50 protein-coding genes (1 of these 50 only partly in view) are annotated in these 56,934 nt (G+C 72.7%); 33 read left to right on the top strand and 17 right to left on the bottom strand.

Annotation, left to right across the window (positions count from 1 at the left end):
• A protein-coding gene (locus tag ACZ5K7_RS16305; RefSeq protein ID WP_351696115.1) for a nucleoside hydrolase crosses the window boundary here: on the top strand, positions 1–24 show its final stretch. Its footprint begins 942 nt before the window's first position; the window shows 24 of its 966 coding nt (coding positions 943–966); the start codon falls outside the window, past its left edge; it ends in the stop codon at positions 22–24.
• Between the two features lie 247 nt (positions 25–271).
• Here ACZ5K7_RS16305 and ACZ5K7_RS16300 read toward each other — a convergent pair whose 3' ends face one another.
• Positions 272–1,222, bottom strand: a complete 951-nt coding sequence (locus ACZ5K7_RS16300) for an LAETG motif-containing sortase-dependent surface protein (RefSeq protein ID WP_351696118.1) — start codon at positions 1,220–1,222, stop codon at positions 272–274.
• Between the two features lie 287 nt (positions 1,223–1,509).
• On the opposite strand from ACZ5K7_RS16300, the gene ACZ5K7_RS16295 reads away from it, so the two are divergent.
• A complete protein-coding gene (locus ACZ5K7_RS16295) occupies positions 1,510–3,156 on the top strand; it encodes a glycoside hydrolase family 13 protein (RefSeq protein WP_351696120.1) in 1,647 nt (548 codons plus the stop codon).
• On the opposite strand, the gene ACZ5K7_RS16290 is transcribed toward ACZ5K7_RS16295, so the two are convergent.
• Entirely contained in the window at positions 3,153–3,938 is a 786-nt protein-coding gene (locus ACZ5K7_RS16290; protein WP_351696122.1) for a DUF4142 domain-containing protein, read from the bottom strand. The genes ACZ5K7_RS16295 and ACZ5K7_RS16290 overlap by 4 nt on opposite strands.
• A 250-nt stretch (positions 3,939–4,188) precedes the next feature.
• Here ACZ5K7_RS16290 and ACZ5K7_RS16285 point away from each other — a divergent pair, with 250 nt between their 5' ends.
• The 3 genes from ACZ5K7_RS16285 (at position 4,189) to ACZ5K7_RS16275 (ending at position 6,388) form a co-directional block, all read left to right on the top strand.
• The gene (locus ACZ5K7_RS16285; RefSeq protein ID WP_351696124.1) at positions 4,189–4,929 is read left to right on the top strand and encodes a DUF6445 family protein; all 741 of its coding nucleotides are present in this window, start codon (positions 4,189–4,191) and stop codon (positions 4,927–4,929) included.
• Positions 4,930–5,121: 192 nt separating this feature from the next.
• Positions 5,122–5,871 (top strand): DUF4232 domain-containing protein, encoded by a 750-nt coding sequence (locus ACZ5K7_RS16280; protein ID WP_468914014.1) that lies wholly within the window; start codon positions 5,122–5,124, stop codon positions 5,869–5,871.
• Positions 5,872–5,974: 103 nt separating this feature from the next.
• Entirely contained in the window at positions 5,975–6,388 is a 414-nt protein-coding gene (locus ACZ5K7_RS16275; protein WP_351696126.1) for a DUF7144 family membrane protein, read from the top strand.
• A gap of 10 nt (positions 6,389–6,398) precedes the next feature.
• On the opposite strand, the gene ACZ5K7_RS16270 is transcribed toward ACZ5K7_RS16275, so the two are convergent.
• On the bottom strand, positions 6,399–7,367 hold the full coding sequence (locus ACZ5K7_RS16270) for a formylglycine-generating enzyme family protein (protein WP_468914011.1): 969 nt from the start codon (positions 7,365–7,367) through the stop codon (positions 6,399–6,401).
• A gap of 241 nt (positions 7,368–7,608) precedes the next feature.
• On the opposite strand from ACZ5K7_RS16270, the gene ACZ5K7_RS16265 reads away from it, so the two are divergent.
• The 3 genes from ACZ5K7_RS16265 to ACZ5K7_RS16255 all read left to right on the top strand — a co-directional run bounded on the left by ACZ5K7_RS16265 (position 7,609) and on the right by ACZ5K7_RS16255 (position 10,269).
• The gene (locus tag ACZ5K7_RS16265) at positions 7,609–8,283 is read left to right on the top strand and encodes a hypothetical protein (RefSeq protein ID WP_351696127.1); all 675 of its coding nucleotides are present in this window, start codon (positions 7,609–7,611) and stop codon (positions 8,281–8,283) included.
• Positions 8,284–8,399: 116 nt separating this feature from the next.
• On the top strand, positions 8,400–8,858 hold the full coding sequence (locus ACZ5K7_RS16260) for a pyridoxamine 5'-phosphate oxidase family protein (protein WP_351696129.1): 459 nt from the start codon (positions 8,400–8,402) through the stop codon (positions 8,856–8,858).
• A 289-nt stretch (positions 8,859–9,147) separates the two neighbouring features.
• On the top strand, positions 9,148–10,269 hold the full coding sequence (locus ACZ5K7_RS16255) for a hypothetical protein (protein WP_468914008.1): 1,122 nt from the start codon (positions 9,148–9,150) through the stop codon (positions 10,267–10,269).
• A 136-nt stretch (positions 10,270–10,405) separates the two neighbouring features.
• On the opposite strand, the gene ACZ5K7_RS16250 is transcribed toward ACZ5K7_RS16255, so the two are convergent.
• On the bottom strand, positions 10,406–11,725 hold the full coding sequence (locus tag ACZ5K7_RS16250) for a hypothetical protein (RefSeq protein ID WP_468914005.1): 1,320 nt from the start codon (positions 11,723–11,725) through the stop codon (positions 10,406–10,408).
• A 171-nt stretch (positions 11,726–11,896) separates the two neighbouring features.
• The gene (locus ACZ5K7_RS16245; protein WP_468914002.1) at positions 11,897–12,169 is read right to left on the bottom strand and encodes a hypothetical protein; all 273 of its coding nucleotides are present in this window, start codon (positions 12,167–12,169) and stop codon (positions 11,897–11,899) included.
• A gap of 278 nt (positions 12,170–12,447) precedes the next feature.
• Here ACZ5K7_RS16245 and ACZ5K7_RS16240 point away from each other — a divergent pair, with 278 nt between their 5' ends.
• The 4 genes from ACZ5K7_RS16240 (at position 12,448) to ACZ5K7_RS16225 (ending at position 17,313) form a co-directional block, all read left to right on the top strand.
• Positions 12,448–14,703, top strand: a complete 2,256-nt coding sequence (locus ACZ5K7_RS16240) for an MMPL family transporter (protein WP_468913997.1) — start codon at positions 12,448–12,450, stop codon at positions 14,701–14,703.
• 127 nt (positions 14,704–14,830) lie between these two features.
• Complete coding sequence (locus tag ACZ5K7_RS16235) at positions 14,831–15,490, top strand: DUF4328 domain-containing protein (RefSeq protein WP_468913994.1); 660 nt, start codon at positions 14,831–14,833, stop codon at positions 15,488–15,490.
• A gap of 83 nt (positions 15,491–15,573) precedes the next feature.
• Positions 15,574–16,239 carry an SDR family NAD(P)-dependent oxidoreductase gene (locus ACZ5K7_RS16230; protein ID WP_351696139.1) on the top strand — a complete coding sequence of 222 codons (666 nt, stop codon included), beginning with the start codon at positions 15,574–15,576 and terminating at the stop codon, positions 16,237–16,239.
• A 135-nt stretch (positions 16,240–16,374) separates the two neighbouring features.
• Entirely contained in the window at positions 16,375–17,313 is a 939-nt protein-coding gene (locus tag ACZ5K7_RS16225; RefSeq protein WP_468913990.1) for an MIP/aquaporin family protein, read from the top strand.
• Between the two features lie 45 nt (positions 17,314–17,358).
• On the opposite strand, the gene ACZ5K7_RS16220 is transcribed toward ACZ5K7_RS16225, so the two are convergent.
• On the bottom strand, positions 17,359–17,604 hold the full coding sequence (locus tag ACZ5K7_RS16220; RefSeq protein ID WP_351696143.1) for an antitoxin: 246 nt from the start codon (positions 17,602–17,604) through the stop codon (positions 17,359–17,361).
• Positions 17,605–17,773: 169 nt separating this feature from the next.
• On the opposite strand from ACZ5K7_RS16220, the gene ACZ5K7_RS16215 reads away from it, so the two are divergent.
• The gene (locus ACZ5K7_RS16215; RefSeq protein WP_468913987.1) at positions 17,774–19,009 is read left to right on the top strand and encodes an amidohydrolase; all 1,236 of its coding nucleotides are present in this window, start codon (positions 17,774–17,776) and stop codon (positions 19,007–19,009) included.
• A 223-nt stretch (positions 19,010–19,232) separates the two neighbouring features.
• Here ACZ5K7_RS16215 and ACZ5K7_RS16210 read toward each other — a convergent pair whose 3' ends face one another.
• Positions 19,233–21,965, bottom strand: a complete 2,733-nt coding sequence (locus tag ACZ5K7_RS16210) for a LuxR C-terminal-related transcriptional regulator (RefSeq protein WP_468913985.1) — start codon at positions 21,963–21,965, stop codon at positions 19,233–19,235.
• A gap of 441 nt (positions 21,966–22,406) precedes the next feature.
• On the opposite strand from ACZ5K7_RS16210, the gene ACZ5K7_RS16205 reads away from it, so the two are divergent.
• The 3 genes from ACZ5K7_RS16205 to ACZ5K7_RS16195 all read left to right on the top strand — a co-directional run bounded on the left by ACZ5K7_RS16205 (position 22,407) and on the right by ACZ5K7_RS16195 (position 25,803).
• Entirely contained in the window at positions 22,407–23,057 is a 651-nt protein-coding gene (locus ACZ5K7_RS16205; RefSeq protein WP_351696152.1) for a helix-turn-helix transcriptional regulator, read from the top strand.
• Between the two features lie 125 nt (positions 23,058–23,182).
• Positions 23,183–23,842 (top strand): Pvc16 family protein, encoded by a 660-nt coding sequence (locus tag ACZ5K7_RS16200; protein ID WP_351696155.1) that lies wholly within the window; start codon positions 23,183–23,185, stop codon positions 23,840–23,842.
• Positions 23,839–25,803, top strand: a complete 1,965-nt coding sequence (locus ACZ5K7_RS16195; RefSeq protein ID WP_468913980.1) for an ATP-binding protein — start codon at positions 23,839–23,841, stop codon at positions 25,801–25,803. Before ACZ5K7_RS16200 ends, ACZ5K7_RS16195 begins: the two co-directional genes overlap by 4 nt.
• A gap of 16 nt (positions 25,804–25,819) precedes the next feature.
• Here ACZ5K7_RS16195 and ACZ5K7_RS16190 read toward each other — a convergent pair whose 3' ends face one another.
• The 3 genes from ACZ5K7_RS16190 to ACZ5K7_RS16180 form a co-directional block, all read right to left on the bottom strand.
• Positions 25,820–27,262, bottom strand: coding sequence for an RICIN domain-containing protein (locus ACZ5K7_RS16190; RefSeq protein ID WP_468913977.1), 1,443 nt, complete (start codon positions 27,260–27,262; stop codon positions 25,820–25,822).
• Positions 27,259–28,710 carry a hydrolase gene (locus ACZ5K7_RS16185; RefSeq protein WP_468913975.1) on the bottom strand — a complete coding sequence of 484 codons (1,452 nt, stop codon included), beginning with the start codon at positions 28,708–28,710 and terminating at the stop codon, positions 27,259–27,261. Before ACZ5K7_RS16185 ends, ACZ5K7_RS16190 begins: the two co-directional genes overlap by 4 nt.
• Positions 28,711–28,829: 119 nt before the next feature.
• Positions 28,830–30,953 carry an eCIS core domain-containing protein gene (locus ACZ5K7_RS16180; protein WP_468913972.1) on the bottom strand — a complete coding sequence of 708 codons (2,124 nt, stop codon included), beginning with the start codon at positions 30,951–30,953 and terminating at the stop codon, positions 28,830–28,832.
• Positions 30,954–31,208: 255 nt separating this feature from the next.
• Here ACZ5K7_RS16180 and ACZ5K7_RS16175 point away from each other — a divergent pair, with 255 nt between their 5' ends.
• The 4 genes from ACZ5K7_RS16175 to ACZ5K7_RS16160 all read left to right on the top strand — a co-directional run bounded on the left by ACZ5K7_RS16175 (position 31,209) and on the right by ACZ5K7_RS16160 (position 33,932).
• Entirely contained in the window at positions 31,209–32,792 is a 1,584-nt protein-coding gene (locus ACZ5K7_RS16175; RefSeq protein ID WP_468913969.1) for a phage tail sheath subtilisin-like domain-containing protein, read from the top strand.
• Positions 32,793–32,854: 62 nt separating this feature from the next.
• Positions 32,855–33,298, top strand: coding sequence for a phage tail protein (locus ACZ5K7_RS16170; protein WP_189262970.1), 444 nt, complete (start codon positions 32,855–32,857; stop codon positions 33,296–33,298).
• Entirely contained in the window at positions 33,298–33,768 is a 471-nt protein-coding gene (locus ACZ5K7_RS16165) for a hypothetical protein (RefSeq protein WP_351696166.1), read from the top strand. Before ACZ5K7_RS16170 ends, ACZ5K7_RS16165 begins: the two co-directional genes overlap by 1 nt.
• The gene (locus ACZ5K7_RS16160) at positions 33,765–33,932 is read left to right on the top strand and encodes a DUF6760 family protein (RefSeq protein WP_351316879.1); all 168 of its coding nucleotides are present in this window, start codon (positions 33,765–33,767) and stop codon (positions 33,930–33,932) included. Before ACZ5K7_RS16165 ends, ACZ5K7_RS16160 begins: the two co-directional genes overlap by 4 nt.
• 134 nt (positions 33,933–34,066) lie before the next feature.
• Here the strand turns inward: ACZ5K7_RS16160 and ACZ5K7_RS16155 are convergent, their stop codons facing one another.
• Entirely contained in the window at positions 34,067–36,046 is a 1,980-nt protein-coding gene (locus ACZ5K7_RS16155) for a hypothetical protein (RefSeq protein WP_468913966.1), read from the bottom strand.
• Between the two features lie 997 nt (positions 36,047–37,043).
• Between ACZ5K7_RS16155 and ACZ5K7_RS16150 the strand changes: the two genes are divergently transcribed.
• From ACZ5K7_RS16150 to ACZ5K7_RS16110, 9 genes are all read left to right on the top strand, one after another.
• Positions 37,044–37,529, top strand: a complete 486-nt coding sequence (locus ACZ5K7_RS16150) for an extensin (protein ID WP_468913963.1) — start codon at positions 37,044–37,046, stop codon at positions 37,527–37,529.
• Positions 37,530–37,568: 39 nt separating this feature from the next.
• On the top strand, positions 37,569–37,991 hold the full coding sequence (locus ACZ5K7_RS16145; RefSeq protein WP_093500599.1) for a phage tail protein: 423 nt from the start codon (positions 37,569–37,571) through the stop codon (positions 37,989–37,991).
• A 22-nt stretch (positions 37,992–38,013) separates the two neighbouring features.
• Complete coding sequence (locus ACZ5K7_RS16140; RefSeq protein ID WP_351696172.1) at positions 38,014–38,736, top strand: CIS tube protein; 723 nt, start codon at positions 38,014–38,016, stop codon at positions 38,734–38,736.
• Positions 38,736–40,646: a VgrG-related protein gene (locus tag ACZ5K7_RS16135; RefSeq protein WP_351696174.1), complete on the top strand. Its 1,911-nt coding sequence runs from the start codon at positions 38,736–38,738 to the stop codon at positions 40,644–40,646. Before ACZ5K7_RS16140 ends, ACZ5K7_RS16135 begins: the two co-directional genes overlap by 1 nt.
• A 40-nt stretch (positions 40,647–40,686) precedes the next feature.
• On the top strand, positions 40,687–41,130 hold the full coding sequence (locus ACZ5K7_RS16130; RefSeq protein ID WP_351696176.1) for a GPW/gp25 family protein: 444 nt from the start codon (positions 40,687–40,689) through the stop codon (positions 41,128–41,130).
• Between the two features lie 5 nt (positions 41,131–41,135).
• Positions 41,136–43,097 (top strand): putative baseplate assembly protein, encoded by a 1,962-nt coding sequence (locus tag ACZ5K7_RS16125; RefSeq protein ID WP_351696178.1) that lies wholly within the window; start codon positions 41,136–41,138, stop codon positions 43,095–43,097.
• Between the two features lie 28 nt (positions 43,098–43,125).
• A complete protein-coding gene (locus tag ACZ5K7_RS16120; RefSeq protein WP_468913956.1) occupies positions 43,126–43,695 on the top strand; it encodes a phage tail protein in 570 nt (189 codons plus the stop codon).
• Between the two features lie 524 nt (positions 43,696–44,219).
• Positions 44,220–45,092, top strand: coding sequence for an NADase-type glycan-binding domain-containing protein (locus ACZ5K7_RS16115; RefSeq protein WP_468913954.1), 873 nt, complete (start codon positions 44,220–44,222; stop codon positions 45,090–45,092).
• 35 nt (positions 45,093–45,127) lie between these two features.
• The gene (locus ACZ5K7_RS16110) at positions 45,128–45,409 is read left to right on the top strand and encodes a hypothetical protein (protein ID WP_351696184.1); all 282 of its coding nucleotides are present in this window, start codon (positions 45,128–45,130) and stop codon (positions 45,407–45,409) included.
• A gap of 6 nt (positions 45,410–45,415) precedes the next feature.
• Here the strand turns inward: ACZ5K7_RS16110 and ACZ5K7_RS16105 are convergent, their stop codons facing one another.
• Entirely contained in the window at positions 45,416–46,366 is a 951-nt protein-coding gene (locus tag ACZ5K7_RS16105; RefSeq protein ID WP_351696186.1) for a glycoside hydrolase family 26 protein, read from the bottom strand.
• A gap of 95 nt (positions 46,367–46,461) precedes the next feature.
• Complete coding sequence (locus ACZ5K7_RS16100) at positions 46,462–46,773, bottom strand: hypothetical protein (protein ID WP_468913949.1); 312 nt, start codon at positions 46,771–46,773, stop codon at positions 46,462–46,464.
• A gap of 319 nt (positions 46,774–47,092) precedes the next feature.
• On the opposite strand from ACZ5K7_RS16100, the gene gndA reads away from it, so the two are divergent.
• Entirely contained in the window at positions 47,093–48,532 is a 1,440-nt protein-coding gene (gndA, locus tag ACZ5K7_RS16095; RefSeq protein WP_468913947.1) for an NADP-dependent phosphogluconate dehydrogenase, read from the top strand.
• 210 nt (positions 48,533–48,742) lie between these two features.
• On the opposite strand, the gene ACZ5K7_RS16090 is transcribed toward gndA, so the two are convergent.
• Genes ACZ5K7_RS16090 through ACZ5K7_RS16080 form a run of 3 tightly spaced genes read right to left on the bottom strand, consistent with a single transcriptional unit; the run spans position 48,743 to position 52,301 of the window.
• Entirely contained in the window at positions 48,743–51,319 is a 2,577-nt protein-coding gene (locus tag ACZ5K7_RS16090; protein WP_468914495.1) for an FtsX-like permease family protein, read from the bottom strand.
• A 5-nt stretch (positions 51,320–51,324) separates the two neighbouring features.
• Positions 51,325–52,074, bottom strand: a complete 750-nt coding sequence (locus ACZ5K7_RS16085; protein WP_351696192.1) for an ABC transporter ATP-binding protein — start codon at positions 52,072–52,074, stop codon at positions 51,325–51,327.
• Complete coding sequence (locus ACZ5K7_RS16080; protein ID WP_468913945.1) at positions 52,071–52,301, bottom strand: hypothetical protein; 231 nt, start codon at positions 52,299–52,301, stop codon at positions 52,071–52,073. Before ACZ5K7_RS16080 ends, ACZ5K7_RS16085 begins: the two co-directional genes overlap by 4 nt.
• 184 nt (positions 52,302–52,485) lie before the next feature.
• On the opposite strand from ACZ5K7_RS16080, the gene ACZ5K7_RS16075 reads away from it, so the two are divergent.
• Positions 52,486–53,745, top strand: a complete 1,260-nt coding sequence (locus ACZ5K7_RS16075; RefSeq protein ID WP_468913942.1) for a sensor histidine kinase — start codon at positions 52,486–52,488, stop codon at positions 53,743–53,745.
• A 7-nt stretch (positions 53,746–53,752) separates the two neighbouring features.
• Positions 53,753–54,415, top strand: coding sequence for a response regulator transcription factor (locus tag ACZ5K7_RS16070; RefSeq protein WP_351696295.1), 663 nt, complete (start codon positions 53,753–53,755; stop codon positions 54,413–54,415).
• 25 nt (positions 54,416–54,440) lie between these two features.
• Here the strand turns inward: ACZ5K7_RS16070 and ACZ5K7_RS16065 are convergent, their stop codons facing one another.
• Positions 54,441–55,481 carry a C40 family peptidase gene (locus ACZ5K7_RS16065; protein WP_468913939.1) on the bottom strand — a complete coding sequence of 347 codons (1,041 nt, stop codon included), beginning with the start codon at positions 55,479–55,481 and terminating at the stop codon, positions 54,441–54,443.
• A gap of 245 nt (positions 55,482–55,726) precedes the next feature.
• On the opposite strand from ACZ5K7_RS16065, the gene ACZ5K7_RS16060 reads away from it, so the two are divergent.
• On the top strand, positions 55,727–56,788 hold the full coding sequence (locus ACZ5K7_RS16060; RefSeq protein WP_450971876.1) for a chitinase: 1,062 nt from the start codon (positions 55,727–55,729) through the stop codon (positions 56,786–56,788).
• The last annotated feature ends 146 nt before the right edge of the window (positions 56,789–56,934 follow it).

The following is a 56,934-nucleotide window of genomic DNA, read 5'->3' as shown; positions in this document are numbered from 1 at the left end:
CTGGAAACGGTCGCCACCGACTAGGCCGACGGCAGCGAGGGCCGGCGGCAGCGGAGGCCGACGGCCACCGAGGGGCAAAGGTGGCCGAACCCTGAAGCCACGGCTGGGACGTGGTGGGGGGTGGGGGGAACCGCGGCCTCGACCGCCCCTGCGGCCGGGGTCCGGTCCGGTCCGGCACGTCGAGAACCGCTGAGCCGCGTCCGTACGGGTACGCCCCAGCCGCTCAAGGCGGCTGGGGCGTACCCGTGTGCGGGGTGTGCGGGGCCTCGGGTCAGGCGCGGGTCGCCTTGCGGCGTCGCGTGGCGACGACGATCGCCGCGCCGCCGGCCAGCAGCACGGCCGCGCCGCCGGCGATGAGCGGGGTGGTGGAGCTGGCGCCGGTGTGGGCGAGGTCGCCGCCACCGCCGGAGTTGGTGCTCGGGGCCGACGCGGGGGCGGTCGTCGACGCGGACGCGGACGCGGAGGCGGAGGCCGACGAGGTGGCCGTGCCGGTCGCCTCGCTCTCCGAAGGCGACGGGGTCTCCGCGGCCGGCGGGGTGGTCTCCTCGGCCGGGGTCGACTCCGAGGCGGAGGCCGAGGGGGACGGGGAGGACGACTCGCCGGTCGCGCAGTCCTTCGTGCCGCCGTTCCAGGACGCGATCAGCTTGTCCTTGATGACCGCGTGGTCCGGACCGGCCGGCAGGTCGCCGTGCTCGAAGCCGTCGTTCGCGTCCTTCTCGCCGTCGAACTTGACCGCGCCCCGGTACAGGTCGATCTGCGCGAAGCAGCCGGCGTCCGGGACCGCGATGTCGAGGGAGTCGGTCTGGCCCTGCTTGACCGTCACCGAGTCGAAGTCGATGAAGATCTGTTCGCCCGAGGTGGCGAAGGTGGCGCCATGGGCCAGGTAGGAGGCGAGCGAGGCGGTGCAGCTCGCGGCGTCGGCGGCGGCGCGGACCTTGATGTGGACCTTACCGTCGTCGGTGACCTTCAGGTTCTGGTCGTCGACCTTCACCGAGTCGAAGAAGTTCGAGCCGTCCACCGAGAACTGGCACTTGTCGGTGCCGGTCTCCGTGCCGGCTCCGGTGCCGGGGCTGTAGTGGCCGCCGGACTTCCAGCCGTCACCGCCGGGGGTGCCGTGCGCGAAGGCGCCGGACGCCCCGGCGACGGAGGCGGCACACAGGGCGAACGACGCGAGGCCCGTCCCCAGCAGGCGGCGCGCGGTGACATGACTGGTTATGGACATGGATATCCCATCGTGGATCTCGCGAAAAGGGCAGCGGAGGCTGCGGAAAGCGAAGAAGACACCAGGCTCATTGGTCCCATGCGCCACGGTGTCCGCCCATGGTCGTGTGACGCGCCGAAGCCTGTCAACCTGCCCCGAATCACGAGATGTTCGGGGCTCATCACAACTCCCTCACACAGGGAATGATCCGCTCCGGGCGGTGTGAAGGTTCGCTTTCTCGGCAATATGGACAGACTTGTTCTCGGTTTCCCCCTGCTCGAACTCTGTCCCGCCCGAAAGGAACGCGCGTGGTCGACCTCTCCTCCCGGAACCCCGACTGGTGGCGCCAGGCCGTGATCTACCAGGTGTATCCGCGCAGCTTCGCCGACGCGGACGGCGACGGGCTCGGTGACCTCCGGGGCGTCACCGAGCGGCTGTCCCATCTGGGCGCGCTCGGCGTGGACGCCCTGTGGCTCAGCCCGTTCTACCCGTCCGAACTCGCCGACGGAGGCTACGACGTCGCCGACTACCGGGACGTCGACCCGCGCCTGGGCACCCTGGACGACTTCGACGTGATGGTCGCCGAGGCGCACCGGCTGGGCCTGAAGGTGATCGTCGACATCGTCCCGAACCACACCTCGCATCTGCACCCCTGGTTCCAGGAGGCCCTGCTCGCGGGCCCCGGTTCGGCGGCCCGCGACCGCTACGTCTTCCGGCCCGGACGCGGCGAGCACGGCGAACTCCCGCCCTCCGACTGGCAGTCGGTGTTCGGCGGCAGCGCCTGGCGCCGGGTCCCGGACGGCGAGTGGTACCTGCATCTCTTCGCCCCCGAGCAGCCCGACCTGAACTGGGCGCACGAGGAGGTCCGCGCCGACTTCCGTACCACCCTGCGCTTCTGGTCCGACCGGGGCGTCGACGGCTTCCGCGTCGACGTGGCGCACGCCCTGGTGAAGGACCTCGCCGAGCCGCTCCGGGACGTGGCGGAGTTCGGCGCGACCGGTGAGGAGGCGCTGGAGCGGGTACCGCCCGGCACGCACCCCTACTGGGACCGTGACGAGGTGCACGAGATCTTCCGGGACTGGCGCAAGATCTTCGACGCCTACACCCCGCCGCGCACGGCCGTCGCCGAGGCCTGGGTGCCCGGCGCCCGCCGCGCCCTGTACGCCCGCCCGGACGAACTCGGCCAGGCCTTCAACTTCGAGTACCTCCAGACCCCTTGGGACGCGGACGCCCTCCGTGAGGTCATCACCGGCTCCCTCGCCACCGCCCGCGCGGCCGGCGCCTCCGCCACCTGGGTGCTCTCCAACCACGACGTCGTACGGCACGCCTCCCGGCTGATGCTGCCGCCGGGTACGGACGAGAACGCCTGGCTGCTGTCCGGCGGCCGGGTGCCGGAGATCGATGCTTCTCATGGTCTCCGCCGGGCCCGCGCCGCCACCCTGCTGATGCTGGCGCTGCCCGGATCGTCGTACGTCTACCAGGGTGAGGAACTCGGGCTGCCCGAGGCCGCCGACCTGCCCGCGGCCGTCCTCCAGGACCCGGTCTGGGAACAGACGGGCCATGCCCGCAAGGGCCGCGACGGCTCCCGGGTGCCGCTGCCGTGGACGGCGGACGGACCGTCGTACGGCTTCGGGTCCGGCGGTGCCTGGCTGCCGCAGCCGCGGTGGTTCGCGTCGTACGCCGCCGAGACGCAGGCCGGTACGGCGGGCTCCACCCTGGAGCTGTACCGCACCGCGCTGCGGCTGCGCCGCAAGCTGATCGAAGGCGAGACGCTGACCTGGGCCGAAGCGCCGGAGGGGGTGCTGCACTTCGCCCGGTCGGAGGGCTGGCGGTGCGTCACGAACGTGTCGGACGCGCCGGTGCCACTGCCGCCGGGCGAAGTGCTGCTGGCCAGCGTGCCGCTGCCGCTGGACGGCACGCTGCCGCCCGACACCACGGTGTGGCTGGGCGCCTAGCCGGCGGTGGGGCTGGGGGCCGGGGAGACGCCGGCGGCATTGCCATCGGCATTGCCGGTGCCGACGCCGGCACCGCTGCCGGTGAAGCCGTTCTCACCCGGCAGCGCCGGCGGGCTGGTCGTGCTGTTGACCGGCGGGGTGAGGACGACCTGCGGCTGGCCCGCGTCCGGAGGCGGCGGGGTCAGATCGGTGGCGGGCAGCTTCGGCGGGGTCGTCTCCTGGAAGAGGACCGACGGGAAGTCGACCAGGCCGGTCTGCTCCATCACCGTGATGTGGTCCAGGACCGTGGCGTTGGCCTGGTCGGCCAGGATCCGCACCAGGGTGTTCCGGGTCGTGGAGCGGATCTTGGCGATCGTGTTGAAGATCGAACCGTGGGTGACCCGCAGGATGTTGGCGAAGTCCGTGTCGAACTTCTTGCCGCTGTCGGCGTTCAGGGTGTTGACGAACCCCTGCTGCTGCGGAGAGGGCAGGTTCGGGATGGTGATGTTGAGCATGGGCGCGATCTTGCGGCAGCTGGCGTCCAGCGCCGCGTGGCCGTCGATCAGGTGCTTGCTCGCGGTGAGGACCGCCTGGCTCTGACCCTTCTTCAGGCCGATCTGGCCGACGGGGTACTCCCACAGCCCGGCCGCGCGCACCTTCACCACGAAGTCACGGTCGCCTTCGGTCAGCGGCCCCCACTGGGTGTTGGCGATGACGCGGGTCGTGTCACTGGACACGGTGTTCACGCCCAGCATGCTCGGGTACGCCAGTGCCGCGAGGGTCAGGCTGAGGGCTCCGCCCACAAAGAGAGTTCCCGTCGCGTTCCGCGAAAAGCGCACTGGTGCCTCCTGCCGGTCATGGGTCCCGCGCAGGGGCGGGGTCGGTCGCCCATGAATACGGACGGGGGAGGCGCCGGAAACCTTTTGGTTTGGCAAAGAACTTGTGAGGCCTTGCTCTGCCGGGAGTGCCGCCTCCCCATGTCTTGCCCACGGGAGGGTGATGACTTCCCCTGGTCAGTGTGGCCATGACAAAGTCGCGGGCTAGCTTCGCCGCATGCCCCCACAGCCACCATCCCCGCGCGTTCCCCGCGGCGCCGCTCCCGGTCAGGGTCCTGGCCGGGGTCCCGGCCGTGGCCCCGCCGCGCTGCCCGTACTGCCCTACCGCAAGCCCACCAGGGGCCGCGACTACTGGGTGTTCGACGGCGTCCTGCCGGACGTGGACGCCGTACGCGAGCGCTGCCTGGCCAAGGACGACTGGGTCCAGGGATACCCGTACACCTCGGAGACCTGGCCCGGACTGCGCACCATGCCCGGCCTCGAACCCGCCGAACTCGCCGTCGTGGAAGGCCTGGTGAAGCAGGCGACCGGCGCCGGGAAACTGTGGGTGCAGCAGGCGCCCGGCGGCGGCACCCTCAACCACAACTGCGTCCAGGTCGTCGGCGAGGGCGAGAGCGAGCCGCGCCCGCACACCGACTCACGGGCGCTGTGCCGGTACGCGGCGGTGCTGTATCTCAACCCCGGTGTCGCCAAGGACTGCGGCACCGCCTTCTACCGCCAGTCGCTGCCCGGCGGCCGGCTCGGCGGCAACGTCGTCCAGGCCCCGCACAACAACCTGGTCGAGGCCCTGGGAACCCGGTTCGTCCCCGGCGACCACTTCGAGGAGGACGTCCGCGTCCCGCACAGGTACAACCGGCTGCTCCTCTACAACGCCAACCTCGTGCACAGCGCCACCGGTTACGCCGGCAAGACGCTGGAGGAGAAGCGGATGACGGCGGTGTTCTTCTGGATGGCCTGATGTCATAAGGGAGTTGAGCCGACGGACTCGGTGCCGGACTCGGTGCCGGACTCGGTACCGGACTCTGTAACGGCGGGCGTGACACGACCACGACGGTCCCGTGACGGCGAACCCCGAACTTCCCCGCCCGGGGCCGCATCGAAAGAGGTGTCCGGCAGAGAGCCGGGGAGAACACCACCGCTGGGGGATCCCATGTCGAACCGTCGCCGCCACCTCCGCAAGGCCGCCGCCGCCCTGACCGGCGCCGCCGCGCTGATGGCTCTGCTGACCGCGTGCAACGGCACCGCGACCGGCTCCGTCACCTCCGACGGCGGTACGGCGGCTCCGGCGGCGGGCGACGCGACGGGCGACGGCGGCTCCAAGGGCTCCAGCGGTTCGACCGGCTCGACCGGTTCGACCGGTTCCGGTTCCGGTTCCGGGGCCACGCCGGCCGGGAACACCGGGTCGGGGAGCAGCACGGGCGGGAGCACCGGCTCGTCCACCTCGGGCGGCTCGTCCACCTCAGGCGGTTCCTCGGCCTCCGGCGGCTCGGCGGCCGGCGCCTGCCAGGCCTCCGGACTCGGCTACTCCTGGGCCGACTCCGGCAGCGGCACCGGCCAGCAGAAGCACGCGGTCGTGGCGCTCACCAACAAGAGCGGCCACTCCTGCACGCTCTACGGCTTCCCGGGCGTCGACCTGGTCAACAGCGGTCAGCAGTGGTCGCTCCAGCGCACGAACGCCACCCCGAAGCGGGTCACCCTGGCGAACGGCGCCTCCGCCAACTTCACGATCACCTTCCTGGTGCCGGCGCAGGGCGACTCCACCACGTTCACGCCGACCACGGTCGTCATCACCGCGCCGGACCAGCGCACCTCGTACGACCTGCCGTGGCACGGCGGTGCCGTGGTGCTCCAGGACGGCGCGACCCACCCGGGGACGTACGTCGGCCCGGTCGGTGAGTGACAGCCGGGGTCCCGGGTGCGCCACCGGCGTCGTGGGGCTCGGAATCACCCGTTCGGAGTAACCCCCGTGGTGGCGGGCCAAGGTCGGCCGGATCGTCGTACCCATGACACAGCAGACGCATCCGGCACCCGCCCCGACCGGCGGCTGGACCACCGGCGGTGTCGTCTTCGCGGGGGTCCTCCTGCTGATCAACGGCGTCTTCGCCATCCTGCAGGGCATCTCCGCCATCGCCACCGACGACGTGTACGCGCGCATCCACAACTACGTCTACAAGATCAACCTCACCGGCTGGGGCTGGATCCTGTTGATCCTCGGCGTACTCGGCGTCGTGGCGGGCGCCGCCCTCCTCAAGGGCGCCCCCGGCTGGGCCCGCGGGGTCGGCATCTTCCTGGCCGCGCTGAGCATGCTCGCCCAGTTCCTGTTCCTGCCCTACGCCCCGCTCTGGGCCCTCATCATGATCGGCATCGACTTCTTCGTGATCTGGGCGCTGGCGGTGTACAAGCCGGAGCCCGCCTGACCTCTCGGGCTCACCCCGCGTCGCGGACGCAGCGGAAGCCGGTGTGGCCGGTGGAGCTGTCGGGGGTGTTGGCGGTGCGGGCGGCGACCCGGTAGCGGTTGCAGTAGGAGGCGTGGCACAGGTGGGAGCCGCCCCGGATGACCCGGGCGCCGCCGTGCTCGGTGTGAGCGCCGTGCTCGGTGCCCGTGCCGTGGTGGGTGCCCGTGCCGTGGTCGGTCGTCCACCGGTCGGCGCACCACTCCCACACGTTGCCGGACACGTTGTGCAGGCCGTACCCGTTGGGCGCGAAGGCGTCGACGGGGGCGGTGCCCAGGTATCCGTCGGCGGCGGTGTTACGGGTGGGGAAGGTCCCGCGCCAGATGTTGCACCGGTACTCCCCGTCCGGGTCCAGCTCGTCCCCCCAGGGATAGCGGGCCTGTTCCAGACCGCCCCGGGCGGCGTACTCCCACTCCGCCTCGGTGGGCAGCCGCTTGCCGGCCCAGGAGGCGTAGGCGGCGGCGTCGTACCAGGAGACATGGACGACGGGATGGCGGCCGAGCCCGTCAAGCCCGCTGCCCGGCCCGGCCGGCTGGTGCCAGGCGGCTCCCGCGACCGCGCACCACCAGGGCGTCTCCGGCGGCCGGGGCGCGCCCCGGCGCAGCGCGGCGGGCAGGAACCCGGCGAAGACGTACGACCAGCCCAGCCGTTCGGCGTCGGTGACGTACCCGGTGTCGGCGACGAAGGCGGCGTACTCGTCGTTGCTCACGGCGCAGGCGTCGACGAGGAACGGCGCCACGCGTACGGCCCGTACCGGCCCCTCCCCGTCCGTCGGAAAGCCGTCGGCGTCCTCGGCTCCCATGAGGAACTCCCCACCGGGGAGCGCGACCATGCCGGTGCCTCCGGGACTGTCGCCGGGGCCGGAGAGAGGCGGCCGTGCCGTCGAGAGGTCCGCGGGGGCGGCGGGTGTGCAGCAGGTGGACGGCGGACGGGTGGACTCCATGTGCGGAGTGTGCCGCAGGCACCTGTGGCGGGGGGAGCGCATGCGACCCGGGTCACAGGTCACGGAGCGCGCCGGGGCCGCTCGGCGCCGGGCGAGGAGTCGCGGCACCGTACCGAGGAGTCGGGGAGTCGTGGCACCGTACGAGGAGTCGTGGCACCCGTGCTGCCTCCCGGCCAGCGATAATCCCCCTCATGGCACCCCCCTCTGCCGCCGGACTCCCCCGCAGGACACCGGCCGCCACGTGAACCTCAACCTCAGCGAATTGCACCGCCGTCTGCTGCCGGACCTGCTGGCGGCCGGCGCCGCGTACCCCCTCGCCCTGACCGGCGACTACGCGGCCCAGGCCCACGGCCTGTTCGACCGCCCCGGCCGCACCCTGGAGGCCGCCACCCAGCACCCGGCGCCGATGCGGACGATCGCCGAGACCGTCGCCGCGGTCCTGCGCGACCACGGCTGGCGCGTGAGCATGCGCGAGACGGACCCGCTCTCCGCCCAGCTCATCGTCACCGACGCCGTGTCGGAGGAGGCCGGCGAGGTGGACCTCCTCAAGGAGGCCCTGTGGCATCCGCCGGTCCGGACGGAACTCGGCCTGACCCTGTCCCTCGAAGACACCGTCGGCATGCGGGTCTGGGCGCTGACCGACCGAGGCCTGCCCCGCGACCTCCTCGTCGTGCACGCGGCGGCGGACCGCTGGAGCCTGCCCGACCTGGAAGACCTCGGCCGCCGCCACGCCCGCGACACCTTCGACCTCACCGACCTCCAGTCCCGTCTGACGGGCACGGAGTGGATCGACGACCGGGTGTTCACCGCGCACGGCCTGGACGACCAGGACGTCACCGAACTCCGCCTGTGGGCCCAGGCCTGGGCCGACGACATCGCGGAACGCCTGATAGAGGCCCAGCCGCCGGAGGAATGACCGCTGCAGTGCTCCCGTCCGGCAGCTTCTACGCGGTGCGGGAGACCGCGACGCCGTTGCCAGATGGCTCGTGGAGTCCATGAAATTGCCGACTGGCCAGGGGTGTTGGGCACTACATGACTCAACGACCAGCGCCCCGCTCACTGTCCGGCGAAGCCCTCTCCAGCCTGCTCGGCCGGCAGCAGTTCGGCACGCTCGCCACCGTCAAGCGCAGTGGCCACCCCCACCTGACGACCATGGCGTACAGCTGGGATCCCGAAGCCCGCGTGGTGCGGTTCTCGACCACGGCCGACCGGATCAAAGTCCAGCACCTGCGGCGCGATCCACGCGCGGCGCTGCACGTGTCGGGCGGCGACGTGTGGTCGTTCGCCGTCGCCGAAGGCGAGGCCGTGGTCTCTGAGCGCACGACAGTTCCTGGGGACGCGGTCGGGCGGGAACTGCTCGGGATGATCCCGGAGGCCGGGAGGCCCGAGGACGAAGCCGCGTTCCTGGAGGAGTTGGTCGCCGAGCGCCGGGTGGTCATCCGGATGAATGTGGACCGGCTGTACGGCACAGTGCTCGACATCGACGGCTAGGACATGTCGGGCCCATGCTGGTCGCGGCCCCTCGTCGAAGTGCGCGGCATGCGCACGACCCGGGCGGCGCAGGCTCTTGTTCGTTCCTGCGCCGCTTCCGTCGGAGCGAACGGTGTCGGCGCGGCTGCCGTGTTCAAGTCGGTGCGGAGCCTTCGGCTTGGCCCGCCCTTTACATGTCCGCGATGTCAGCCGAGAATGCCCTGTCCCCACCTGAACCAGACGCAAGAGCGCACCCCTCCCCCCACTCCCCTGACCATCCCGTCACCGGAGCCTCGGAGAAAGGTGCGCCATGCGACGTGCCACAGCCCTCACCCGCCTGTGCGGCGGTGCCGCGCTCGTCGCGGTTGCCGTCGCCGTCGGTCTCGTCCTCGTACGGCACGACGCGCCCACTCCCAGATGGGACATCATCGAGACCCTCGGGGTCGCCGCCCTGGCCACCGGCGGATGGATACTCGCGTGCCGGACGGCGCCCACGGTGCGGGTCGAGTCGCCGGTGCCGGCGCAGGCCTCGATCCCGCGCTCGCTGCGCCGGCCGCCCCACGACTGGGGCCTGGCGGCGGGCGCGGTGCTGACGATCGTCACGCCGCTCGCCGTACTGCGGTTCGGATTCGCTCTGTACGAGGGGGCGCTGACGGTCCTCGCCCTCGTCGTGGGGTTAGGCCCCGGCTTCTGCCTGCTCGTCTGCGTCGCGACCGACCTGTTGGGGCACCGGCTGGGCCCCCGCCAGCGCGTCCTGTGCGCGGACGCCGCCGCAGGGCAGGTGCACGCCGTGCGCGTACGGATCGAGGCACCCATCTGGAAGCGGTACGAGACGCGCGGCGACAAGCCCGGCACGATCAAGGCCGAGCACACGCGCTGGCTCGAAGTGTCACCGGTCGGGGGTGGTGTCCCACTCCAGGTCTGTCCTATGTATCGGGCGGGCGTCGGCGCCTTCCTGACGCGCACCACCACGGACCTGCTCCAGGCCGGACTCCAACTCGGCGGCCACCAGGCCTGGATGTGCCTGCCGACGCGCTGGAAGCTGATCGAGAAGGAGCTTCCCGTAGCCCTCGTCGCCGACACCGGGCACGTGGTGTGGGGCGAGCTCTCCCGCGATGCCGCCGGCCAGTACCTCGCCGACCCCGTCAACCCGCACCCCACCTCTCCCGACCGCCCGAGCCTCGCCCTGTCCGGCCGTGCGAAGTTCCGCAAGGATCTGCACGCAGGCCAACTCGCCTGGCTGCTGGCCGCGTTCGCACTGGCCGCACCGGCTCTGCTCGGCGCCGTGGCGGGCTTCCCCGGCTCATTGCTCTGCGTCGGCACGGCGGTGGCCGTGGCCGCCTCCGCCCTGGGCATCACCCGCCGCGTCCGGGAACTGCCGGGCGAGATCGGCTGGACGGTCCGCGAGAGCCGGGACCCGGCGATCCGCTAGGCAAGCCGTGAAGTACGGGAAGCAGAACAGGCGGCCCGGAGCCGGAGCCCCGCTTTCCGCCGAGTGGCGAGGCCGGGCTGCTCGCTTGCTTCGCCGTTCGTGAAGAGCGCACGTCGGCCAACGCCCGCCCGTCCGCTCATGCCGGTCGCGTGAGCTGCCCGGCCCCCGGCTTCCGTGCCGCCAGGAACTCCACCACCGCCAGTGCGCACAGCAGGCACAGGGCGATGCCGAGCACCACCCAGCCGGTGGGGTACGACCACAGCAGGTAGACCAGCAGGGCCACGGCGACCAGGAGCCAGCTGATCCACGTGCGGTAACGGCGGACGAACGGGCCGACCGGACCGGTGCGCAGGCCGGCGTGGTCGGCGGTGGCGCGCACCGCGCCGATCCCGGAGGTCCACAGCCGCCGTACCAGCCCGGCGTACCGGCCCGGCCCGGTGAGCCAGGCGCCCAGGGCGACCACCACGGCCAGGGCCACGACCATGCGCACGGTGGTCCGGAGGAAGTGGACCAGCGCGTCGTAGACGGCGGCGGCCGCGTCCGGGGAGACACCGGCGGGCAGCCGGTCCAGATAGATCACCCGGAACACGCTCAGCCCGACGCCGAGGATCCCGGTGGTGACGGCGACGCCGACACAGCCCGCGACCAGGGCCCGGCGGCGCCGGACCGACAGCAGTACGCCGACGGCGACCAGCAGGACGGCCAGCACCGGCAGCCAGTTCCCGGCGAGTTGGAGCAGCCGTACGTAGGTCTTGACCTTGTCGATCTGGTCGGATCTCGCCAGGGTGAAGTCGGCGTGCACGGCGGGGATGTGCTCGGCGGGGGTCAGGCCCGCGTCGACGAGCCGCTGTTTGACCTGGTCCACGAGGGGGCCGAGGTCGAGGGTGACGGTGTCGTTCTTCAGCTGGACGGCGCCGCCGCCGCTGCCGGTGAGGGCCTTGTCGAGGGCGCTGTGGACTCGGCGGTTGGCGTCGGTCCAGACGGTCCTGAAGGCGTCCGACGCGGCGACCTTCCGGGCCTGGTCGTGGACGAAGCTGCGTACGGCCCCTTCGAGCGCGCCGCCCAGTCTGCCGCCGAGCGCCTGTTGCAGCCGGGGCCGGTCGGCGGGGGTCACGTCGGCGAGCAGGGCGGGCAGGTCGAGGCGGGTCATCAGCGCGTCGGTGGCCCGGTTCGCGACGGCGTCCTGCACGGCGGGGTCCGAGGCGAGCGGGGCGACGGTGGCGACGTAGCGGTTGGTGTCGCCCACCACGTCGGCGGCCCACGCGGCGACGACGGAGAGCGGGGCGAGGAGACAGCCGAGGACGACGAGCACGGCGCCGAGGAGGGACCTGCCGTGGTGCCGGGGCCGGGACGGCTGCCGGTCCCGCTCCTTCTCCAGAGCCGTCAGCCGCCCCCGCAACTCCTCCAGCTCGGTGCGCTGAGCGCCGCCGTCCGCGGGTACGCCACCGTCCTCCATCCGGGCCTCCTCCTCGCCGACGACCGGGCCGCGAGCCCGGCGTCGAACGGAGGGCTTGGCACGGGCGTGCCGACCATCGGCGCCGCCACGGCGGACGCGGCCACTGCCACCCTCACCCGGCGCCGCCGCGCCCACGAGCGCATGAAGGCCGTACGGGTGAAGCAGCCCCCGTCACCGGCTCGCCGGCTCCTGCTCCCGCTTCCCTCCCCGAGTCCGCCAGTAGGAGTAGCCCTCCGCGCCGAAGCCGGCGAGGGCCAGTACGACCCCCGCCCAGAACAGCGGCAGGCTCTCCCACCTCACGCCACCGAGCAGCGACAGGTCGATGCCGAGGATGGGCAGAAACACCGAACCGGCATCCCACCACCGCCCCCTACGGGCCTTGACGACGGCGGAACCCAACCCGAGTACGAAGACCAGCGCCATGAACGCCACCCATATCCGCATGACGGCAGTGTGACGTGTGTTTCTGTCATGGGGACAAGGGGAGTTGGGCCACCCGGTCGGCGCGGGCACTCGGCGCTCCCGCACCGGCAGGCGCCAGGGGGGGGTAGCCCGCTACACCCCCCTTTCGGGAGGGTGCTCCCTCGTGAGGGCCGGGGGTCCGGCGGAATGGTGGTGGGCGGAGACGCGGGCTTCTGGGAGGGAGGTCCGGGTCTCGGGTTCGGACCCGAGGTCCGAGACCCGGATCCCCGTCCGTACCGCCTCTGGAGGCTTTTCCCGTCATGGCAACTGTCCTGTATCACGTGGGCCGGGTGGCCTTCCGTTGGCGTTGGTTCGTCGCCCTGTTGTGGGTCGCGGTGCTCGCCGTCGCCGGGTTCGCCGCCGGCAAGGCGCCGGAGGCCTCCGACGGGGGCTTCACCATGCCCGGGATCGAGTCGCAGAAGGCGTTCGACCTGCTGGAGGAGCGGTTCCCGGGGACCGCCGCCGACGGGGCGAGCGCCCGGATCGTGTTCGTCGCGCCCGGCGGCGAGAAGGTGACCGCCGGCGCCAACAGGGCGGCCGTCGAGAAGCTCGTCGACGAGGCCTCCGCCGGCGCGCAGGTCGCCTCCGCCGTCGACCCCTTCCAGGCGAAGACGGTCAGCGAGGACCGTACGACGGCCTACGCGACCGTCACCTTCAAGGCCAAGGCCAGTGACCTGAGCGACGGCAGCAAGGCGCATCTGGAGCACGCCATCGACGCGGCCCGGGACGCGGGGCTCACCGTCGAGGTCGGCGGGGACGCCCTGGCCACCCAGCCGTCCGCCGGCGGCTCGGCCGAGGCGATCGGCATCGCCGTGGCCGCCGTCGTGCTGCTGATCACCTTCGGGTCGCTGGCCGCGGCCGGGCTGCCGCTGCTCACCGCGATCCTCGGGGTCGCCGTCAGCATGACCGGCATCCTCGCCCTCTCCGAGACCTTCGGCCTCTCCAGCACCACCGGCACCCTGGCCACCATGCTGGGGCTGGCCTGCGGTATCGACTACGCGCTGTTCGTCGTGTCCCGGTACCGGGAGGAGCGCGGCAAGGGGCATGCGCCGAGGGAGGCCGCGGGGCTCGCCGCCGGTACGGCCGGGTCGGCGGTCGTCTTCGCCGGGCTCACGGTCGTCATCGCACTGGCCGGGCTGTCCGTCGTAGGCGTTCCGATGCTGACCAAGATGGGCCTGGCGGCCGCGGGCGCGGTGCTCGTCGGGGTGTTCATCTCGCTCACGCTCGTGCCCGCGCTGCTCGGGTTCTGGCCGAACGCCGTGCTCTCGCGCGGTATGCGGCGCGGCTCCCAGCGGTTCAGGCGCAAGCAGCGCAAGCTCGACAACGGTGGCTCGCGGTGGGCGAAGGTCGTCGTACGGCATCCGCTGCCCGTGCTGCTGCTGGGTGTGGTGAGTCTGGGGGCCGTGGCCGTGCCCGTGATGGATCTTCAGCTGGGGATGCCGGGCGACGAGGCGAAGTCGACTTCGACCACCGAGCGGCGGGCGTACGACGATCTGGCGAAGGGCTTCGGGCCCGGGTTCAACGGGCCGTTGACGATCGTGGTGGATGCGAAGGGGGCGGCGGATCCCGAGGCGGCCGTGAGCGTCGTCAGGAAGGACATCGCGCACACGGACGGTGTGGTGTCGGTCTCCGCGGCCCGGTTCAACGACGCCGGTGACACCGCCGTCTTCTCCGCCACGCCGTCGACCGCTCCGACGGACAAGAAGACCATGGATCTCGTCGGGGAGATCCGGGACGGGCGAAGCGGTGTAGAGGCCAAGGCGTCCGGGGCGTCCTTCGAGGTCACCGGGACGACCGCGCTGAACATCGACGTCGCCGAGAAGGTGCAGTCGGCCCTGGTGCCGTATCTGGTGGTCGTGGTCGGGCTCGCGATCGTGCTTCTGCTGCTGGTCTTCCGGTCGCTGCTGGTGCCGCTGAAGGCGGCGGGCGGCTTCCTGCTCTCGGTGCTCGCCGCCCTCGGCGCGGTCGTCCTGGTCTTCCAGCAGGGGCACGGCGCGGACCTGTTGGGCGTGGAGACCACCGGGCCGATCATGAGCATGATGCCGATATTCCTGGTGGGCATCGTGTTCGGGCTGGCCATGGACTACGAGGTGTTCCTCGTCTCGCGGATGCGGGAGTCGTACGTCCACGGGGAGAGTGCCGAGCAGGCGGTGGTCTCCGGGTTCCGGCACAGCGCACGCGTGGTCGTGGCCGCCGCTCTGATCATGATGGCGGTGTTCTCCGGGTTCATCGGGGCCGGCGAGTCGATGATCAAGATGATCGGGTTCGGGCTCGCCATCGCCGTTCTCTTCGACGCGTTCGTGGTGCGGATGGCCATCGTGCCGGCGGTGCTGTCGCTGCTCGGGGACAAGGCGTGGTACCTGCCGCGTCGGCTGAACCGGGTGCTGCCCGACATCGACGTGGAGGGGGAGCGGCTGAGCCGGAAGGTGCCCGCGCCGGCGCGGTTGGTGGACCGGCCCGAGGACGAGGTCGGTACGACGGTGACGGTGACGGAGCCGGTGCCGCTGCGGCGCTGACGCGCGGGCGGTACGGGTGGCGCCCGCGCCGTACCGGCCACCGCCTGGGCATCTCGACTGTGCCTGCCCTGTCCCAGGGTGGTAACGGCCATGGCTCTCGGTGCCGGAGACAGGCCAGGATGACCCGGTGAGTGAAGACATGATCTCCCTGAGCCCCGTCCGGACCATCGGGGTCGTCGCCTCCTCGGCGCTGCTGCTCGCCGGTGGTGCCTGGGCCGTACGGGCGGTGTGGGATCTGCGGTTGGCCGGGGCCGGAGTGCCCGCGGGCGGGGTGCCGGACCAGGGAGGCGGGCGGCACCGGCCGCTGACCTCCTTGGAGAACGGGTATCACCTCGTCAGTTCCGCGGGGGCTGTACTGACCGTCCTCTGCGCCGTCGTCTTTCTGATGTGGCTGGGGCGGGTGCGCGACAACGCGCGGCTCCTGTCCGGGCAGGCGCCCCGGTACAGCGGGATCTGGGTTTTCCTGGGGTGGGTCATTCCCCTCGGGAATCTCTGGATTCCGCGCGGGATCGTCGCCGACGTGTTCCGGGACAGTGCACCCGAACGGCGGTTGCCCTGGGTCGTCAACGTGTGGTGGGGGTTCTGGCTGCTCGGCCTGGTGAGTGGGGTCGGGCTGTTGAGCAGCGACACCACCGACGAACTCATCGCCCGCGCCTACGACGACGTCTGGCCGCTCGTCCTCTCCGACCTCGCGCTCGTCGCGGCCGCCGTCGCGGGCGCGTTCGCCATACGGGCCGTCACCCGGGTGCAGGCGGAGCGGGAGGGCGAGGGGATCGTCCGGGTGTAGGGCGGGGCGCACGTGTGAAGTCGGGGGCGGCGCGGTACGGAGCTAGGTACGAACTCGCCGCCTCAGCCGTCAGGAGTCACGTCGTGAGCAGTGTCGCCATCGTGGGTGCTGGGCCGGGGCTGGGGGCCGCCGTCGCCCGGCGGTTCGGGCGGGAGGGGTACGGCGTCGCGCTGATCGCCCGGGACGGGGAGCGGCTCGACGGGATCGCGGAGGAGCTCTCCGGCCTCGGCGTCGACGCCCGCGGGTTCGCCGCCGACGTACGCGATCCGCTCGCCCTCGCCGCTGCCCTGGAGCGGGCCGCCGAGGAGCTCGGGACCATCGAGATCCTCCAGTACAGCCCCGTCCCGCAGCGGGACTTCATGCGGCCCGTGCTGGAGACCACCTATGCGGATCTGCTCGGGCCGGTCGAGTTCTCGGTGTACGGGCCCGTCGCCGCCGTGCAGCAGGTGCTGCCGGGGATGCGGGAGCTGGGCCGGGGGACCATCCTCCTCGTCAACGGCGGCACGGCCGTCATCCCGCATCCGGACCGCGCCGGGACCTCCATCGCCTTCGCCGCCGAGAGCGCTTACGGGCATCTGCTGCACGACCGGCTCGCCGGGGAGGGGATCCACGTGGCGCAACTGGTCATTCCCGGGGCCATCGTCACGGGGCACGCGCGCAAGGACCCCGCGGTGCTCGCGGACGCGCTCTGGGCGATCCACCGCGACCGGCACGGATTCCGGCACTACGCCGACGACCTCGACGGATAGCCCCTGGCGAGGGACGAACGGTAACCCCCGTCGGGCGGGATGGGCCGATCTGCGCGAACATCATTTGTGGGTCAATATGGTGTTCGGCCCGATTGCTCCTCTCAGGGAGCCAGCGATGGCTAAAGGGGGCCAGCGATGGCGGTGGAAATATCTCCTCTCCTCAAGCCCTCCCGGCTCAGAAGCCGTGGAGGCCTGCTCGGTGAGTGCCTGGCAGAGTTTCTCGGGACCTTCGTCATCCTCGCGTTCGGAGCCGGTGTGGTGGCGATGGCCGTCGCGGCACTGCCCGGGTCGGGGCGTGCGGAGACCCCCACGACGATCTTCCTGGCCGCCGGTGACTGGCTCCTGATCGCCTGGGGCTGGGGACTGGCCGTGACCTTCGCCATCTACGTGGCCGGCGGTGTCAGCGGCGCCCATCTGAACCCGGCGGTGACGCTCGCGTTCGCCGTGCGCCGTAAGTTCCCGTGGGCGAAGGTGGTGCCCTACTGGGTGTCGCAGGTGCTGGGCGCCTTCGCCGGGGCCGCGTTGGTCTTCCTCGTCTACCACGACGCGATCAACGCGTTCGACGCCGCGTCGAAGCCGCCGAAGGTGGGCGGGCACACCGAGGCCACCTTCTCCATCTTCGCCACCTTCCCGGCGCCGTACTTCCACGGCGGGATCTGGGGGCCGCTGATCGACCAGATCGTGGGAACGGCGTTCCTGGTCATGTTCGTCGTCGCGGTCATCGACCTGCGCAACACGGCCGTGGGGTCCAACCTCGGCCCGTTCGTCATCGGCCTCGCCGTCGCCGCCATCGGCATGTCCTACGGCGCGAACGCCGGCTACGCCATCAACCCGGCCCGCGACTTCGGGCCACGGGTGCTCACCTGGCTCGCCGGGTGGAAGAGTCTCGCGTTCCCGGGGAACGGGGCCGGGTTCAGCAGCTATTGGTGGATCCCGATCGTCGGACCGCTGATCGGCGGTGTGGTCGGGGTGCTGATCTACGACCTGTTCATCGGCGACGTCCTGCACGCCCGGCTCAAGCTGGGCGAACTGCCGGAGCCGGGCCGGACCCGCCCGACCACGGACGAGCCATAGGCGGACCGGCAACCGGTCCGGTAGCCGGAGCGGTGCCGGCCACGGTCAGGGCTCGGGTTTCTCCGCGCCCTGACCGCTTCCCTGTTCGCCCAGCCGCCGCACCAGTTGCTGGGCCTTCGAGACGCCGGTGTCGATCTGCTCGGTGTACTTGCCGTCGGTGCGTCCGTCGGCCAGGTCGCCGGCCTTCTCCAGACCGGTCTCGATGACGTCACCGTGTTCCTCGGCGAGGTCCTTCGCCTTGTCCGTCGCCTTGTCCGCCAGGTTCTTGAGTCCGTCGAGTCCATCGAACATGCGGGAATCGTGCCCGCCGGGAGCCGGCCGCGGCAAGACGGCACCCGGGGCGTTCAGCAGGGCGTGCGGCGTCCGACAGGGCGTGAAAGGAGCGGTTGGGCGTTTCCCGCGGCGGGTGACGGTGGAGACTCGACGGGCAAGCACGTCACCCACCCATGGAGACGCAGCCATGAGCATCACCTCCCTCCTGACCGGACTGACCGGGAAGCTCCCCGAACTGCGGGCGCTCTACGAGGATCTGCACACGTACCCGGAGCTGTCCTTCGAGGAGGAGCGGACCGCGGCCCTGGTCGCGGAACGGCTGCGGGAGCAGGGCTGGGAGGTCACCGAGCGGGTCGGCGGCACCGGGGTGGTCGGGGTGCTGGCCAACGGGGACGGTCCCGTCGTCCTGCTGCGTGCCGACATGGACGCGCTTCCGGTGCGGGAGGAGACCGGGCTGCCGTACGCCTCGAAGAACGACGGCGTGATGCACGCGTGCGGGCACGACATGCATGTCGCCTGGCTGCTGGGCGCCACCGGGCAGTTGGCGGCCGTGCGGGACGGCTGGCGGGGGACGGTGGTGGCGGTGTTCCAGCCGGCCGAGGAGGTGGGCGGGGCGCCGAAGATGCTGGCGGACGGGTTCGCCGAGCGGTTCCCGCGGCCGGACGTCTGCCTGGCCCAGCATGTGGCGGCCGCGCCGGCCGGGCTGGTCGGGACCCGGGCGGGTGCGCTGATGGCGGGCGCGGACAGCATGCGGGTCACACTGTTCGGGCGGGGCGGGCACGGGTCCACGCCGGAGGCCACCGTCGACCCGGTGGTGCTGGCCGCCGCCGTGGTGATGCGGCTGCAGACCGTCGTCTCCCGGGAGGTGGGCGCGGGCCAGCAGGCCGTGGTCACGGTCGGTTCGATCCACGGCGGCACCAAGGAGAACATCATCCCGGACACCGTCGAACTGAAGATCAACGTGCGGTCCACCACGGCGGTCGTACGGGAGCGGGTGCTGGCGGCGGTCGAGCGGATCGTCCGGGCCGAGGCGGCCGCCTCCGCCGCGCCGAGGGAACCGGAGATCGTCCCCATCGACTCCTTCCCGGTCACCCACAACGATCCCGCCGCCACCGAGGCCGTACAGGCCGCGCTGGCCGCCGAGTTCCCGGGCCTCACCTTCGAGTTGACGTCACCGGTCCCCAACAGCGAGGACTTCGGGGCCTTCGGCACGGCCCTGGGGGCGCCCTCGGTGTTCTGGTTCGTGGGCGGCGCCGACCACCAGCTCTTCGTGGACGTCGACCTGGAGGCCCTGGTCCGCGACGGCATACCGCCGCAGATCCCCTCCAACCACTCCCCGCACTTCGCCCCCGTCCCCGAGCCCACCATCGAGACGGGCGTCCGGGCGCTGCTCGCGGCGGCGGGCCACTGGCTGGCGCCCTGACGCTCGGCGCGTTCCGGGGTCAGCGCAGGGCGCTCGTCCGCCGGTGCGCCGGGATCGCCGGCCACCCCCCCCGGCCGCCGTGCGCGCGGCCGGCAGGAAGCCCGGTCGGCGCGGATCTCCGCCAGGATGTCGTCCCGGGCCGCCATGCCCAGGGCGTAGACCAGGCTCTCCAGGGGGCCGCGCTCACCGGCGACCAGGACCGCGCCCTGGACGCCCTGGACCCCTACTGGCGTGGGGCGCCCTGATCCAGGGCCGGGCGCAGATCGGCCCGTCGGCGGATGCCCAGCTTCCTGTACGTGTGGGTGAGATGGGTCTCCACGGTACGGCGGGCCAGATGGAGCAGGGCCGCGATCTCCACGTTGGTGCGGCCCTCGGCGGCGAGCTCGGCGATCCGGCGCTCGCTGCCGGTCAGGGAGGCGGTGCCCGTACGGCGTCTGGGGGAGCGGGCGCCACCTTTCCGCAGTATCCCCTCGGCCAGCTCCACCAGCCGTACGGCACCGAGGCGTTCGGCGTGCTCCACGGCTTCCCGCAGGCAGTCGCGGGCCCGGACGCCCTCGCCGGCGGCGGTCAGCTGGCGGCCCAGGGCGATCAGGGCCAGCGCCGGCTCGGTACCGGCGGGCCCGCCGTCCCGCAGGAGCGCCACGGCCTCCTCGGTGAGCTCCAGACCCCGGCGGCCGCCGGTGGCCGTACCGAGAACGCGCAGAGCCCGGCCCACCGTGCGCGGGGTGTTCCAGACCCGGGCCAGCCGCAGTTCCTCCTCGGCCAGGGCGATGGCTTCGAGGGGGCGGCCGAGGGCCAGCCGGCACTCGGCAGCGGCCGTACGCCAGGGGGTGACCACCGGGCTGATCACCTCACGGGCGGACTGGCGGCGGCCGCACTCCAGGAAGTCGTGCAGCGCCGCCGCCGGATCACCGGCGGCGGCCCGCACCACTCCGCGCGCGTAGAGGAACCGGTTCAGCTCCCAGGAGTCCGGCGCTTCCCGCAGGTCCAGCCCGGCGACCAGGCTCTCGGCCTGTGCGATACGGCCGGTCTCCACCAGCGCGATCAGGGCGTGCGCATGGACGTTGCCGGGCGTGACCGACTCGGGTACGGCCGTCGGGCGTGTGTGGTCGGCGCGGGCCGCCGCGATGTCCGACCGGCTGTTGAGCAGGGCCTGGTGCATGGGATGCAGCAGGTCGGGGCGCTGTCCGGCGAGCCCGCGGGCCACCAGCCGGTCGGCCTCGTCGAGTTCGTCGGCCCACTGGGCGACCGTGGCCGCGGTACCGACCAGGAACGGTTCGGTGAGCGGGTCGGCGGGTTCGGTGAGCAGGGTACGCAGCCGCCGCATGGCGTCCCGGGCCGAGGTGAGGCCCGCGGACGCGGCGTGCCGCACCAGCAGGGCCTGCCCGGCCGTGCCGACCAGCTCCGGGGAGCGCTCGGCGGTCTCGGACAGCCGGCGGTAGACCTCCTGCCGTAGCTCCTGGTCCTGGTCGGAGAGGAGGACGGTGGCGGTGTGCAGGGTGCGCACCAGGTCGGGGTGTTCGTTCAGCTCGCCGTCCACGGACCGCAGCAGCTCGACGGCCTTGCGGGTGCGGCCCCGGCCGGTCAGCGCGGTGCCGAGGGCGACGGCCGCGCGCACCCGGTCCTGCGGGGCGGCGGGCAGCCGGACCGCCTCGGCGAGCCGGGGGATCGCCGCGGAGGAGCGGGGCGCCGCGTACTCCAGCGAGCCCAGCTCGGTCAGCAGCCGCTGCCGCCGGTCGTCGGAGAGGGGTTCCTCCAGGGCCCGGCGCAGATAGCCGACCGCGTCCGCGGGCCGGCCGTCGCAGAGGGCGAGCGCGGTCGCGTCCTTGAGCAGGGACACCGCCCAGGGGGCGTGCACCGGGCCGGCCGCCAGCAGCTGCCGGGCCACGGCCTCGGCGGGCGCGTCCTGGCGGAGCATGGCCTCGGCGATCGCCCGGTGCGCGGCCTGGCGGCGGGCCGCGGGCACACCGGCGAGGACCGCGTCGCGCAGCAGGGGGTGCGGGTAGCGGGGGCGGCCGTCGGTGCCGGGGGTGAGCAGGCCGAGGTTGGTCATGGCGGTGAGCCACCCGGCCACCCGCGTCGGGTCGGCGCCGGCCAGCTCGGCGAGCAGGGGCGTGATGTCGATCTCCGGCAGTTCGGCGCCGGTGTTCTCCTCCAGGACGGCGAGGGCACGGGCGACCTCGGTGGTGGCCGGTCCCGAACTGTCCAGCCACCAGCGGACCGCGGCCGGGTACGCGCCCGGGTAGAGGGCGGCGGTGGCGGTGGGCACCGCCGGGTGCCGGGCCTCGCGGAGGTCGTCGAGCAGAGCGCGCAGGAGCAGCGGGCTGCCGCCGGCGGCCCGCACGCAGTCGTCCACCCAGGTCCGGTCCGCGTCCGGGAAGGCGTCGCGCACCCGGCCGGCCGCGGCCTCCGGGGTGAAGGGAGCGAGGGTGTGGGTCCGGACGAGCGCCGGGGGGAGGGTGTGGGCGAAGCCGGGGGTGGGCGGATCGAGGTCGTACTGGCTGCGTTCGCCGACGACCAGGAGGATCGGTAAGCGGTCTATGTGGCGGGCGGACTCCACGAGCCAGCGGTGCGAGGGGGCGTCGGCGAGGTGCACGTCGTCCACAGCGACGAGCAGCGGTGAGTCCTCGGCGTAGGCGCGCAGCACGCGCCACAGTCCGGCGGCGGTGGCCCGCTCGTCGCCGTCCACCGCGAGATCGGCGAACTCCGGCGACGGGCCGAGGAGTTGCAGGACGGTGGCGAAGGAGATGGCGGTGTCGGCGGGCGAACAGCGTGCGCGGAGCGTTTTCAGACCGAGGCCGGCCGCGTGCTCGGCCGCGGCCTCCAGGACGCTGGTACGGCCGGTTCCGGTGGCGCCCCGCAGCAGTACGAGACGGCCGGTCCCGGACCGCGTGCGCTCGGCTTCCTCGGCCAACAGGTGTATGGCGTCGGCGAGTTCAGGGCACGAATGCGTCATTCCTGGCTCCTCGCGGTGCGCTGGTCGGTTCGGGGGGTGTTCGGGGGGTTAGAGGGGGCGGGGGCGGGAGAGGTTGTGGGGTGGTGGGGTGGGCTGGGGGTTTGTTGCCGGGTTGGCACATTCGGGGGTGCTTGGTGCCGTGGGCGACCGCGGGCCGGTGGGGGTTGTTCGCGCGGTTCCCCGCGCCCCCAAGAAGGCGGGTCCACCGGTTCGACCCGAAAGGGGCGCGGGGCTGTGGTCGATATGCGGCTGCCGCCGCGTGGGCGCGACCAGCCACGACGCACCCGCAGCGAGCCACGGACCGACGCACTCCCCCACATCTCGTGGTCCATCTCGTGGTCGTCCACGATTGCCGTTGCCCCTTTGGTCCCACCAGGCTGTGTATTCCCGCCCGTCACCGTTCCCTCAGGGGTGATGGGCACGTGGACATAGGGGAAGCGGTTGATCAGCAACAGCTCATTAGCGTCGGTCACCCGCACGCCCGTCGCGGTGTACGCACCGGACCCGATCTCCCGTGAAGGCGCGCTCAGCCAGTTGCGCCGGCACCCGGAGATCGAGTTGCGTGACGAGTCCGAGACCGGCCCCGGCACGGTCGCGCTGCTCATCAGCGACAGCCTCGACGAGCCGGAGCTGACCCGGCTGCGCCGCGTCGTGCGCAGCGAGGGCGCGCGGGCCGTGCTCGTGGTCGGGACGCTGCGCGAGACCGAGCTGCTCGATGTGATCGAGTGCGGGGTCGGGGCCATCGTCTGGCGGCACGAGGCCACCGAACTCCGGCTCGTGCAGGCCGTGCTGGCGGCCGCCCGCGGCGACGGCGACCTGCCCGCCGACCTGCTCGGCCGGCTGATCAACCAGGTCGGCACCCTGCACCGCAGTGCCGCCGGCCGCCCGGGCGCCCCGGCTTCCGGGCTGTCCGCCCGCGAGGTGGACGTACTCCGGCTGGTCGCCGAGGGACTCGACACCGGTGAGATCGCCAGCAAGCTGTCCTACTCCGAGCGCACCGTCAAGAACGTCATGCACGGGCTGACGACCCGGCTGCATCTGCGCAACCGGGCACACGCCGTGGCCCATGCCCTCCGGGAAGGCTACATCTGACCGAACGGGCAGTACCCACCGGTTCCCGGGCAACGCGGTCTGCCCGGCCGTTCCTGCGGGCGCGGCGGGGGCGAAGGGCAGGATGGACGCGAGTGCGGACAGGTCCATGGGGTGGTGAGTACGGCGTGATCCACGAGGTGGACCAGGTGCTGCGGAACCTGCTGACCGGCGGTGCGCTGGAGGGTGCGGGCATCGACGTCTCCTTCGACGCCCCGACCCGCGACTGGGCGGCCCGCCGCAACGGCCCGGTGATCAACAGCTATCTGTACGACATCCGGGAGGATGTGAAGCGGCGTCAGCGCGGGCACATCGACGTCCGGGACGACCGGGACGTCGTCGTCAAGCGCCGGCAGCCGCCCCGCTGGTTCCGGCTGTCCTACCTGGTGACGGCGTGGACCAAGCGGCCCGAGGACGAACACCGGCTGATCAGCGCCGTGTTGGCGACCCTGATCCCGAGGGAGCTGATCCATCCGGGCGAACTGCCCGACTCCCTGCGCGCACTGGGTCTGACCGTGTCCCTCTCGGTGGCCGGTATCCAGACCGAGGCCCGCTCCCTGGCCGAGATCTGGTCCGCGCTCGGCGGCGAGCTCAAGCCGTCCCTGGACGTCGTCATCACGGCGCCCTTCCCGGCCTACCCCGAGTACGACGCCGGTCCGCCGGTCACCGAGGGTGCCGCCGTCCGTGTCCGTGGGGGACTGGAGGAGTCCGCCCCGGTCCTTGAGGAGCGGGCCCACCGGCCCGGCCAGGTCGCCCAGGCCAAGGCCGCCCGGAGGACCCGGGCGTGACCCTGGACGTCTCCCTGACGCCGGTCGCCCCGCTCCTCGCCCGGCTGTCCGGGCTGCGGGACCGGGCCGCCGCCCTCGTCGCCCACCGCTCGGCCGGCGACCCGACGGCCACCGACCCGCTGCGCGGCCTGTACCTCTCCGAGGAGGCGGTCAGGCACTTCCTGCGCCCGGAGACGCCCGCCGAACTCCCCGGCCTGGAAGCGGACTTCACCGACCGGCTGGCCGAACTCGCCGGCCGTCTCCGCCTCGACCCGCTCGACACCACGATCCTGCTCATCGCGCTCGCCCCGGACCTGGACCGCACCTTCGAGCCGCTGTACGGCTACCTCAACGACGACGTCGGCCGCCGTCGCGCCACCATCGCCCTCGCCCTCGACCTGTACGGCGTCCCCGCCCACCTCCCCGAGGCCCGCGCCCGCTTCCACCCCACCGCCCCGCTCACCGCGCTCGGCCTGCTCACCGTCGACGAGCCCGAACGCCCCTTCCTCAGCCGCTCGTTGCGGGTCCCCGACCGGGTTCTGTCCCACCTCCTCGGCGACGACACCCCGGACCCGGCCCTGGCGGGACACCTGCGCGCACCGTCGTACGACAGCGAAGCCGGTGCCGAGGAGGACGAGGGGTTCGTACGGCGGCTGGCCGGGCGGATCGCCGCCGGGCCGCTCTTCGGGTATCTGCGGGAGCGCCGGGAGGGCGAGGGCCTCGGCCGTGCGACGGCCGCGCTGCGGCTGGCCGGGGTGGAGGTCCTGCACTACACCGGCCCCGAGGAGCACCTCATGGAGGTGCTCCGGGAGGCCCGGCTGGGCGGCCGGGCGGTACTCGTCGACGCGGCACAGCCCCGGGAGTTCGCCCGGAAGCTGAGCGGTGCGGGCGACGTCACCGCACTGATCACCAGCCCCCACGCCTACGACCCCCAGTGGTGCGACCACCGCGATCCCCTCGTCCTGGAGGTGCCGTCCCGGCGCACCGCGCCCGTGGACGCCTGGGCGGCCGTACTGCCCGACACCTCCGGCTTCGACCTCGCGGCCACCGTCGCCCCGTACCACCTGGGCGGCGACCGGCTCGCCCGCGCGGCCCGGGCGGCGCTGGCGCTGGCCGCCTTCGACGGCACCCCGCTGGCCGCCGGCCATCTGCGGCTGGCCGCCCGTCAGCAGTCGGCGTCCGGGCTCGAACAGCACGCCCGCCGGATCCGGCCCGCCGTCGGCTGGCGGGACCTGGTGCTGCCCGAACGCCCGCTCACCGAACTGCGCGAACTGGCCCTGCGCGCCCGCCACCGCGACCGGGTGCTCGGTGACTGGCGGCTGAGCGCGGGCGGCGGCCGGGGCCGCGGAGTCCTCGGCCTGTTCGCCGGCGAGTCGGGCACCGGCAAGACCCTGTCGGCGGAGGTGGTGGCCGCCGAGCTGGGACTGGACCTGTACGTCGTCCAGCTCTCCTCCGTCGTCGACAAGTACGTGGGTGAGACCGAGAAGAACCTGGAGCGCATCTTCACCGAGGCCGACCGCACCGACGCCGTGCTGCTCTTCGACGAGGCCGACGCCGTCTTCGGCAAGCGCTCCGAGGTCAAGGACGCGCACGACCGGTACGCCAACCTGGAGTCGGCCTATCTCCTCCAGCGCCTGGAGGCCTTCGACGGCATCGCGCTGCTCACCACCAACCTGCGCGCCAACATCGACGAGGCCTTCACCCGCCGCCTCGACCTGGTGATCGACTTCCCGTTCCCGGACGAGGAGCAGCGGCTGGCACTGTGGCGGCACGGGCTGGTGCACGTGCCGAGCGAGCCGGACATCGAACTCGGTCCGCTGGCCCGTGACTTCGAGCTGTCCGGCGGCGCCATCCGCAGCGCGGTGGTCACCGCCGCCTACTTCGCCGCGGGCTGCGGGGAGCCGGTCACCGCGGCGAACCTGCTGGAAGGCGCCCGCCGCGAGTACCGCAAGGCGGGGCGGCTGGTACCGGGCACCTGGTGACCGACGGCTGGGTTCGCTAGTCGCCCGACGGAGGGACGATCTGCCATTCCTGGTCGTCGGTGTCCGAGCAGTAGTAGAGGGTCAGGTTGGTGTCGTTGGCGCCGGTGCTGTAGCCGGCCACGTCCAGGCAGAGGTTGTTGCTGGCGAAGTTGCGGATCCAGTAGGCGCCGCTGGGCTGCTTGTCGATCCACCACAGCTGGTTGTCGGCCTTGGTGCCGTCGCACTTGTACTCGGTGATCGGCGAGGACAGCTTGGCCGACCCGTAGTTGGACAGGTCCATGCACAACTGGTCCTTGACGTTGCGGATCTGGAAGAGCGCGGCCGAGCCCGGACCGTCCTTCGAGTAGCGCACCTCGAGGTTCCACAGCTGGTTGTCCGCGGTGGTCTCGTTGCAGGTGTACTCCCGCACCGGGCCGTTGCTGGTCCCCTTGTCGTAGCCGGGGATGTCCGCGCACTTCTTGGTCGTCGTGTTGCGCAGCAGGACGTTGTACACCGGTACGACCGGCTTCGGGACCTTCTTCTTCGTCGCCTTGGGGGACGGCTGGGCCTGGCCGCCGCCCCCGCCCGCCTGGGTGTCGGACGAGCCGTTGTCGTCGTCCGGCTGCTGCTCCACCGGGGACGGGGAGGGCGCCGGAGCGGCGGCGAGGGGTGCGCCGGCCGAGGGGCTGGGCGCGAGGGAACTCACCCCGGCCTCCTGGGTCTGTTCCTGGGCGAGGCTTCCGACGTGGGGTTTGTACGCGAACCAGATCAGGGCGAAGGTGATGGCGAGGGCCAGCAGGGTGCCGAAGAGGGTGGCGATCCAGCGAGGCAGGAAGCCGCGCTGGATGTAGGTGCCGTCCACAGGCTGTGGATTGACGCCCGCGCGCTGCACGGTGAGCGCGTAAGGTCGCTGCTCTTTCGGTCCGAACCAGATGATCCGCCGGGGTTTGAGGGTGGCCTTGATGAAGGCGGCGCGGCCGGGTTCGATCTGGACGTTGCTGGGGTGGATGTCGTAGGCGAGCTGGTCGCCGTTGTCGTTGCCGCCGATGGAGGCGGTGAGTCTGGTGTTGCCGAGGTTGTCGATGGCCAGTTTGGGGCGGCCTCGGAAGCGGCCCTTGACCGTGGGTGGGACCAGTTCGGCCCGTATCTCGGTGAAGGGGGTGATGGTGAGGTTGCCCTCGGGGACGGTGACGGCCTCGGGGTGCTCGGTGGGGGTGATGCGGACGGCGTAGGGGTTGGGGCCCGCTGTCGCGTCGGGGGTGCGGGGTGGGGCGAAGGTCAGCTCGACCGTGCCCGTGGTGCCTGGATAGAGCCGGAGCGTGGGAGGCTCGACGGTCGTCCAGGGGGCGATGGGGCCCACCGGTTCGAAACGGTACTCGTCGACGACGTCGCCGGTGTTGCGCAGCCGCAGCCGTACCCGGGTGCTGTTGCCCGGGTCGACGGTCGCGGAGGCGGGTTCCAGGGAGGTCCAGAGGGTCATGCGGGCACCGTCAGCTTGAAGGCTTCCAGCCAGAGCGTGTTGTCGAGGGTGCCGACGAAATCGAGTGCGTTGTTGTCGCTGCGGGCGCCCTGGCACCACTGGCCGCCCCAGTCGTGGTCGCGGACCTTGGCGTAGTTGCAGCCCTGTCCGCTGCCGACGTTGAAGGCGAAGCCCTCGATGTAGGGGTCGGCCGCCTTCGTGCTGCCGATGTAGTTGTCCTTGCCGTCGGGCATGATCGCCGTCCAGTTCGGATTCCACTTGCCCTTGCCGTCCGTGGACTGGGGGTTGTAGACGAAGGCGTTGGCGGCGGAGCCCTGGACGCCGTACACCGCGAGGTTGATGGCCTTGATCGGGGTGTTCTTGCCGACCGTGCCGGCCATGGTGCCGTCGCAGACGGGCTTCTGCCAGCCGGTGCCCTGGACGTAGGCGCGGTAGCAGATGTGCCGCCCGGACGGGTCGGCGGCGGCGAGGCGGTTCACGGCGGTCGCCGCGGTGTCCTGCTTGGGCTTGGCGGTCACCGTGGCTGTCGCACCGCCGCCTCCGCCTCCCCCGCCGCCTCCGCCTCCGTTGCCGCCGTCCCCGGCGTCCGGAGTGACGGGCGCGGTGGAGGCCGTGACACTGGGCGCCGGCGGCGGGGTCGGGGTGGCCGAGGGGCTGGGCGCGAGGGAACTCACCCCGGCCTCCTGGATCTGCTCCTCGGCGAGGCTCTTGACCTGCGGCTTGTAGTTGAACCAGATCAGGGCGAAGGTGATGGCGAGGGCCAGCAGGGTGCCGAAGAGGGTGGCCAGCCAGCGGGGCAGGAAGCCGCGCTGGATGTACGTCCCGTCGACGGGCTCGGGCGTGAGCCCCGAGCGCTGCACGGTGAGCCGGTACGGCCGCTGTTCCTTCGGTCCGAACCAGATGATCCGCCGGGGTTTGAGGGTGGCCTTGATGAAGGCGGCGCGGCCGGGTTCGATCTGGACGTTGCTGGGGTGGATGTCGTAGGCGAGTTGGTCGCCGTTGTCGTTGCCGCCGATGGAGGCGGTGAGTCTGGTGTTGCCGAGGTTGTCGATGGCGAGTTTGGGGCGGCCTCGGAAGCGGCCCTTGACGGTGGGCGGGACCAGTTCGGCCCGTATCTCGGTGAAGGGGGTGATGGTGAGGTTGCCCTCGGGGACGGTGACGGCCTCGGGGTGCTCGGTGGGGGTGATGCGGACGGCGTAGGGGTTGGGGCCCGCTGTCGCGTCGGGGGTGCGGGGCGGGGCGAAGGTCAGCTCGACCGTGCCCGTGGTGCCTGGATAGAGCCGGAGCGTGGGAGGCTCGACGGTCGTCCAGGGGGCGATGGGGCCCACCGGTTCGAAGCGGTACTCGTCGACGACGTCACCCGTGTTCCGCAATCGCAGACGGACGCGGGTCGAGGACCCAGGGTCCACGGTCGCGGAGGCGGGTTCCAGGGAAGTCCACAGGCTCACGCGTCGACGCTATGCGGAGCGCGAAGCCGGCGCAGCGGACCGCGGGGCAGACCCCGGTGCCGCAGGGGCCGGACTCGTTGCCCCCGCGGACGGTGCCGGGTGCGGTGGGTGCGGGCGCTCTACGCGTCGGAGCGCTTGCCGATCAGGTCCCGGTACAGGGCCGCCCTCTCCTCATGGGTCGTGGCCTTGGCGAGTTCGGTCTTCCAGTCCGCTTCCAGAGCCTTCAGCTTCTTCAGCCAGTCGCCGAACTGCCGTAGGTCGACATAGCGCTGGCCGGCGGCGAGGGGCGCGTCGCCGCCGATCTTGTCGTCCTTGTGGCCGCCGAAGTTGCTGAAGGGGTTGGCGGTCTTCTCGCTGCTCTTCCAGTTGTGTTCGTAGCCCTCGGGGGTCCGGCCGCCAGGCCCGGCGGTCTCGATGCCGACCTGAAGTGCCCCGTCGCGCTTGCCGGTCGGCGGCTTGTACCCCATGAACAGATGCCCGTGCGACTCGTCCGGGAGGATGGTCCCGCCGTGGTAGCCCGTGTTTCCCGCGCCGCCGACGCCCACCCCCAGGCCGTAGAGGTGGCTGTGGGGGTCGATGAGGTTCCGGCCGGTGGCCTTCAGGCCGCCCTTCTCCACGAAGCGGCCCGGCTGGCCGGGCTTGTTGTCGCTGATGTCCATGTGGTGGGTGGCGTACGTGCGCTTGTACACCGGGGCCTCGGGCTTCGCGTTGGGCTCGTAGAACTTGGGGTTCTCCCTGGTGATGTGGAGCCACCGGGGGAGTTCGTAGCCGTGCTGGCCGTCGGCCAGTTGCGGGATGCGGATGTTGACGCGGCCGCCGTAGGCCAGGGCGTGCGCGACGTCGTCCTTGAAGTCCTCGTGGAGACCGGTCTTCGGGTTGAAGACCTGCAGCCCCTCCTTCAGGATCAGGAAGATCTTGGTGAGGATCTCGGTGCCGCGCTCCACGCGCTTGCGGTGCTCGGCGGCGTTCGGTACGTCGTCGGAGATGCCGGGAGGGAGCAGGGTCGCGACGAAGGTCTGGAAGATCTGCTCGTTGCGCTCCCCGGTGAGCTGCTCCCGCTCCTCCTCGGGGTTCGACTTGTCGCGCATGGCGTGGTGGCGGCCGAGCTGGTAGTCCGGCCGGGGGCCCGTACCGGCCGGTCCCGCCCCCTTGCCCTCGGCGTGCTGCTGCCACCGCAGGGTGGCGATGAGCAGGCGCTTGCCCTTGGGCTGCGCCAGCCAGCTGTGGAAGTCGTCCTTCTTGATGTAGTCCTGCGCCTCGAGGTGGGTGCACAGGCCGACCGTCCGCAGCCAGCCGGGATCCTCGGCCTCGGCGGTCCTGATCAACTGGAGTTCCTCGGCCGTGAACTTCGGGCCGTTGCGCTCCCGCTTGTCGAGGACGGACCGCACCTGCTTGTTCCGGATCTCGGCGGTGCCGCCGACGATGAGCCGCGCGAGGCGGGCGGTGGCCGGGAGCGCGGACACGGGGGTGGCGGCGCCGATCGCGGGCGAGGCCGGAGGTGAGGGCTCGGTCGCGGGTGCGACCTCCGGTTCGGCCGTGGCTTCCGTCGTGGGTCCGTCCCCAGGCGCCCGCTGGACGGGTAAGTCCTCGTCCGCGCTGTGCTGCACCGCGTCGTCCTCGTCCGCGCTGCGCTGCACCGCGCCGGCGGGCGGTGCGGAGGAACCGGGCAGGGCGAGGTCGGGCGCGGCGCCCCGGGCCAGCTTGCGGGCGTTGGAGCCGGCGCTCCGCTCGAACGGGTCGTCCGGGTGGGAGACCTTCTCGCCCCTGTTGTTGGCGGTGCCGGGCACGGGGCCCAGGGCCTGCTGGCGGACGTGGTCGACCTCTTCGTACATCACCTCGTCGGTGACGCGGTTCCCGCCGAGCACGATGTGCGGGCCGGTGGTGTAGGCCCGGGCCCCGAGTTCCTCGGCCGAGCGCTGGGCGACCGGGTCGCTGTGCACGCGCACATGGCCGAAGTCCATGCCGTAGGCGTTCTGCGCCCGCTGCAGGATGCGGGGCTCCAGCGGCACACCGGGCGTGCCGACGGCGTCGGCGACCGACGTCCGCGGCTGCACCGGCACGGCCTCGGCCTGCTGCTCCCCCGCCTCGTCCTCCTGCCGGGCCCGCTGGATCGCCCGGGTCACCGCGGCGTTCCCCGCGGACCGCTGGAGGGCGGCCAAGGGGGGAGGTACGGCGGCTTTCCGGGGTGTCGGACGGTCGCCGTCACGGTCCGCGGTGGAGCGGTTCTCTGCTTGAGTGCGCATAGCCGGTTCCCGTTCGGTCGACAAGGGCCTCGGCAGGGGCCTCCCCCCTCCGTACCCGGTGGGTGCCGGACCCCGGGAGGTCCGCGGGGGCAGGACCGCGGGCAGACTTGCCGGCCGAAGGGTTGCGGGGCGGCCCGGACTGCCCTTGCGGGCAAGGGAACTGCCCCCGGTGAGGCACCGGAGGACGTTTCCGAATGCGCGCTTCGCGCGTGAGGGTGGGAATGTTCCTGTCTCGTACCCCGAGGAGAGCAGAGCATGCCGTCCTACCTGTCGCCCGGCGTCTACGTCGAGGAGGTGGCCAGCGGCTCGCGCCCCATCGAGGGGGTGGGCACGTCGGTGGCGGCCTTCGTGGGCCTGGCCCCGACCGGTCCGCTGAACGAGCCGACGCTGGTGACCAACTGGACGCAGTACGTCGCGTCCTTCGGTGAGTTCACCGACGGGTACTACCTCGCGCACTCCGTCTACGGCTTCTTCAACAACGGCGGCTCGGCGGCCTACGTCGTCCGTGTCGGCGGCACCCGGGAAGGCGCCGAGACCGGCGTCAACGCGCCTGCCGCCGTCGGGTCTTCGGCCGCGCCGGCCGCGCTGCCGCCCGGCGAGGCCAAGCAGCTCGGCACCTTCACCGTGAGCGCGCTGGCCTCCGGTGACCTGAGCGTCGAGGTCGCCGACCCGGAGGGCGAGGGCCCGGCCGAGCGCTTCAAGCTGGTCGTCAAGGACGGCGGCAAGGCCGTCGAGACCTTCGACGTGACCGCGAAGAAGGGCGGCCGCAACTACGTCGTCACGCAGGTCAAGGAGCGCTCCAAGCTCATCACCGTGACCGAGGCCGCGCCCGCCGCGCAGCTGGCCCGTCCGGAGAACCAGACGGTGGCCCTCGTGGCCCCGACCCCCGCCCCGGCGTCCGCGTCCCCCGTCGCGGACGCCGGCTCCCACCCCGGCCCCGCCGAGTACCTCGGCGACTCGGCCGACCGCACCGGCTTCGGCGGCCTGGAGGCCGTCGACGAGGTGTCCATGGTGGCCGTGCCCGACCTGATGGCCGCCTACCAGCGCGGCGCGATCGACCTGGAGGCCGTCAAGGCCGTCCAGCTCGGCCTGATCGCGCACTGCGAGCTGATGGGCGACCGCGTCGCGGTCATCGACCCGCCGCCCGGCCTCAACGCCCGCCAGATCCGCGTCTGGCGCCAGGAGACGGCCGGCTACGACTCCAAGTACGCGGCCCTGTACTACCCCTGGATCAAGACCTTCGACCCGGCCTCCGGCCAGTCCCGGCTGATCCCGCCGTCCGGCCACGTGGCCGGCGTCTGGGCCCGCAACGACGCCGAGCGCGGTGTCCACAAGGCCCCCGCGAACGAGGTCATCCGCGGCGCGGTCGACCTGGAACTCCAGATCACCCGCGGCGAGCAGGACCTGCTGAACCCGATCGGCGTGAACTGCATCCGGGCGTTCCCCGGCCGCGGCATCCGCATCTGGGGCGCCCGCACCCTGTCCTCGGACCCGGCCTGGCGCTACCTCAACATCCGCCGGTACTTCAACTACCTGGAGGAGTCGATCCTGATCGGCACCCAGTGGGTGGTCTTCGAGCCCAACGACCACAACCTCTGGGCCCGGATCCGGCGCAACATCTCCGCGTTCCTGGTCAACGAGTGGCGCAGCGGCGCCCTGTTCGGGCAGCGGCCCGAGGAGGCGTACTACGTCAAGTGCGACGAGGAGACCAACCCGCCGGAGTCGGTCGATGTCGGCCGCGTGATCTGCGAGATCGGCATCGCGCCGGTCAAGCCCGCCGAGTTCGTGATCTTCCGCCTCGCCCAGTTCTCCAGCGGCAGCGGCGAGCTCCAGGAGTAGCGGATTTCCGGGTCCCGACCCCCTTGTTTCCCAGGCATCTTGAGAAGAACGGGCAGTAACACATGAGTCTCCAGCCGGGTGACGCCCTCACATCGCACAATTTCGGCCTGCAGATCGACGGCGTGATGGTCGAGTACCTCGCCGAGGTCAGCGGCATGACGATGGAGCAGGACGTCATCACCTACCAGCAGAACACGCCGGACGGGAAGAACCACGTCCGCAACCTGCCGGGCGTGAAGAAGAACGGCACCTGCACGGTCGTCCGCGGTATGACCCAGTCCTCGTCGTTCACCCAGTGGATCAACGAGTCGATCAACGGCCAGATGGCCACGGCCCGCAAGAACGCCTCCATCATCATGATGGACTTCGAGAACAACCCGGTGAAGCGCTACAACCTGCGCAACGCCTGGTGCAGCAAGATCGACACCAGCACCGTGAAGGCGGGCGAGGCGGCCGCGCTGACCGAGACCGTGACCATCACGTTCGAAGAACTGGTCATCGAGTAATGAGGCGTTCGGCTGTCAGGGCCGGGGGCGTGGGCGCGCCGCTCGCACCGGAGGAGCCGGCGCCCCAGGCCCCTCAGCAACCGGAGACGCCCGTCGAGGTGCTGCGCACGGAGTTCCCGTTCCAGCTGCCCCGCGGGTACGTCGACGAGCAGGGCACCGTCCACCGCGACGGCGTGATGCGCCTGTCCACGGCACGGGACGAACTGATCCCGCTGCGGGACGTGCGCGTCCAGGAGAACCCCGCGTTCCTGTCGGTGGTGCTGCTCGGACGGGTCATCACCCGGCTGGGCACGCTCGCCTTCGTCCACGACGGGGTCGTGGAGAACATGTTCGCCTCCGACCTGGCGTTCCTGCAGGACTTCTACCGCCAGATCAACGCGGAGGGCCACACCCGGGCCGCGGTCAACTGCCCGCACTGCTCGGAGCCCTTCGAGGTGGAACTCGGCGGGAGCCGCCTGGGGGAATCGTGACGTACGCGACCGACCGGCTGCACGAGGAGATCGCGTACGTCGCCTACCACTTCCACTGGAGCCTGGAGGACATCCTGGACCTGGAGCACGCCGACCGCCGCCGCTACACGGCGGAGATCGCGTCCCTGGTGACCCGGGCGGCCTCCGCAGGGGCGGAGGGCTGAGCGGTGGGGTTGTGGGATCGGATACGGGGCCGCGGAACCGCTGACGCGGGGGCCGAGACCGCCGTGGAGGCGCCGCGGCCTGTCGAGGCACCGCGGCCCGTGGTGGCGGCGGCCTGGTCCGGGCTGCCGCCGATTCAGCGTGCGCTGGGGACGGCGGGCGGGCCGGTCGCGGACCCGGGGTTCGGCGGCCGGCTGCCCACCTGGCAGAACCCGTCGTTCATGGGCATGCGCTCGCACGCGGTCCTGGACGGCGAGTCGAGCGCGTCCCTGGCCGGCGGCGGCCACCCGGGGACGACGCGCGCGGGGGCCGTGTCCGGCCTGGAACGCCCGGTGCAGAGGCTCCCGTTGTCGGGGCCGGTCGACGCGGCCGGTCCGACGGGAGCGGCGGGGCTGACGCGTTCGGCCGGTGGCCGGGGCTCGGCGGTTCCGGTGGTGCCGCTGCGGGCGATACCGACGGTCCAGACGGCACGGACGGCCGGGAGCGGGCCGGCCGGGGGCGGCGGGTCGGCTTCGACTGCGGGCCCGGACGCGCCCGCGGGTGCGGGTGGGCCTGGGTACGCGGGTGGACCTGCGGGGCCCGCACGGTCTGCGGGGGCTGCTGGGCGCGCGGGGTCGTCGGCCGGGTCTGCGGGGGCGGCTGGGCGCGCGGGGTCGGCTGGGTCTGCGGGATCCGCACGGTCGGCCAGGTCTGCGGGGTCCGGGCCGTCTGCGGAGGCGGCTGGGCGTGCGGCTTCGGCCGGCTCGGCGAGTCCGGCCGGTTCCGCCGGTTCGGGACGGGTGGCCGGTTCGGCGGGGCCGGCGGTGCAGCGAGTGCCGTTGGCGGCGCCGGCGGTGCAGCGGGTGCCGTTGGCGGGGCCGCGCGGTGGTGGTGCGGCCGCGCGGACGGTGGGGGCAGGAGCGGGAGCGGTACGGGGCGGGGGGAGTGCGCCCATACCGGCGACCCCGTCGGTTTCGTCGACCCCGTCCACTGCGCCGAGGTTCTCGACCCCTTCGACCTCCTCGACCCCTTCGACCTCCTCAACTCCGTCCACTTCACTGATGTCCCGGACCCCGTCGGTCTCGTCCACCTCGTCGACTTCCTCGGCCGCGCCGACCCCGCCAACCCCGTCGATTTCCTCCACCTCGTCGGCTTCCTCGGCCCCGCACGCTTCCTCGACCGTGCCGACCCCGTCGGCTTCCTCGACCCCGCACGCTTCCTCGGCCGCGTCGGCCCCCGCGATCTCCTCCACGCCGTCACTTCCCTCGTCCTCCTTCGTCAAGAGGACCTCCGGGGACGGGCGGCCGGTGGTGCCTGCCGTGCAGCGGGCGGTTTCCTCGGTGGCCGTCGCTCCGACCCCGGTGCCGGTGGCCTGGACGCCGCAGTCGGCGCCGGTCGCTCCGGCTCCGGCCACCGGTCCGCGGGTCACGGCCGCGCCTCCCGTCCCGCCTCGCCGCAGCGCGCTGACGCACGCGCCGGTGGGCACGTCGGCGACGGCCGTACAACGGCGGACGTTGCCCTCGGCGCCCAGGACGCAGGCCAGTGAGAGTGCGGTGCCGGCGGCGGGTGAGGGTGACCGAGCCGGGGGCGAGACGGCGGCGGGCGCGGCTGTACCCGGGGATCCGGTGCCGGTGAGCGGCGGCTTGTCGTCGCCCCCGCGCGACGGTGGCCGTACCTCGCCCGATACCGCCTCGCGTGCCTCCGGGAACGCTCCTTCAGGACCGGCGCCGGCGGCACCTCCCGTCGTACAGCGGTCCGCGTCCGGTGGCGGGGGCGGGGGTACGTCATCGGCACCCGTGTCTCCCAGGGCTACGGCGGCGCGTACCGCACCCCCCGCTCCCACGACGACACCCTCGCGTACCCCTTCCACGCCCCCCGCGGCATCCCCGACGCCCACGCCGTCCGCCGTGACCCCGGACCGCGGCGGGCCTTCCGGCATGTCCGGCGCCGGGTCGCAGACCCCTGTGCGGCGGCAGCCGGTGAGTGGTGCTGCGGGCGGCAGCCCCGCGACGCCCGCCGTGCAGCGCCGTACCGCCCCGCACACCCCGGAAAGCGGTCGTACGGCGGAGAGTTCGGCACCGCGGCCGGTCACCGACACCACCACCACCACCGAAGCCGCCGCCGTCTCTTCGGCCACCGCCGGGACCACGCCCCCCGTACCGGGGAGTGGGCGACCGCCGGCCGCCCCGGCCGCGGGCGGTGGCCGCGAGGTGCCCGTGCAGCGCCGGGTGACGGAGAGCGCGGCCGCCATCGATGCCGTACCGGCTGAGGTGCCGACGCCGGCGCGTGAGCCCGACCGGGCTGCCTCGGACGGCGCTTCGACAGCGTCCCGGCCCGCTGCCCCGGCTCCCCGCCCCGCTCGCCCGGGCCTCGGCGCCCCCCTTACGGGTACCGCCGGAGCTTCTCCGACGGACGGCGGCAAGGCGGGCGAGGTGCGCACGGCGGGCGAGACGGCTGTGCAGCGTCGGCGGACGACGGAGGAGACCTCGGTCCCCTCCGTCCCCGGCGCACCGACACCGCCGGATCCGCGTGAGCCGGGCGACGCCCCGTCCACCGGCCCGGCCACGGCGGCCCGGCACGCGTCGGCGTCGACGTCGGCGTCGGCTTCCGCTTCCACTTCCGCTTCGGCTTCCGTGCAGCGTGCCGCGACGACCGCCCCCCGCGCCCCCCGCCTCGGTCTTGGCGCCCCCGTCACCGGCCCGGTCGCGAGCCCGGCTCCCGCGAGGCGTGCCGAGCGCGGGGCGGCTGTGCCGTCCGTGCAGCGGCGGCAGGCGTCGAGCGGTTCGGCGGACCGGCCGGCCGCCGGCTCCGGCCCGGTGCCCGAAGCCCCCCGGCAGGGACCGCGAGCCGCGGCGGCACACCTGCCGACGACGACGGCCGGACCCGCCCTGCCCGCCCCCGCCGCCCCGGCGACGCCGCCTCCACCCGCTCCACCCGCTCCACCCGCCCCCGCCACGACGGGCCCTTCGCCGCTTCCTCCGTTCGTCCAGCGGGCCGCCGCCCCCGGCGCTCCTGGCCTGGGCGGCCCCCCGGCATCCGCGCAGCGCCGGCCGCAGCCGGCCGTGCCCGGGAGCGTCACCTCGTCCCCCGCCGGACCGGCTGCGGCGCCCCGGCCCCCCTTCGTACAGCGAGCGGTGACTCCCGCGGCCGCCCTGCCCGTCAAGCCGAGCACCACCGCCACGCCCGCTCAGCCCGTCCCCCTGCGCGCCCCCACCCCGATCTCCGCCACCGCCCCCCTCCCCGTGGCGCCCCTGAACCGTCCCACCGTCCAGCGCGACGCCCTCCCCACGGCCACCGTGAAGGAGACGCCGGCCACCACCGTCCGGGCCGAGCGGCAGCCGCCGCCTCCCAGCGACCCGCCACCCTCGTACTCCGGCTCTTCCTCGGGCTCTTCCTCGGGCTCTTCCTCCGGTTCCGGTTCCGGCTCCGGTTCGTCGTCCGACGATCCGCCCCCCGGGTACAAGGCGGTCGAGGAGGGCGGCTTCGACCCCCGCGCGCTCACCGAGTTCCAGGTGGACGCCCTGGTCCACCGGATCATCGACCGGATCACCCGCCACGTCCGCACCGAACTCCGCCGTGACCGCGAACGCGTCGGAAAGCTCCGTGACTTCCGCTCCTGACCACGACGACAGCGCACCGACCCACAGAAAGGCCCCCCGATGGACCGCCAGGACCCGGGAACCACAGTCTGGTTCAGCCTCTCCATCGACGGCGAGGACCTCGGTTACTTCAACGGGTGCGAGGGGCTGTCGTCGCAGGTGGAGATCGAGCAGCGGCAGGAGGGCGGCAACAACGGGTTCGTGTGGCAGCTGCCGACCCGTGTCACCTTCTCCCACATCCGGCTGACCCGCCCGCTCACCCCGGACACCTCGAAGGTCGCGAAGTGGATCTCGTCCGTGCAGACGGGGATCGAGCGGCCCACCGGGCAGATCACGGCGCTGCGCGCGGACGGCTCGGAGGTGGCCCGGTGGGGGCTGCTCGACGTGCTGCCGGTGAGCTGGCAGGGGCCCTCCCTGGACGCGGGCAATCCGTCCGTGGCCACGGAGGTCCTGGAGATCGCCCACCACGGATTCACGGACTGACGGAGAGGCAGACGGAGAGATCATGGCCAGGAGCAGCCGGGGCGCCGGCAAGAGCCTCGTGCGGGCCACCCTCGCGATACACGAACCGCCCGTGGGCACCAGCACCAGCCCGGGCGGCATCATCAAGACGTTCGGCTTCGAGTTCAACCCGGCGGAGCTGTCGATCGCCCGCCGGGCGGACTGGAAGTCGTCGGCGGCGCCGATCGAACGGGACGGCGCGCTGCCGGAGTTCCTCGGCACCCACCCGCGCGAGATGAGCGTGGAGATCTTCCTGGACCGGTCCGACGACCCGGACAGCAACGACGTGATGAAGAAGGTGGAGTCGTTGCTGGCCTGCTGCGAGGTCACCAGCAAGAGCATCGCGGCCAAGCAGCCGTCGCCGCCCTGGGTGGTGTTCCAGTGGGGTTCGTTCTCGACCGCCCACTTCACGGCGTACGTCGCCTCCGTCGACGTCTCCTACTCCCTGTTCGGGACGAGCGGGATGCCGATCCGGGCCAGCTGCCGGCTCCAGCTGCACGAGATCCCGAGCAAGACCGCGGGACAGAACCCGACGTCCGGCGCGCTCACCGCGCAGCGCGTGCACCGGGTCGTCGCCGGGGACTCGTTGCAGTCGCTGGCCTGGCGGGAGTACGGCAACGCGGCCGCCTGGCGGGCGATCGCGGACGCCAACGGGATCGACGACCCGGGGTGGCTGCCCGCGGGGACGGAACTGGTGTTGCCCGCCGCCGAGGAGGTGCGGTCCTGATGGTGAAGCACGCATTCTCGAACGTCATCAAGGTCGTCATCGGCGGCAAGGAGCTGACGGCCACCTCGGAGTACGGGCGGTATCTCGTCGACGCCCACGTGGACCAGGGCGTCGGGGTGCCGGCCGCCTTCCAGCTGACCTTCCGCGACCCCTCCCGCAAGCTGCTGGGCAAGCTGGGCGTCCAGTTCGGCACCCCGGTGGTGATCACGCCGGTCTCGGACGGGCAGGGCACCGGCGACCCGCTGCTCACCGGTGAGGTCACGGGGATGGAGGCCGAGTACGACGGCACCGGCAGCTACGCGGTGGTCCGGGGCTACGACTACGGGTTCCGGCTGATGCGGCAGCGCCGCGTGGTCGCCTACCGCAACCAGACCGCCTCCGACATCGCCCGCAAGCTGGCCGCGCAGGACGGGGTGCCGATCGGGCGGATCCAGGCCACCAGGACCGTCTACGAGTTCATCAGCCAGTCGAACGTCAGCGACTGGGACTTCCTGGCCCGGCTCGCCGACGAGAACGAGATGGTCATGTCGGTGGACGCGGACGGCAAGTTCCAGTTCGTGAAGCAGAAGAGCGCCTCGGGAGCGCCGTCGCCGCAGACCGACGGCGACAAGAGCCCGTTCGTGCTGGAGGCCGGGCACGACATCCTGCGGCTGCGCACCGCGGTCACCGCCTCCGACCAGGTGAACAAGGTCGAGTCACGCGGCTGGGACGTGCGCACGAAGAAGACGCTCACGGCGACCGTCACGCCCGCCGGTAACACCGGCTACAGCATCGGCACCACCCCGGGTGCCGCGGCCGGCGAGTTCAAGACGTCGAAGCTGGTCGAGACACGTACGCCGTACGACAAGCAGTCCGAGGTGAAGTACGCGGCCGACGCCCTCTCCGACGACGTCACGTCGACGTTCGCCGAGGTGGAGGTGGTCGTGCGGGGCAATCCGAAGCTGCGACCGGGGGTTCCGGTGGCGCTCGCGGACGTCGGGGACCCCTTCGAGGGCAAGTACACGGTCACCTCGGTACGGCATGTCTTCGGCGACGCCAAGCACTACGAGACCTGGGTGACGGTCAGCGGCCGGCAGTGGCGGTCCCTGTACGGCGTGGCCTCGGGCGGTGCCTCGGACGCCGCTGCCGACCGGCAGCCCAGCGTGGCGCAGGCCCTGGTCACCGACGTGCAGGATCCGCTCCAGCAGGGGCGGGTGAAGCTCAAGTTCCCGTGGCTGGACGACACCTACGTCAGCGACTGGACCCGGACCGTGCAGTGGGGCGGGGTGCGCGGCGGCGGGGTCTTCCCGATGGACGTCGGCGACGAGGTGCTCGTCGCCTTCGACCGGGGCGCCCTCGACCACGCGTACGTCATCGGCGGCCTCTACAACGGCAAGGACAAGCCGACCAGGGTCAAGGACGTGCCGCTGCACGACGGCATGCGCGGCCGGGCCACCCGGCACACCATCTCCGACCGGGTCGGCAACCGCATGGACCTGCTCGACCAGCGGGGCCGCAAACAGGGCGTCCGGCTGGCCAGCGGCGACAACAAGCTCACCGTCTTCCTGGACCGGCAGCACACCGAGATCACCGTGGACAGCAAGGGCAGCGTCTCCATCAAGGGCAGCAGATCGGTGTCGGTCGAGGCGGGCGCCAACCTGTCCCTGAAGGCGGGCGGCGCGCTCAGCATCAGGAGCGGGGGACCGCTGTCCCTGCAGAGCGCGGAACTCGTCGACATCAAGTCCCCCGCGGGTGCGGTCTCCGTGAACGCCGCCGCCGTGAACCTGATGGCGAACGCCGCCCTGTCGCTGCGTGGCAACGCGGCCGTCGCGATCAGCTCCCTCACCACCGTGGGGATCCAGGCCCCTCAGGTGCCGGTCCTGGGCCAACTGACGATGGGCGGCCTGACCGTGATGGTGCTTCCGGCATGAGCGGGCGCCAGGACTTCCCGGAGAGGCGGGTGCGGGGCTGATGGCAGAACAGTTCGTCGGATCCGGCTGGTCGTTCCCGTTGCGCATCGGACCCACCGGAGGCATCGCCCTGGTCAGCGGCGAGAAGGAGGTGGAGGAGGCGATCCGCCTCATCCTCTCCACGGCCCCGGGCGAACGCCCGATGCGGCCGGAGTTCGGCTGCGCCATCCACGACCTCGTCTTCGCCCCGGTCAACGAGCAGACCGCCGGCCGTATCCAGCACGAGGTGTACGCCAGCCTCGACCGCTGGGAGCCCCGGATCGAGGTCGAGGACGTCGAGGTGACCACCGGCGCCGACCCGAGCGTGCTGATGATCGACGTCCGCTACTCGATCCGCGGCACCAACAACCCGCGCAGCCTGGTGTTCCCCTTCTACGTCATCCCCTCCCACGACGAGCCGGACCTGCCTCCCGCCTCCTCGGACTCCTCCGAAAGCGACCGCTGATCCCGATGGCCCTGCCCTCCCCGAACCTCGACGACCGCCGCTTCCAGCAGTTCGTCGACGACGCCAAGCGTTACATCCAGCAGCGCGCCCCGGAGTGGACCGACCACAACGTCTCCGACCCCGGCATCACGCTGGTGGAGACGGTCGCGCACATGGCCGACCAGATCGTGTACCGCCTGAACCGGGTTCCGGAGAAGAACCACCTGGCCTTCCTGGACCTGGTCGGCATCACGCTGTTCCCGCCGTCCGCCGCCCGTACGGACGTGACCTTCTGGCTGTCGGCGGCCCAGGAGGAGGCGGTCCCGGTGCCGGTCGGCACCGAGGTGGCGACCCGCCGTACCGAGACGCAGGAGGCGGTGGTCTTCGCGACCGAGCGCGAACTGACCATCGTGTCCAGCGAGTTGCGGCACCTGCTGCGGCAGCAGCACGGCTCGGCCGTCGTCGACCTCACCCACGAGCTCGCCGAGGGCAAGGACCTGTTGTGCTTCACCGAGTCCCCGAACCCCGGTGACTGCATGCTGCTCGGGCTCTCCGCCGCCGTCCCGCACTGCGCGGTCGCCCTCGACCTGGACAGCCGGGTCGACGGCGTCGGTGTGGACCCGCGGCAGCCCCCGCTGGTGTGGGAGGCGTGGACGGAGGACGGCTGGCGGGAGTGCGAGGTCGACCGGGACGGCACGGGTGGCCTCAACCGCCCCGGCGAGGTCGTGCTGCACGTCCCCGGCGGTCACGTCCTGTCCCGCAACGGCGGCCTGGAGGCGAGCTGGCTGCGCTGCCGGGTCACCGAGCCGCGCGCCGACCAGCCCTTCTACACCACCTCCCCGACGGTCCGGTTCGTCGAGGCCTGCACGGTGGGCGGCACCACGGCCGCCGTCCACGCGGAGACCGTCGAGGACGAGGCGCTCGGCGAGTCCACCGGCCTGCCAGGACAGCGCCTGCGGCTCGCCCACGCCCCGGTCGTCGGGGACACCCCGCCGCTGCTCCTGCAGACCGCGGAGCACGACGGCGAGGGCGGCTGGGTGGACTGGCAGGTCGTCCCGCATTTCGCGGCCTCGGGACCGGAGGACCGGCACCTCACCCTCGACGCGACGACCGGCGAGATCGCCTTCGGCCCCGCGGTCCGCGAACCGGACGGCTCGCTGCGCCAGTACGGCACGGTGGCCCCGAAGGGCGCGGTCATCCGGGCCCGCCGCTACCGCACGGGCGGCGGCCGGGACGGCAACGTGGCCCGGGGGGCCGTACAGATCCTGCGCTCGTCCATCCCGTACGTGGCGGAGGTCGTCAACCGGGAGGCCGCGCGCGGCGGAGTGGACGGCGAGACGGTCGCCGAGGCGAAGGTCCGCGCCCCGATCACGCTCCGCGCCCAGGAGCGGGCGGTGACCCTGCGCGACTACGAGGAGCTGGCCCGCCGCGCCGCCCCCGAGACGGCCCGCATCACCTGCCTGGAGGGCGAGGAGGGCGAGCACGGGTCGTACGCGGTACGGGTGCTGGTGGTGCCGCAGGCGGTTCCGGACCCCGGCGGCCGGCTGCGCTTCGAGCAACTCGTCCCCGGTGACGCCCTGTTGGACCGCATCACCCGCTATCTGGACGAACGTCGGCTGATCGGCACCCGGTTGGCGGTCGGGCCGCCCTTCTACCAGGGCGTCACGGTCGTCGCCACCGTCCACGCGTTCCGCGGTGTGGACGTCGACCGGGTCCGCCGCCAGGCCCACGACGCCCTCTACCGCCACCTGGACCCGCTGACCGGCGGCGCGGACGGCAAGGGCTGGCCGTTCGGGCGCCCGGTGCAGTCGGGCGAGGTCTTCGCGGTGCTGCAACGCGTCCCCGGGATCGAGCTGGTCGACGAGGTCGTGCTGCATCCCGCCGACCCGCTGACCGGCAAGCGCGGCGACGCGACCGACCGTATCGACCTGGACGCCCCGTCCCTGGTCTTCTCCTACGACCACCGGGTCCGGGTGATCGGCGAATGACCGTCAACGACTCGAGAGGAGGCGTCCGGTGAGAGGGTCCATCGACGGCCTCGGCTCCTCCGCGCCCATCGGCGCGATGCTCCCGGCGGTCTTCGCCGACGACGACCTGGCGCTGCGCTTCGTCGCCGGCCTGGACGACGTGATCGCCCCGATCCCGAACACCCTCGACTGCCTGCCCAGCTACTTCGACCCGGCCCTGGCCCCGCTGGACTTCGCGGAATGGCTCGGCACCTGGGTCGGCGCGGAAACCGACGGCACGGAAGCGGAACCCCTGCTCCGGGCAGCCGTGGCGGCCGCCGCCTACCTGCACCGCATCCGGGGCACCCGCCTCGGCCTGTCCGAGGCGGTCCGGCTGGCCTTCGGCGTGACACCGGAGATCACGGAGAGCGGCGGCGCCGACTGGAACGCCCGCCCGCTGGGCCCCTTCCCCGGCGAAGCCCGCCCCCGCCTGCACGTCCACCTCGCGCTGCCCTCCCCCACCCCGGCCGACGAGGTGCGCCTGGAACACCTCGTGGCGGCCGCCCGCCCCGCTCACATGCCCTACACGGTCCAGGTGACCGCTTCCTCTCCGTCCGCCGAAAGGACCCCGCAGCGATGACGACCAACCGGAACTGCACGGAGTGCGGCACGGTCGCCGAACCGGGCCAGTCCTTCTGCGACGCCTGCGGCTCGGTACTGAGCTGGGCGGCCAACGGGGCCGAGCCCCGACAACGGCAGGCGCCCGCTCCCGAGCCGACGCCGGCCCCTTCATCGAACTCCGGCGCAGCCGCTCCCGGCTGGGACGCCTTCACCCGCAGAGACGGCGGCTCGGGCCTGCCCCAAACCCAACGCGGCGACCTACTGGGAACGACCACTGCAGCGCCCCCTCAGGGGCGCGGGGCTGAATCGGATGTGCGGCTACCGCCGCGTGAGCGCGCTCAGCCCCCACTGAGCGGCACCACACCCACGGCCGAAACCACCCCTGTCCCTGCACCCACCCCCATTCCTGCACCCGCCCCCATTCCTGCACCCGCCCCCATCCCCGCCGCCCCCGCTCCACAAGCCGCCGCCGACACCGCCGTCCCGCCCCCGCAGGGACCCGCCGAAGGCGACCACGACCGGGCTCGCCGCCTACTCATCCCCGTGACGGACCCCAACCCGCCCGCCCCGCCGCCCCCTTCGGTCACTCCCGTCCTCCCCGGCCGCCCCACCCCCCAGCGCCCCCAGTCCGTCCGCGGCCCCGGCGAGGACCTCGGCGCCCACGGCGGCACCCCCTGCCCCTGGTGCGCCACCCCCAACCGCCCCGACCGCCACTTCTGCACCCGCTGCGCGATGCCCATGGCCGGCCACGGCCACGCCGCGCCTTCGGCCCCCCGCCCCTGGTGGCGCCGCATCTTCGACTTCCGCAACCGCGAGACCCCCTGGGCCGGCGACCGCCCCCGGCTGCGCCGTGCCTTCGACCGCGTGCTGACCTGGATCGGCGCGACCGTCGTCATCGCGCTCGTCGCGGTCCTGGCGTTCAACATCCCGAACGCGGTGAGCGCGACCCGCGACCACTTCGCCAAGCGCGCCCTGGTCCCCCCGGACCGGGTCAGCGCGTCCCGCTCGTACGCCGGCCACAAGCCGGAGCTCCTCTTCGACGAGCTGAACAACACCTGGTGGGGCCCCGGCGTGGTCCAGGGCGGCGTGGGCGAGTGGATCGAGGCGCGCTTCGACGAACCGGTCTCCCTGCTGAACGTCGTCATCTCCTCCGGCGAGTCGAAACGCTTCGACCAGCTGAAGAAGTCGGCCCTGCCGCACCGGATGAAGGCGACCATCAAGACGTCGGACGGCAAGACGGAGACCCGGGAGATCACCCTCGACCAGACGGCCGGCGGCCAGACCCGGGCCTTCCGGGTGAAGAACGTCGTCTCGGTCCGCTTCACGATCGAGTCGTCGTACCAGGCCTCGGGGGCCACCCAGGTGGCCATCGCCGAAATAGAGTTCTTCGGCCCGTCGAGCGCGAACTCCTCCTGAGAACGCCGGGTTCTCGGGGATGCGACAATCCGGCCATGGCCGAGAAGGACGCAGGGGAGAAGCGCACCGCGCGCAGGAGCTGGCGCGATGTCCCGCTGACCCCCGTGGCCCTCAAGGTCGTGGCCGGCGTGCTGCTCAAGTTCCTCGGCGCCCTGCTCCTCCTCGCCTTCGCTCTCGTCTCCGGTTCCGGGTTCTCCGCCGGGAAGCTGCTGGACGCCGTGCTCGACCTGGTCGGGGGCCTGTTCTTCGCCTGCCTGTTCCTCTGGCTCTTCGCCCGCCTCCGATCGAGGAAGGGCCGGCCGAGCCCGGGGAGCTGAGGATCCCTATTTCCTCATCAGGGACCGGTAGACGGCCGTTGACCTGGGGTTGCCCCGGCAGCCCCACACCCCGTGCGGGCAGTAGTCGGTGATGCTCTGGTACAGCGCGCGGTTGTCCGCGAACCACTTCACCATGCCCTTCATGTACGCCGGGTCGTCGCCGTTCTCGTACAGCCCCCACTCGGGATAGGAGACGGGCTTGCCGTGCGCGCGGGCGAACGTGACCTGGGCCCGCAGCCCGTACGGCTCCGTGACCTGTTCCGCGAAGGACATCCCGCGCGGGGCGTCGTAGGCGTCCATGCCGATGATGTCCACGAACCGGTCCCCCGGATAGCACCGGGTCCAGGGGACCGCGTCGCGCCCCCGGTTGGGTGTGAAGTCGAACCGGAACCGCTGGCCCGGCACCGACCGCATCGCGGTGACGATCCGCACCCAGTACGCCTTCCAGGCGTCCGGGTCGGGGCCGCAGCGGTGGGTGTACGTCACCCCGTTCATCTCCCAGCCGAGCACCACGACGGTGTCCGGCGCGCCGACCGCCACCAGCCGCCGGGCCAGCGCCCGGAAGTGCCCGTCGTACCGCCCCTGCGCCCCGAACCGGAGCTGGCGGCGCACCTCGGTGTCGGGCAGATGCGCCTCCGTCCGTTCCAGCATGGGCACGTTGAGCACGAGGAGCCGGTCGGGCTCGGCCCGCCGCCAGTTCGCCCACAGCCGTACGAAGTCGGGGGCGCCCTCGATGTTCCGCCACACGTCACCGGGGAGGTAGGTGTGCCCGACCCGGGGTTCGTCGTGCCCCAGCCAGCTGCCGAGCGCGCTCACCCGGCGTACGCCTTCGGCGCCGTAACCGACGTACGCCCCGAAGGGGCCGGGGGCGGCCGGCCGTGCGATTTCCGGGCGGGAGACGGGGAGGAGGAACAGGGCGACCAGCGTGGCGACCAGGAGGAACCTCAGACGTGCCATGGGGTGCAGTCTGGCCGTTCCGGGAGGGCGAGTTGCCCGTTGTGGGCATTTTGGACTGCTGTGCGAGGACGCCGGCCGCCGACGCCCCGGCGCGGTCACGGCGGTACGGGCACCCCGTGCCGGCGCGGCCAGGGCGGCGGGGGCACCGCGGAGCCCGTGGCGGGGCCGGTGCGGACCTCGAAGTGCGGGTGGGGGCCGTCCGCGTTGCCGGTCGAGCCGGCGCGGAGCCGGTGGCGGACCGTCGGTGCGGTCCAGCGGTCGGTGGGGCTCCCGGACGGCGGGGCGCTGGGGGTGCCGGTGGCGCGGTGCTCGTCCTGGGCGTCGGCCTTGGCGGGCGGGATGAGGAACGCGCCCGTCAGGAGGAGGACGACCGCGGCCGTGACGAGTCGTGGATCATCCGTTCGCATTGTCGGATCCTCGGATGAACGGCCGGGCCCGAGGTGGCCTCACACGCCGGGTGCCCCGACTTTCGCCCGTTCGGGTCCGGCCAGGGCTCCGTCACCGCCCGCGGGATCATCGCCGAACTGCCCTCCCTGATGACCGAACTCACCCGGGCACCATCACCGCCGACGCCCTGCCGGTACCGCTGTCCGAGGTCGAGGAGGCCTGACCCCGCCCGTCGAGCCCCGCCGGCGGATCGTCCTCACCATGGCCGGTGACTGAACACCCGGCCCTCGTCCGCCCGTACTTGCGGGGACAGCGTTCGTCCGCAGATCGGAGTCCCCCGTGCACGCATCCGCAGCCATCGGCGTGACCGGCCTCGGAGTGATGGGCCGCAACCTGGCCCGGAACTTCGCCCGGCACGGCTACCCGGTCGCCGTCCACAACCGCACACCCGCCCGCACCCGCGCCCTGGTCGAGGAGTACGGACACGAGGGCACGTTCGTCGGCGCCGAGACCGCCGCGGACTTCGTCGCCGCCCTCGAACGCCCCCGGCGGCTCATGATCATGGTGCAGGCGGGTGCCGCCACCGACGCCGTCATCGACGAGTTCGCGCCGCTCCTCGAACCCGGTGACATCGTCATCGACGGCGGCAACGCCCACTTCGCCGACACCCGCCGCCGCGAGGCCGCCCTGCGCGAGAAGGGCCTGCACTTCGTCGGGGTCGGGGTGTCCGGCGGCGAGGAGGGCGCGCTCAACGGGCCGTCCATCATGCCGGGCGGCTCCGCCGAGTCCTACGCCGTCCTCGGGCCGATGTTCGAGGACATCAGCGCGAAGGTCGGCGGCGAGCCGTGCGCCACGCACGTCGGCGCGGACGGCGCCGGGCACTTCGTGAAGATGGTCCACAACGGCATCGAGTACGCCGACATGCAGCTCATCGCCGAGGCCTACGACCTGCTCCGCCAGGTCGGCGGGTACGCGCCGGCCGAGATCGCGGACATCTTCCGGGAGTGGAACGGCGGCCGGCTCGGGTCGTACCTCATCGAGATCACCGCCGACGTGCTCGCCCACGTGGACGCCGCCACCGGCGCGCCCTTCGTCGACATCGTCGCCGACGCGGCCGGACAGAAGGGCACCGGGCGCTGGACCGTCCAGACCGCGCTGGACCTGGCCTCGCCGGTCACCGCGATCGCCCAGGCGACCTTTGCCCGTGCCGCGTCCGGCCGCCGCGAACTGCGCTCCGCGTACGCCGGGTTGCCCGGCGGCACCACGCCCCCGCTGAGCGCCACCGAGTCCGACCGCTTCGCCTCCCGCGTCGAACACGCCCTGTACGCGTCGAAGGTCATCGCCTACGACCAGGGGTGGACGATGATCCAGGACGCGGCCGCCGAGTACGGCTGGAAGATCGACCTCGGCGCGGTGGCCCGGATCTGGCGGGGCGGCTGCATCATCCGCGCGTCCTTCCTCGACCGGATCCGCGCGGCGTACCGGGCCGACCCGGACCTCGTCAGCCTGCTGGCCGAGCGGGAGTTCGCGAAGGAGATCGCCGACGCGCAGGTGCCGTGGCGGGAGACGGTCGCGTCCGCGGCACGCCGGGGTATTCCGGTGCCGGCGTTCTCGGCGGCCCTCGCCCACTACGACACGCTCCGCGCCGACCGACTCCCCGCGGCCCTCCTCCAGGGCCAGCGCGACTACTTCGGCGCGCACACGTACGGCAGGGTGGACCGGGAGGGCGCCTTCCACACCCACTGGGCGACCGAGGGCCGCCCTGAAACCCAGGGCTGAGCAACCGCCCCGTAAGGGGCGCGGGGCTGCAGTTGATATGCGGCTACCGCCGCGTGGGCGCGCTCAGCCACGACGATGCCGCACTCGGCTGACGACAGATCGCGGCACTCTCGAACCGCCATTCCGTCCAGTGGTCGACTGCGGGTCCGATGTGGCTGGTCGCGCGGTTCCCCGCGCCCCTGAAAGACGGGGCGCGGCAGCTCGCCCCTGTCAGACACCCACCCGAACCGCTTCCGCCGGAGGCACCCGCAGGGCCCGTCGCGTCGGGAGTTCGATCGTGACGTACGAAGTGAGGATCACCGTCGCCGCAGCCGCCGGGAGCAGCCACACCGGGCCCGCCGGCCAGGGGCGGGACAGGAAGCCCTGGCCCAGCAGCGCCAGCGGCAGCGCGGACAGCGCCACCCCCGCGACCAGCGCCGCCAGCGCGATCACCCCGGCCTCCCGGCGCATCATCGCCAGGATCTGCCTCGGCGTCGTACCGACCAGCCGCAGCGCGGCGATCTCCGTGCGGCGCTGGGCGGTCGCCGCGACCAGCCGGTTGGCGATGCTGAGCAGCAGATAGCCGAGCAGGACGACGATGACGGCCAGGTTCACCCACATCTCGGGCGGGGTGTCCGCTCCCGCCCGCGGGGCCGTGTCCGACAGGGCGAGGCCGGGACGGGCGGCGGCCAGGGCGGTCAGCGCGCGGCCGGCCCCGGCGGAGCCGTCCGTGCGGACCAGCGCGCTCCGGTCGAGGCCGTTCGTGGTGTGTCCGGTGGCCAGGTCGTGGGAGAGGACGAGCGGGCCGAAGCCGAGCCCGCGGTCGTACACGGCCACCACCTTGGCCTCGACGGGCGCGCCGTCGCCGAGGAACAGCTTGATCCGGGCGCCCGGTTCGGCGTCGCGCGGGCCCGCCACCTCGCTGCTGACGGCCACCGTCGCGCCGGAGAGACCGGTCAGGCTGCCCCGCGTCACCCCCAGGTCGAGGACGTCCTTCGCGGCCGGGGTCAGGATCAGCGCCGAGGCGGACTCGGTCTGGGGGTCGCCGAACTGACGGTAGGGCCAGACCACGGTGGTCGTGCCGACGGGCGCCGCGGCCTCGACGCCCGGGAGCCGTCGTACGGCGGCGAGCGTGCCGTCCGGCAGCCCGCCCAGCGCGGGGGCGCCGATGCGGTACTGGCCCAGCGTCCCGGTCCGGGTGTCGTCCGAGGTCGCGGCCAGCACCGTGGTCTGCGCGAGCGCGTACGTCAGCACGAACACGACCGCCATGGCCAGCGGGCTGACCACCCCGGTGACCCGCTGCGCGTACGCCCGTACGTTGGACAGGGCCAGCCAGGTCGGCGCGGACACCCCGGGGCGCAGCCGTCGTACGACCGCCTCGCCCGCCGTCCGGACCAGCGCGGGGCCCGCCAGCGCCAGGCCGATCGCGGCGACGATGCCCGCGATGGAGGTCGCGGAGGCACCGATCAGGGTGCGTTGCAGCAGCGGGGTGACGGACAGGGCGCAGGAGGCGGCGATCAGCGACAGGCCCGTGACCGTACGGGACCTGGACGGGGTGCGGGGCTCGCTGCGGGACTCGGCGACCGCCTCGGTGGCCGGCATCTTCGAGGTCCGCCAGGCCGCGCAGCGGGCGGCGACCCGGACGACCGCGACGAGGAGGACGACCGTCACCAGGGCCGGGAACGGGCTGAACGTCAGGGGGAGTCCGGCCGGCAGCACGTCCCGGTGGACGAGGAGCGTGCGGAAGCGGGCGGCGAGGAGGTAGCCGAGGGCGATGCCGGGGACCAGGGCCACGGCCGTCACCGTCGTCGACTGGGCGGCGGCCAGCCGGCGGATCTGCCGCGGCGTCGCCCCGACGGCCCGCATCAGCGCCACATGGTCCCGGCGCTGGCCGGCGACCGCCACGCCCAGCGCGCCCGCGGTGACGAACCCGGTGATCAGCAGGACGATCCCGCCGAGGGAGCCGGACAGGAGGATCAGCAGGGAGCGGGCGGAGCCGACGCCGGGAGCCGCGGCCGTCCCGCGGTCTGCTCCGGTGAGGACCTTCAGCCCGGTGCCGGCGACCGCCTCGCGGGCTTCCGCCGCGACCTGCTGCTCGGCGCCGGGGGCGGTGCGCAGGCCTACGAGGTCGACGGTGCCTTCGCCGGTGCCGGTGCTGGTGCCGGTGCTGGTGCTGGTGCCGGCGGTGGCGGTGCTGCGGGCGCGGGCGCTGAGCCGGGCCGCCGCCTGATCCGTGAAGTAGATCCCCGCATCCGAGGCGCGGACCAGGGCCGTCACGCGGTAGGGCTCGGCCGCGCGGCCGTTCGCGATGATGCGGACCCGGTCGCCGACGGAGAGGCCGGTCGTCGCGTCCACCGCCACCTCCGCCGGGGCGGACGGGGCACGGCCCTCGATGCGCGCGTCGGCGAGCAGCCGCGTCGAGGACCAGCCGTGGCCCGCCGTCGCCGGGTCCTCGCCGGCGACCGGGACGAGACGGCCGCGCGGGTCCGTCACGGCGGCCGGGAAGCCGAGGTCGCCGACCGCGGCCGTGACGCCGGGCAGCTTCGCCAGGCGGTCGGTGAGGGCGGCCGGGACCGTGGCGCGTTCCGGCAGGGCGATCGGGAGGTCGCCGGGGACGTGGTACTCCTGGTCGGCGGCGACCACGACGTCCGCGCCGCCGAGCCGGCCGGGCGGCAGCTGGGAGCGCAGGCCGGACTCCGCCAGCACACCCGTGGCGGTGATCAGGGCCGCGCCGCCCAGGACCGCGCAGGCCACGGCGAGCAGCGAGGCGAACCGGTGGGCGGCCATCCGCAGGGCGAAGTGCAGCACGGCGGTCACCACTCTCCCAACGCGGCGAGCCGGGCGGCCAGTTGGGAGGCCGTCGGATGGTCGATGGCCTCGACCACGCGGCCGTCGGCCATCACCAGCGCCCGGTGCGCACGGGCCGCCGCGGCCGGGTCGTGGGTGACCATGACGACGGTCTGGCCGAGGTCGTCGACGAGCGTCCGGAGCAGGTCGAGCACCTGGTGGGCGCTGCGCAGGTCGAGCGCGCCGGTCGGCTCGTCGGCGAACACCACCGCCGGGCGCGCGGCCAACGCCCGTACCAGTGCGGCCCGTTGCTGCTGGCCGCCGGAGAGCTCGGCGGGGCGGTGGTGGAGCCGGTCGGCGAGCCCGACCCGTTCGGTCAGGGTACGGATCCAGTCCCGGTCGGGACGGCGGCCGGCCAGCCGCAGCGGCAGCGTGATGTTGTCCTCGACGGAGAGGGACGGGATCAGGTTGTAGGCCTGGAAGACGAAACCGACGCGCTCCCGGCGCAGTTCGGTGCGCTTGGTCTCGTTCAGCCCGGCGATCTCCCGGCCGTCGATACGGACGCTGCCCGAGGTCGGCGAGTCCAGTCCGGCGGCGCAGTGCATCAGCGTGCTCTTGCCGGACCCGGAGGGGCCCATCACGGCCAGGAAGGTGCCGTGTTCCACGGTGAGCGACACCTCGTCCAGGGCCCGTACCCCGCCCGGGTACGTCTTGCCCACGCCCGTCAGTGCGATGGCGGGGGCCCGGCGGGCGGTCTCCACGGTGGCCGTGCTCATCGACGCCCCCGCAGCCGGCGCGCCACCAGGATGCCCGCGCTGAGCAGGGTCACCACACCGCAGGCCACGTGCGACCAGACGGGCACACCGCCGTACGAGGTGGCCATGTTGGCGCCCGTGCTGAGGACGAGGAGGGACCACAGCAGCACGCGGACGAGGTCCGCGCCGCCGCCCGGCCGGTCGACAGGGGGCGGGCTGGTGAGGCGATAGGGGTCGGTGCTGGCCACGGGAACCTCCGGCTGGGGGCTGACGTCCTGCGTTACGGGCTCCGACGCTACGGACCGTGACCCTCCTCGGCCGATCCCGTGGACCGCCCGCTTCGAGGTACAGCAGGCGCTACTTTCCGGGCCGCACGGGCCCGGCCAACTGCCGTACGTCCTAGGGTTCCTGGCAACGGAGGAAGGAGCGCGCATGGCTGTCACCGGTGTGCGGGCCGAGGGTGTCAGGGGCCTCGCCGGGCGGACGCTGCGCGCGGCCGGCGGTGCGATCGCCGAGCTCGTCGGCGGACTCGGCACGGCCGCCCCGGCGTTCGGCCTGCTGCTTCTGCTCGCGGTGACGGCCGTGACCGCGCCGCTGGGCGTGGGCATGCTCCTGGCCCCGCTCGCGCTGCGCGCGCTGCACGCCCTGGCCGGGCGGGAGCGGGCGCGGCTCGGCCGGCGCGGGCCCGAGGTCATCGCCCCCGACCCGCCGCCCACCCGGCTTCGGCTCGCGCTCACCGACCCCACCACCCGGCGCGAACTGCGCTGGCTGCTGCGGCACGGCACGCTCGGCCTGTCGCTGGGGCTGCTCGGTGCCCTGCTGCCGCTCTCCGCCGTACGGGACACGCTGTTTCCGCTGTACTGGCGGTTCATGCCCAGGAACCTGACCGCCACCTCCTTCGGTTACGGCGTCGCGCACTCCTGGGCGGACGCCTTCGCCGTCTGCATGTTCGGCATCGGGTCAACCGCCGTCGTCCTGGGCCTGACCCCCGGTATGGCACGCCTCCAGGCGGACCCCGGGCGGCGCCTGCTCGCCGCCGGTTCGGACACGGACCTCTCCCTCCGGGTCGCCGAACTCACCGCCACCCGCGCCGCAGCCCTCGACGCGCACGCCACCGAACTGCGCCGGATCGAGCGGGCGTTGCACGACGGCACGCAGAACCGGCTGGTCTCGGTCACCGTGCTGCTCGGCGCCGCCCGCCGCCAGGTGGCCCGCGATCCGTCCCGTGCCGACGAGATCCTGGAGCGCGCCCAGTCCGCCGCCGAACAGGCGCTGGCCGAACTGCGCACGGTCTCGCGCAGCATCCTGCCGCCGGTTCTGGACGACCGGGGCCTCGCGGGCGCCCTGTCCGGCCTGGCCGCCGAGTCGCCGGTGCAGTGCCGGATCGACGTCGACGCGCCCGAGCGCTGTGCCGCCTCCGTGGAGGCGACCGCCTACTTCGTCGTCGCCGAAGCCCTCACCAACGTCGCCAAGCACAGCGGCGCCGACCGGGCCGCGGTCGCCGTCCGGGCCCGCGGCGGCCGGCTCACCCTGACCGTCACCGACGACGGCCGGGGCGGCGCCGACACGACCGGCGGCTCCGGGCTGACCGGCATCCGCCGCCGGGTCGCGGCGCACGACGGCACCCTCCGCCTGACCAGCCCGGCAGGCGGCCCGACCACCCTGGAAGTGGAACTGCCCTGTGGAACCTGACCGAGTGCTGCGGATCGTGATGGCCGAGGACGACCCGCTGTTGCGGGAGGGCCTGGCGCTGCTGCTGCGGGCCGAGGGCGTCGAGGTGGCCGCCACCGCCGGGACGCCGGACGAGGCGCTGGACGCCATCGACGCGCACCGGCCGGACGTGGCCATCCTGGACGTCCGGATGCCGCCCACCCACACCGACGAAGGGATCCGCGCGGCCGTGGAGGCCCGGCGCCGCCACCCCGGGCTCGCCGTGCTCGTCCTGTCGGCGTACGTCGAGCAGAGCTTCGCCACCCAGCTGCTCACCGGAGGGGTCGGCGGCCTCGGTTATCTGCTCAAGGAACGGGTGGGCCGGGTCGAGGAGTTCCTCGACGCCCTGCACCGGGTGGCGGACGGCGGCACCGCGATCGACCCCGAGGTCGTCGCCCAGCTCTTCACCCGCTCCCGCCAGGACACCCGCCTGGAACGGCTGAGCCCGCGCGAACGCGACGTACTCGCCCTGATGGCCGAGGGCCTCGGCAACTCCGCGATCGCCGAACGCCTCGTCGTCACCGACGGCGCCGTCCACAAGCACATCCGGTCCATCTTCGCCAAGCTCGACCTGTCCCCGGCCGACCGGGTGGACCGCAGGGTCGCGGCGGTCCTGCACTACCTGGAGGACGCCCGGGTCAGATCCCGCTGAGGGTCTCTGGTGCTTGCGAGGCAGGTCAGACGCGGACGCCGAACATGAACGGGCCGCCGATGGTGGACATCGACTCGTAGCGGACCACGGTGCCGGTGCGCGGGGCGTGCAGGATCTGCCCGTTGCCCGCGTACAGGCCCACGTGGTGCAGGTCGTTGAAGAAGAAGACCAGGTCGCCGACCTGGAGGCCGGACGTCGAGTAGATCCTGGTGCCGATCCCGGTCTGGGACTCGGAGGTGCGCGGGATGGAGACCCCGGCCTGCGCGTAGGCCCAGGACGTCAGGCCCGAGCAGTCGAAGGAGGACGGGCCGGTGGCGCCGTAGACGTACGGCGTGCCGAGCTTGGTCTTGGCGGCGGCGAAGGCGGCCGCGGCCCGGCCGGTGGCGGAGGTGTCGTTGCCGAGGTCCACCCGCTCGCTGGAGGAGCGGCTGGCGCGGTCCTGCTCGGCGGTCAGCGCGGCCTTCTCGGCGGCGGTGAGGCTGTTGAGCAGCTTCTGCGCCTCGGCCAGCTTGGCCTGGACTTCCTTCTTCTTGGCGCCGAGTTCGGTGCGGGTGGCGGCCAGGTCCTTGAGCTTGCCGGTGGCCTCCGCCCGCTCCTGCGCCAGCTCGCGCTGCTTGGCCTGGATCTTCTTCAGCGTCTCGACCTGCTGGCCGCTCAACTGGTCAAGGGTGGAGGCCTTGTCCAGGTAGTCGTCCGGGTCGGCGGAGAGGAACAGCTGGAGGGACGGGTCGATGCCGCCGCTGCGGTACTGGGCGGTGGCCATGGAGCCGATGCCGTCGCGCAGTTCGTTCAGCTCGTCCTGACCGCGCGCGACCGAGTCCTGCAGCGCGGATATCTGCTTCTGGAGCTTCTCCTGCTTCTCCTTGGCCCCGTTGAACTTCTCGGTGGCCTGCTCGGCCTCCTCGTACAGCTTGTCGACCCTGGACTTGACCTCGCCCTTGCTCGGCTTCGCGCCGGGCGCGGCGTCGGCCGCCTGTGAAGAGAGGACCACGGCGGCAGCGGCGGCGGTGGTGAGCACGGTGACCCGAGCACGGCTCGGCTGCTTGGGACGACGGTGGAACGCCACGGGGGCGATCTCCTTCCGAGCGAGGAGTCGAGCAACGGATCAAGTAAGGAGCAAGCGATGGATCAACTAGTAGTACGAGTCCCAGACATTAATGACTCTCTTATGTTCAGTTCAAATCTCCGCATGGAAAAAATCCGGCCACCGGTCGCCAACTGGCCTTCTGTGCCGGTCGGGTCACGGTGTGTCGAACCGTGGACTGTTAAGAACCTTGACAGTTAATTGGTCTAGTCCAAATATGGGCGCCCATGAGACGCACTCGTGCCCTGCAGGCCGCCCTGACCGCAACCGCTCTGTCCGCCACGCTCGTTGCCCTCGGATCAGGCGCCGCACAGGCCTCCCCGCACCACGCCGCGAAGCCCATGCCCGCGCGGGTCGCGGCGCCCTACTTCGAGGCCTGGACCGGCCAGAGCCCCGCCGCGCTCGCCGCCGAGTCCGGCAACAAGTACCTCACCCTGGCCTTCCTCCAGACGCCCGCCGCCGGCTCCTGCACCGCCGACTGGAACGGCGACGCCACCCAGCCGATCTCCCCGTCGACCTTCGGCGCCGACATCGCCACCCTCCAGGCCCGCGGCGGCAACGCCATCCCCTCCTTCGGCGGCTACGCCGCCGACACCACCGGCACCGAACTCGCCGACAGCTGCACCGACGTGGACGCCATCGCCGGGGTGTACGAGAAGCTCGTCACGACGTACGGCATCTCCCGCATCGACCTCGACATCGAGGCCGACTCCCTCGCCGACACCGCGGGGGTCGACCGCCGTAACCAGGCGATCGCCAAGGCCGAGCGCTGGGCCGACCGCACCGGCCACCCGCTCCAGTTCTCCTACACCCTGCCGACCACCACCAAGGGCCTGGAGGCCAAGGGCCTGGCCGTCCTCCAGAACGCCGTCGCCCACCACGCGCGCGTGGACGTCGTCAACATCATGACCTTCGACTACTACGACGGCGCCACCCACGACATGGCCGCCGACACCAGGACCGCGGCCGACGGTCTGCACGCCCAACTCGCCGCCCTCTACCCGCACAAGAGCTCAAAGGAGCTTTGGGGCATGGTCGGCGTCACCGAGATGCCCGGCATCGACGACTACGGCCCCGAGGAGACCTTCACCACCCAGAACGCCGTGGACGTCGAGCGCTGGGCCGCCGCCCGGGGCATCGACACCCTCTCCTTCTGGGCCCTCCAGCGCGACAACGGCGGCTGCGTCGGCACCGGCGGCGCCAACGCCTGCTCCGGAATCGCCCAGGACCCCTGGTACTTCAGCCACACCTTCGCCCGCTTCGGGCGCTTCGCCGGTCTGGGGCGGTAGGACCCCGGGCGGCTGATTCCTCCGACCGTGGGGGGGGGGGGGGGGGGGCCCCCGGGGGCCCGGGCGGGGACAGGGGGGGGGGAGGGGTGGGAAACGCTGTGCGCAAAGGTCCTTTGCGTTTTCTCCTTTATCGCAAAGACAACCCC

It is taken from the genome of Streptomyces sp. NPDC031497 (assembly GCF_055580905.1).
This window is presented reverse-complemented; position numbering and strand designations above follow the sequence as displayed.

Coding starts and splice junctions, on each gene's coding strand:
- ACZ5K7_RS16300 (WP_351696118.1), bottom strand. CDS start 1,222: ATGTCCATAACCAGTCATGTCACCGCGCGCCGCCTGCTGGGGACGGGC.
- ACZ5K7_RS16285 (WP_351696124.1), top strand. CDS start 4,189: ATGCCCCCACAGCCACCATCCCCGCGCGTTCCCCGCGGCGCCGCTCCC.
- ACZ5K7_RS16280 (WP_468914014.1), top strand. CDS start 5,122: ATGTCGAACCGTCGCCGCCACCTCCGCAAGGCCGCCGCCGCCCTGACC.
- ACZ5K7_RS16275 (WP_351696126.1), top strand. CDS start 5,975: ATGACACAGCAGACGCATCCGGCACCCGCCCCGACCGGCGGCTGGACC.
- ACZ5K7_RS16270 (WP_468914011.1), bottom strand. CDS start 7,367: ATGGAGTCCACCCGTCCGCCGTCCACCTGCTGCACACCCGCCGCCCCC.
- ACZ5K7_RS16260 (WP_351696129.1), top strand. CDS start 8,400: ATGACTCAACGACCAGCGCCCCGCTCACTGTCCGGCGAAGCCCTCTCC.
- ACZ5K7_RS16255 (WP_468914008.1), top strand. CDS start 9,148: ATGCGACGTGCCACAGCCCTCACCCGCCTGTGCGGCGGTGCCGCGCTC.
- ACZ5K7_RS16250 (WP_468914005.1), bottom strand. CDS start 11,725: ATGGAGGACGGTGGCGTACCCGCGGACGGCGGCGCTCAGCGCACCGAG.
- ACZ5K7_RS16245 (WP_468914002.1), bottom strand. CDS start 12,169: ATGCGGATATGGGTGGCGTTCATGGCGCTGGTCTTCGTACTCGGGTTG.
- ACZ5K7_RS16240 (WP_468913997.1), top strand. CDS start 12,448: ATGGCAACTGTCCTGTATCACGTGGGCCGGGTGGCCTTCCGTTGGCGT.
- ACZ5K7_RS16225 (WP_468913990.1), top strand. CDS start 16,375: ATGGCGGTGGAAATATCTCCTCTCCTCAAGCCCTCCCGGCTCAGAAGC.
- ACZ5K7_RS16220 (WP_351696143.1), bottom strand. CDS start 17,604: ATGTTCGATGGACTCGACGGACTCAAGAACCTGGCGGACAAGGCGACG.
- ACZ5K7_RS16215 (WP_468913987.1), top strand. CDS start 17,774: ATGAGCATCACCTCCCTCCTGACCGGACTGACCGGGAAGCTCCCCGAA.
- ACZ5K7_RS16210 (WP_468913985.1), bottom strand. CDS start 21,965: ATGACGCATTCGTGCCCTGAACTCGCCGACGCCATACACCTGTTGGCC.
- ACZ5K7_RS16190 (WP_468913977.1), bottom strand. CDS start 27,262: ATGACCCTCTGGACCTCCCTGGAACCCGCCTCCGCGACCGTCGACCCG.
- ACZ5K7_RS16180 (WP_468913972.1), bottom strand. CDS start 30,953: ATGCGCACTCAAGCAGAGAACCGCTCCACCGCGGACCGTGACGGCGAC.
- ACZ5K7_RS16175 (WP_468913969.1), top strand. CDS start 31,209: ATGCCGTCCTACCTGTCGCCCGGCGTCTACGTCGAGGAGGTGGCCAGC.
- ACZ5K7_RS16170 (WP_189262970.1), top strand. CDS start 32,855: ATGAGTCTCCAGCCGGGTGACGCCCTCACATCGCACAATTTCGGCCTG.
- ACZ5K7_RS16165 (WP_351696166.1), top strand. CDS start 33,298: ATGAGGCGTTCGGCTGTCAGGGCCGGGGGCGTGGGCGCGCCGCTCGCA.
- ACZ5K7_RS16145 (WP_093500599.1), top strand. CDS start 37,569: ATGGACCGCCAGGACCCGGGAACCACAGTCTGGTTCAGCCTCTCCATC.
- ACZ5K7_RS16140 (WP_351696172.1), top strand. CDS start 38,014: ATGGCCAGGAGCAGCCGGGGCGCCGGCAAGAGCCTCGTGCGGGCCACC.
- ACZ5K7_RS16135 (WP_351696174.1), top strand. CDS start 38,736: ATGGTGAAGCACGCATTCTCGAACGTCATCAAGGTCGTCATCGGCGGC.
- ACZ5K7_RS16130 (WP_351696176.1), top strand. CDS start 40,687: ATGGCAGAACAGTTCGTCGGATCCGGCTGGTCGTTCCCGTTGCGCATC.
- ACZ5K7_RS16125 (WP_351696178.1), top strand. CDS start 41,136: ATGGCCCTGCCCTCCCCGAACCTCGACGACCGCCGCTTCCAGCAGTTC.
- ACZ5K7_RS16110 (WP_351696184.1), top strand. CDS start 45,128: ATGGCCGAGAAGGACGCAGGGGAGAAGCGCACCGCGCGCAGGAGCTGG.
- ACZ5K7_RS16105 (WP_351696186.1), bottom strand. CDS start 46,366: ATGGCACGTCTGAGGTTCCTCCTGGTCGCCACGCTGGTCGCCCTGTTC.
- ACZ5K7_RS16100 (WP_468913949.1), bottom strand. CDS start 46,773: ATGCGAACGGATGATCCACGACTCGTCACGGCCGCGGTCGTCCTCCTC.
- ACZ5K7_RS16085 (WP_351696192.1), bottom strand. CDS start 52,074: ATGAGCACGGCCACCGTGGAGACCGCCCGCCGGGCCCCCGCCATCGCA.
- ACZ5K7_RS16075 (WP_468913942.1), top strand. CDS start 52,486: ATGGCTGTCACCGGTGTGCGGGCCGAGGGTGTCAGGGGCCTCGCCGGG.
- ACZ5K7_RS16060 (WP_450971876.1), top strand. CDS start 55,727: ATGAGACGCACTCGTGCCCTGCAGGCCGCCCTGACCGCAACCGCTCTG.